A 56,755-nucleotide genomic window follows, 5' to 3' on the forward strand; every position below is an offset into this window, starting at 1 on the left:
CAGATGACCGCAACCGCAACCAACGACACCATGTATAGCTCGTTCACAACCGCTGCGATAAAACCGCTGTAAAACCCCATGACCATCACGGCCACAACTGAGCCGTCGCTGTGATGAATTGGAAATTTCACATAGGCAATCTGGTTCGCTTCCTTGCGGGCCTCAGCCTCTTCCAATGCGAGCACCTCGGCCACGCCTTCGTCCCAGCCTGTCTGATCCGCGCCCTCAACAGCCGCTTCGGCAAACAGGTCGCCGTCTACAAACACCTTGGCAAACAGGGCGTTTTCCATTTGTGTGACGCCGGCGATTGCACCAACGGCGCCATCTGTGTTGAAGTCCCAAACGGCTGCCGCCACGGGAGGCGCAACAAACGTTTGAGCCAACGCCAACTCGCTTTCGAATGCCTTAATCAGCGTCGAGCTCTGCTTAGAGACCCAGAACACCGTGGTGGCGACAAATGACACCAAAATACAGGCCACGATCGGCAGCAAAAGCCGCCCCATGATCGATAAACCCAAAACCCGTTTCTTCTCACGCGCCATTGCTTGCTCCGACGGGCCCCACACCCCATTTGCGCTTGGGCCCAAAATTGTTGCGCTTGATACCAAGCGCAGTTTCCAAAAAACGTGCCCCGGATTGCACCGAGAGCGCGACCACCCCGACAAGGTCACACCTTGCATTCGGGTTACGCTGTACCTTTGCAGGCAGCCTTACTTTTGGTGTCAAAGACTCTGCGGCACACTCAAAACGAGCAGCGCGATTGTTGCAAAATCCGCAGACATCAAAGGCAAAGGTGCCCTGTCCTGCTCCGGCAACACTAGGCAGGCTGAGTTAACAGTTGCTTACATGACGGGCATGGTTTCGCACGCCCCACACAATCAACTTAACTCTTTGACCAATAACCATTTTTTCTGATTTCAGTGGAGCTGATGTCACGCATGGGAACATTGGAAAATGCCCAAACCGGTGCAGACTGCCGACTCAGCAAACGATTCTCACGCGGGTGCAAGCGCGCATGGTGGTACACCTGCGCCGCTTTGGCTGTGCGCGCGTCAATCCGATCGCCGGGGCGCGCCAGCACGCCCACGGGCACCCGCGCCATGATCTCTTGCCAGTTTTTCCACCGATGAAACTGCGCCAGATTGTCCGCGCCCATCAGCCAGACAAACCGCGCCTGCGGACATTTGTCCTGCAACACTGCTAGGGTCTCTGCCGTATAGCGCGTGCCCACATGGCTCTCAAAGTCACAGACATGGACGCGCGGATGGTCCATAATCTCCCGCGCCGCCGCCATGCGCCGCGCCAATTTGGCTGGCCCGCGGTCCTTCAGCGGATTGCCCGGGCTCACCAGCCACCAGACCTGATCCAGATCGAAGCGTTTGAGGGCCTCTTTGGTGATATGCACATGCCCTGCGTGTGGCGGATCAAACGATCCCCCCAACAGGCCGATTTTCTGACCCCGCGCAACATATGGCAATCCGTAAGGCACGGGGTTTAGTGGGCTTTTGTGGCGCGAAGGTCAAGGTAACTCCCCTTGCCAAAGCAAAGCTTTGGCAGCGCCCCACTGGCCGACAGGGTCTTGCGCAGCACGATCCCGAAAGGTGAACCGCCCCCGTCAAACCGAAGGTCTGCCTCCGGCAAAACGCAGACGCTTCGCTTCCTGCCCCTCAGTTCGTGCGCGAGTTACACAAACGGAATTTTGGAAACATCCGTTTCGGGAGGCATACACTTATGCATTGCAAAGTAGTGTTTGAGGTACCTTTCAATTTTTGATTGGTTCGCCTTTGGCCCAATCAAGATCCTTTTTATTCCCAGAGGATTTTTCAAGCCTTCAAAAATTTTATCCTCTCCCAGAGAAAGTCTAAAGACTTTTCGAAACTCTCCACCAACCTCTGAAAACTGCCCAAACCGCCGGTCCCGCGAACTAAAGGTGCCTCCACAATAACAACGGTACTCTTGTTCTTCCTCAAAGTGTTTGTTTTTGTAAAGAAGAACAAACTTGCTTAAACGATGCGTCGTTTCGACATGTTTCCCGGCGTCCAACTCGCCTTCGAAGAAATCCAAAATTTCTGGAATTGGCCCACTTTCATAGCTCACCATTTCAGGGCCTTCAAAACAAGAGTCTTTAGCAAGAGTGGTTAGGTCGGCTTCACAAAACCCAATCGCAACAGGTTCGCCGCCGCTTACCAGTTGGCCGTACCCCCGCCACATCGCCAAAGAGTCGCTTGCTGAAGAAAAACAAACGACCTGACCGCCAATCCTAGTCGTGAGATCCGCCAAAACGCCTTCCACAAGCTTTTACTTTTTAGAACTTCAGCAAGAGTCGCAAAAGTTGTGTAGTGCCAGAGAATATCATTTCCTGCCATCAGTTGACCTCCTCATCCACACTGAAGATACTCCTCCAACAAAATCTCCCAGCTCTCTTCTGGATCGAAGTCATCCAGTAGCCGATCACCTTCGCGCTCCGTAAATGCTGCCATCCCATGTTGCACCATGTAGCGCGGTGAATGCGTTGGCGGTCCGAGCTCTGCCATTTGGGCGCACAATGCGTTGTGCCGTGGGCTGCCACTGTCGCCAAACCGTGCCACCGCCTCCTGCATGCGTGGGCCAAAAGCTTCGCCAGCGGCATATTGGATTTCGAGCATCATCACCTGCCCCGCCTGATGCGCCGTGGTGTCCTCCACCCGTAAAGTGTCATACGCCGTGCGCAGCTGCATGGTCACGATCAGTTCAAAAGCCCGATCATCCTGACCATCCTTGAAGCAGCGGATCACACCTCCGGCCAGATCAGCAGGGGAATAGTCGTTAGACAGCTTACTCAAAGGCACACAGCCCACATCAAAGGTGCTTTCCAGATTGCCATCCGCCTCATAGTTCGTGACCTGCGCCGCTCCCTGAGAGGCCCAAATCGCGCAGACAACCGCCAACCATCGCATGGCAAATTCCTTCTTCTTGATCGCGCGGATCATTGCCCTTTTGCCCGCGCTTGGCTAGACCCGCTGAAACAGCATTCTCATCGGAGTCGACCCCAATGGCATCTTATCAGTACGTCTACCACATGCAGGGTGTGTCCAAGACCTACCCGGGCGGCAAGAAATGTTTTGAAAACATCCACCTGTCCTTCCTCCCCGGCGTAAAAATCGGTGTCGTCGGCGTCAACGGCGCCGGTAAATCGACCCTGATGAAAATCATGGCCGGTCTGGACAAAGACTTCACCGGCGAAGCTTGGTCCGCTGAGGGCGCCAAAGTGGGCTACCTGCCACAGGAGCCAAAGCTCGACGAAAGCCTGTCCGTGCGCGAAAACGTCATGCTCGGCGTGGCCGCCAAAAAGGCCATTCTGGATCGCTACAACGAGCTGGCCATGAACTACAGCGACGAAACCGCGGATGAGATGGCCAAGCTGCAAGACGACATCGACGCCCAGAACCTCTGGGATCTGGACAGTCAGGTCGACATCTCCATGGAGGCCCTACGCTGCCCACCTGATGATGCCCGCATCGAAGACCTCTCCGGGGGTGAAGCCCGCCGCGTGGCGCTGTGCAAACTGCTGCTCGAAGCGCCGGAAATGCTGCTGCTCGATGAACCGACCAACCACCTTGATGCGGAAACCATCGCGTGGCTGCAACAGCACCTTATCGACTACAAAGGGACTATCCTTTGCGTCACCCACGACCGCTATTTCCTCGACGACATCACCAGCTGGATTCTGGAGCTCGACCGCGGCAAAGGCATTCCGTATGAGGGCAACTACTCCGCATGGCTGGAGCAGAAAGCCAAACGTCTGGAGCAGGAAGCCCGCGAGGACAAATCCAAGCAGAAAACGCTGGAGCGCGAACTGGAATGGATGCGTCAGGGTCAAAAAGCCCGTCAGGCCAAATCCAAAGCCCGTATCAGCGCCTATAACGAGATGGCCAATCAATCAGAGCGCGAAAAAGTTGGCCGCGCCCAGATCGTCATTCCAAACGGCCCGCGTCTGGGCTCCAAAGTCATCGAGGTCAACGGCCTCTCCAAGCACTATGGCGACAAACAGCTGATCGAGAACCTCGAATTCTCCCTGCCTCCGGGCGGGATTGTTGGCGTGATCGGCCCAAACGGGGCTGGTAAATCCACGCTTTTCAAGATGCTCACCGGTCAGGAACAGCCGGATGAGGGCACCGTGGAATACGGCGACACCGTGAAGCTGAGCTACGTCGACCAGTCCCGCGATGATCTGAACGACAAAGACACCGTCTGGGAGGCCATCTCCGGCGGCGCGGAAATCATCGAGCTGGGCGACGCGCAAGTGAACTCCCGCGCCTACTGCAGCTCATTTAACTTCAAAGGTGGCGATCAGCAGAAACCGCTGAACCTGCTGTCAGGTGGGGAACGCAACCGCGTGCACATGGCACGTCTGTTGAAAGAAGGCGGCAACGTCCTTCTCCTCGACGAACCCACCAACGATCTGGACGTGGAAACCCTCCGCGCGCTGGAAGACGCCTTGGTGGATTTCGCAGGCTGCGCCGTGGTCATCTCCCACGACCGCTTCTTCCTTGACCGCATCTGTACCCACATGCTGGCCTTTGAAGGCGATGCCCATGTGGAATGGTTTGAGGGCAACTTTGAAGACTATGAAGAAGACAAGAAACGTCGCCTTGGGGCTGATGCCCTTGAACCCAAACGCCTGAAACACAAGAAGTTCACTCGCTAACGCGAGGGAACTTCTTGTGGTTCCGTTTGGTTCAAGGAGTGCGTTGCAGGGTTTTGGCAAAGCCAACAACCCGTACGCACCCCGGCGAGATGGCTCGCAGACGTCGAGTGACCAAAATTCCAAGACACCCGCGCTCCTGCGCGGGTGTTTTCTTTTGAACACATCACTAGCGGCACACTAAAGCCCGCAAAGCGGGCTTACGCGTCCGACCCGCCCCCACGGGCGGGCGCAGGGTTGATCCGGATCTAAGTCTTCTAATTTTTGGACACAAGAACCTTGGGCTGCTCACCGATCCATTGATTGGTCCAAATTGCAAAAACTGGAAGCACCTGATAGTTGTGTTGACGGGAAAAATACAGGTACATCCTTGTCGGTTGAAGCACTTCAAACATCGGTCCGATTATACGCGGAGCTCGTTACGTTTCTAATCGCAGTCCTGACCTTTCTGGGACTTTTCTATAAAGCTGTGAACGCTCTACGAGATTCTTGGATTTCTTACCGCAGGCGGAGAAATATCAAAGGTTTGCTAATTGCCCCAACCGTTGAAGAAATTGCAGAGTATTCTGTGCAGCAACGGCAAAATGTAGACCCAGAAGAACAATTCCTTCGAAAGCAAATGCGGGAGCTTTCAAGGCATTTGGCGACAGCTTCACACATGGTTGGGCAACGTCGAATTTTTGCGATTTCCATGATGTTCATTGTTTCATTTTTGGTCTTGGGCGTCATGTACACAAAAGAACTGGTTTTTGCTTCCGGCAACTCGAATAGAGACTTGCTGTAGGACAGGGAAAATTCGGTTAGCAAATATTTACAACTTTGTTTAGCCACGCCAGCGACCTATGGCTGTAAGAAGACCTCAGCACAGCATTGTGATGGGAAGTACGCTCACCTTCCTGAGTGTGAACGTCTAGACGAAATTCTAGAAGAAAGAACTGACAATGAGCCCTAAAAGCGGTTCTTCTTTAGCAAGCCCGTAGGGTGCGCATTCACTGCGCACCACTTACCTCCACCACCCTACATGCCCCAAACAACAACGGTGCGCAATAAATGCGCACCCTACAGCCATCGCCCACATGCAATGTCTCGATGCACCGACGAATACGGCCACTCTTCAGCGTTCTGAACAAACCCATGTTTAACCGGGTTCATATGACAATACGTGATCGCTGCTCTATAGCTCTCCGAATCACGAATGTGATGCTCCCAAAACCGCCGTTGCCACACCGCCCTCTCGCGCCGCGCCACATGACTGCGACGCTGAGCGCCTTTTGGCACTGACCGCGAAAACCGGGCTTTGATCACCTGCCATCGTATCGCATAGTCACTGTCGTCCGGCGGCAACGTCCAAACCGCGTGCATGTGATCCGGCATCACCACCCAAGCATCAATATAAAACCGCCGCTCCGCATGTGTTTTAAAGACGGCTTCTCTCAAGGCATCGATACGCTGAACCAACAAATCGCCACCGCGCACCGCGAGATTGACGGTGAAAAACACCGTCGCACCGGGCACCTTGGGGCGAATATAGCGAGACATGTCTCCAGCTTATAAAACGCCAGTTAACCACTGATTAACCAACATCAATCATCACACCCCCGCCATCGCACTGTAACACCTCTTAAAACCACCGCGCCGCACCCCCATCCTCGGTAAACCACCACTTACGAGGAACCACCCCATGCGCCACCTGCTCCCTGCCCTCATCGCCGCGCTGCTCATGGCCGCCCTCATCGCGCTGGACATCGCCCGCCCCCTCGGCGCGCATCCGTGGTGGAGCCAAAAGACCTTGCTCATCGGCGCGCCCATCGGCCTGACCCTTGCCACCCTCGCGGGCCTCAAACTGCGCCCTCTCCCGCTGACGATCACCTGCGCCGTCGCCACAATCCTCGCCTTTGCCACAGCCAAATACGGTGGCACCCAATTTGCCGCCTCCTACGCTGAGGATCAATTTGCCGGACACCTCTGGCACTTCGGCTGGGTTGCCACCGGCGCCAGCCTTGCCGCCACGTTCACGTCCGGCGCAAAGTGGCGCCTCTTTCGCAGCTGACCCGGCGGCATCTGCGCCATCCCCCACAGCAAAGCCCAACTCGCGCCACATTTGCGCCCCATTTCACCGCTCTCTTGGTTAACGACGCAAACCGGAGCGCATCATGGCCCTTGTTCTCATCTTCGCTGGCAGTATCGCAGGTCTCCTCTTGGGCGGCTTTCAGATGGCGTTTCAGAACGCCAGCCTCTGGACAGGGTTTTCCACCTATCTCAGCTTCTCTCTTGGGTTTCCGATTGTGGCGCTCGCCATTGCCTTGGCCCTTGGCGCGCTGCGTCCCTCCCCCAAAGACCGCGACGCTTTTGACTACCACCAAGCCTAACAGGCCTGCGCGTCCCAAACATCTGTAGCGGAGCGCGCCGCGCGATGGGCACACCCCAACCTGCACCTATGGCGGGTCTTCCAATCGCGTCGTCAAAGCGCGCTCGACTTGCAACTCATCTGCGATCTTCATCTGTGCCCAGGTTGCCAACAGCCGGTTGATGCGCGCCTGATACCCCTGCCCCATGGCCCGGTAAAATCGTGCCACCGATTGATCCAGATACAGCGTGACCTTCTCTTTGGGTTCTTGGACATCCAGATCCTGTTCCAACCGATGCCACGCCTCAGGCACCGCCTCGCGGATCGCCTCAGAGACCCAACGCTCCGAGGTCAGCATCAACAGGTTGCGCCCCAAGGCTTCACGCGCCATGCGCTGCGTTTTGGTGCCCGTGCGGCGGCTTTGAAACTGCGGTGTGCTCTCAGACATGCGACGCCTCCTGTCCGCCATCCTGCGGCACAGGCATTAAAGGCGGCTCACCGCACCGCGCGGGGCATGTTGCCGCGGCGCATTTTGGTCCTAAATTGGCACCTCCGCATTACAGCCGCGATACAGACGCAATACCGACGTGCAAAATTCGCACCTCTAAGCCTCTGGCCAGCCTGAGGTTTCCTCCGGCACTGGCCGTGGTTTTCCATCCTCATCAATGGCCACATAGGTGAACACCGCCTCGGTCACTTTCTCCGAAATGCCGCGCCGATGGCGCACCGCCCAGGCCTCAATTTTGATCCCCATAGAGCTGGTGCCCACCCGTTCAACCCACGCCCAGACACACAGGATATTGCCCACCTGAACAGGGCGGATAAACTTCATGGCATCCACCGCAACCGTTGTAACACGGCCTTTTGCGCGCTGTGCGGCGATGATCCCGCTGGCGATATCCATCTGGCTGAGCACCCATCCGCCGAAGATATCTCCGTTGATGTTCACATCCGATGGCATCGCCACCACACGCAGCGTCGCCTCCCCGGCAGGGTGTTTCTCATCGCTCATCTCAAGTCCTTTCTGATTGCCTTACGTTACCCCTCTGGTGTCACTAGGAAAAGCTGGTAAAAATCCCCATCCATGGACGCCCTGTATGACCCAGTTTGACATCATCGTAATCGGCGCCGGCCCCGCCGGCTGCGCCGCCGCCACATGGGCGGCGAAACAGGGGCGGTCTGTGGCTTTGGTGGACAAGGCCAGCTTCCCAAGGAGCAAACTCTGCGGAGGGCTTTTTACGGAACGTAGCCGCAAGTATTACCGCGACATCTTCGGCCAAGATGTCGATTTGAGCCGGGCGGTCACGCGCACCGAACTCAGCCTCTTTCATGATGGGCAACTTCTGGCGGAGCTCAAAGATGTTCCCCCTCTCCATTTGACCATGCGGTTGGACCTTGATGCCACTATGTTCGCGCACGCCCTGGCAGCAGGAGTCGAAGATTTTTCCGGCTGTGCGATCTCAAAACTCACTGATACCACTGTGTTTTTTCGAGATGGACGCCACATCTATGCACCGATCTTGATCGGGGCTGACGGTGTGAATTCCGTCGTCGCGAAACAGCTTTTTGGCGCAGCGTTTGATGTTGCCACCATCGGTTTTGGTCTCGAAATTGAAGCCCCACCTGAGACTCAAAACCCAATTGAACACCCTCTCCGCATCGACTTCGCCGCCGCCGAGTGGGGCTATGGCTGGTCGTTCCCCAAAACCGCGTCAACCACTGTGGGTGTTGGCGGGTTGCGTGCTGCAAACCCAGATATGAAAGCTCATTTGCAGCACTATCTGAACACACTTGGCTTGTCTAAGGACACCCTAACGATTAAAGGGCACCACCTCCCGTTTGGAGATTTCCGAGCCCGTCCGGGGCGTGCAAATATTCTTCTGGCTGGAGATGCCGCTGGTTTGGTGGATCCAATCACTGGGGAAGGCATAGCTTTTGCATTGAAGAGCGGCCAAATTGCCGCCCAAGCGGCATGTGAGGCCCTTGCAGCCGACGCTCCCAGCACCGCCCTGAAACGCTACATTTTTGGACTAAAAGAGCTCCATAAAAATCTGCGCATCGCCCGAATTTTACGTCGCATCATCTTTGCACCACTCTGGCAAAAGGCACTTATTGGCAGCTTCAAGAGATCGGGGACGGTGCGAACGATGTATATGCGCCTGCTAGCTGGGCAGGTCGAATATCCGGAAGTGGCCCTTAGGGTGGTTGGGCGGATTCCGCACTATCTAATGAACGCGCTTAGACGGACGCCTTAATCCATTTTACGATCGCCGCCTTTGGCAGGACTCCCGAATGTCGCGCTCGTTCTTTCCCATTCGTAAAAACTGCCATCGTAGGAATACCGCGAATGCCGTATTTTCGGCCCGCATTTGGATAGGCCTCAGTGTTCAGCTTCACCAAACGCACGGACTCTCTGAAATCCTTTGCTGCGGATTGATACTGAGGCGCCACCTGCCGACAGGGTCCACACCAAGGAGCCCAAAAATCCACCACCAAAGGTATGTCATCGGTGCGCGCGGCTTTTTCAAAGGTCGCCAAGTTCACGTCAACAGCTTTGCCGCTCATCAACCCAACACCACAGGTGCCACATTGGGGATCCGATCCAAGTTTGTCATACGGCACCCGATTGATCTGACCACATTCAAAACATGTCAGCTTCTTACCACCCATTTTGACCTCGTCCTTTTGTCCTACCGATATAGCTGTTTGGCGGGCCTTGGGAAAGCAGCTCACAAAAATGAAAAGGCCGGGAACACGCCCCGGCCTTTTCGTAGACATATTCCATGTCAATCAGTTAAGAGCTTTGTCCGTGATTGCATGGGTCCATGCGCCTTCAGGTGTTTTGGTAATCACAGGGTCTGAGCCACCGGACATAAGGCTCTCCACAGTCCGATCAAAATCGGCCACATCCAGGGCACCGTTGCTGCCTTTGGTCAACTTGGCAATTTCAAACATCATGCGTGTCTGATGCTCTTCGGTTTGCGCACCAGATGCATCATTCTCCAGAACAATCATAGCCGCGTCTGTTGGATTGGCTTCAGCGTACTTCCAACCTTTCATGGACGCACGAACAAAGCGCACCATCTTGTCTTCAAACGCAGGATCGGTGAGGTTCTCTTCAAGTACATACATGCCGTCTTCCAGCGTTGCTACGCCTTGGTCTTCGTATTTGAACACCACCAGATCATCTTCAGTCAGACCGGCATCAATGATCTGCCAGTACTCGTTGTAGGTCATGGTCGATACACATGCCGCCTGCCCCTGAAGGATAGGATCAACGTTGAAACCCTGCTTAAGAACGGTCACGCCTCCCTCAGAACCATCGGTTGCAAGACCCAATTTGTTCATCCAGCTCAGGAACGGGTATTCATTGCCGAAGAACCAAACACCCAGGGTTTTGTCGGCAAAATCGGCAGGTGTTTCAATACCTGCATCTTTGCGGCAAGTGAGCATCATGCCGGAGCTTTTGAATGGCTGCGCGATATTCACAAGCGCAAGACCCTTTTCACGGCTGGCCAGTGCGGAAGGCATCCAGTCCAGAACGACATCGGCACCGCCACCTGCAATCACCTGAGCGGGCGCAATGTCCGGTCCACCAGGCTTGATTGTGACGTTCAGGTCTTCTTCGTCATAGAAGCCTTTATCCAGTGCCACGTAATAGCCCGCAAATTGAGCCTGAGTGACCCATTTAAGCTGCAAGGTCACATCGTCTGCGGCATGTGCCGCACCTGCAGCAACACCCAGTGCCGCAGCGGACAGTGTTTTTAGAAGCGTTTTCATTTGGCTAGTCTCCTTGTTGGTATTTGGTTTTTTGTTTGGTTCATTGCGCCATCTCCGCAGCGCTTTTGCAATGCTTCCCCTTTGGGAATCTCAATAATTCTGTAGGCTTACCGTGTTTGCCTCTGCGACGGGTGCCAGAAGGTCACCACTTTTTCTAACAACGCGACGCCGCCATAAAACAACGAACCTGCCAATGCAGCCACCACAATTTCGGCCCAAACCATATCGAGCGCAAGCCGTCCCACTTCGGTCGAAATCCGAAAGCCCATGCCTTTGATCGGGCTGCCAAAAAATTCAGCAACAATCGCACCAATCAGCGCCAGCGTTGTGGAAATTTTTAACCCGTTGAAGACAAATGGCATCGCTGCCGGCAGCCGCAGCCGCCAAAGGGTCTGACCATAGCTGGCGGCATAGGTCTGCATCAGATCTCGCTGCATATGATTGGTGGCTTGCAATCCTTCCACCGTGTTCACCAGCATTGGGAAAAACACCATCACCACAACAACAGCAGCCTTAGATTGCCAATCAAATCCAAACCACATCACCATAATAGGTGCCATGCCAATGATCGGCAGTGCAGCAACGAAGTTGCCCACCGGTAGCAAGCCGCGTTGCAAGAAAGGATAGCGGTCAATCACCAAAGCCGTAAGGAACGCCGCCCCACAGCCGAGCACATAACCGCTCAGCGCACCTTTGATGGCGGTTTGCACAAAGTCCTGCCACAACGTTGGTATCGACGTCGCAAATGTCAGCGCGATAACTGAGGGCGCAGGCAACAGTACAGGGTTGATCTCAAACCCACGCACCACACACTCCCATATCATGATCAGCGTCGCTCCGAAGATCACCGGGATCGCCAACGAAGTGCCACGTGTCCTTGGCAGACGAGAAAGAACCACATTGGCGCGCCATCCGGCAAACCAACACACAATACCTGTCATCAACCAGATCATGATGCCATCCCCATCCGCTTCAGGACAACTTTCTGCAATATCCCAATGATCCCAACCAAAGCTGCAGCCAAGGCCGCTGCGGTGATCAAAGCACTCCAGATTTGAATTGTTTGTCCGTAATAACTGCCCGCCAGCAAACGCGCACCAAGCCCTGCAACAGCCCCGGTCGGAAGCTCGCCGACAATCGCGCCAACCAACGAAGCGGCCATCGCGACTTTCAAAGATGGAAACAGAAAGGGCATAGAGGATGGAAGACGCAGTTTCCAGAACTCTTGACCGCCGGTCGCATGCCAGGTTTTCATCTGATCCACCATCATGTGGTCCGGGCTACGCAGGCCTTTGACCATCCCCACAACGACCGGGAAAAAGCTGAGGTACATCGAGATCACCGCCTTAGGCAGCAGACCCGATATGCCAATTGCGTTCAGAACCACGATGATCATCGGCGCAATTGCCAAAATCGGTATGGTCTGACTTGCAATCACCCATGGCATTACGCTCATGTCCATGGTCCGATTGTAGACAATGCCCACAGACAGCGCGATCCCAAGGCCGGTTCCCATCGCAAACCCCAAGAGGGTCGCCGATAACGTAATCCAGCTGTGATAAATCAAAGATCGCTTGGAAAACGCACGTCCTTTGGCGACCATGCCTCCAGTTGTTTTCCAGATTTCCGCGCCGACCTGATGTGGCACCGGAAGCTTAGGTTTCTTTTGGCGCATGGTGTCCGCCACCATCTCACCAAAGGTTATCTCCACATCGGCGCGTTTGGCTTTGTCATAGGCCCACGGAGCATTCAAAGCCACCGCAGAGGCATACCAAATCACGATGAGCGCCGCGACAACGGTGAGAACAGGAACAACGTTTTTCATCGCCGCCACTCCATTCGAATTTCGCGCACCGTATTTGGGGGCTCCGCATCATGACGGCTCACCTCCACAAACCCTTCGCGTTTGTAAAACTTCTGCGCTCGCAAATTTGGTTCATGTGTGCGCAACCAAACAAAATCGCGCCCCGCTTTCACCTTGTCCATCAACCTGCGCCCGACACCAGATCCCGGCGTCTTGCAGTATAGCCCGCCAACGCGATTAATCTCAGGCACATAAGACAAGTACCCTTCGATTGGCGCGCCAAAGACCCACATTTCTCGCGTCGGCAAAGCGTCACGAATGAACCCGGCAATCTCTTCGACCGAGTAAATCGTTGGCATCCAATCGGTAGCGCCCTCCCAATCGCAAACGATCTGCGCCATTGCGGGTGCATCCGACGCCACTGCCCGTCTCACGTCGGCCTCAGTCATCACCATGCCCCGCACGCAGGCCATCACGTACCCGATGGGCAATCTCGATGAATTCCGGACTGTCACGGATGTCCAGTGGTCGTTCTTTGGGCAAAGTGCTCTCGATCACATCTGTGATCCGCCCCGGACGTGGGCTCATCACCACGATCTTGGTCGACAGATACACTGCCTCTGGGATTGAATGTGTCACAAATCCGATGGTCTTGTTGGTGCGCGCCCAAAGCTCCAACAACTGTTCGTTGAGGTGATCGCGCACAATCTCATCAAGCGCCCCAAACGGCTCATCCATCAAAAGGATATCAGCATGAAACGCCAGCGCGCGCGCAATCGACGCCCGCTGCTGCATCCCGCCTGACAACTGCCAAGGATATTTCTTCTCAAACCCCTCCAGATGTACCAACTCCAGCACATCTTTCACCGCCGCATCCTGCTCCGCTTTGCTTTTGCCCATGATCTCCAGCGGCAGGCGGATGTTGCCACCAATTGTGCGCCATGGGTATAGACCGGCGTGCTGGAACACATAGCCATACGCCCGGGCCTTGCGGGCCTCTTCAGGGCTCACACCGTTAACGGTGATCTCCCCGGCGGTCGGTTTCTCCAAATCAGCCATACAGCGCAAGAAAGTGGTCTTGCCACAACCCGACGGCCCAATAAAAGAAACGAAGTCTCCTTTGTTGATCTCAAGATCCACATCCTTGAGCGCATGTACGGGTCCGTCGTTTGTTTCAAACGTCAGGCTTAGGTTTTTGGCGCTGATCACTGTTGACACACCGCTCTCCCCATCTGTCATAGTCATATTTTTATTGCCTTCTTTGGGAGCACGCCCTGATGACGTCTTCTTCTATGTCCAACAAGTGCCAAAAGCTGCGCCCTGGCGAGACTTATGCTGGCAAGCAAGGTTTCAGCTATTTTGAGGGCATCGCCCGCGAAACCACCGGATCGCAGGCCATATGCATGCACATTCTGCGCATCCCGCCCGGCGGCCGCGCCAAAGCCCATCTGCACGAAAGCCACGAAACGGCGATCTATGTGATGGAGGGCAACGCGGTGATGTATTGGGGCGAAAGGCTGGAAAACTTTATGAAAACCGACCCCGGCGATCTGGTCTACATCCCCGCAGGCGTGCCCCACCTGCCGATCAACACCGGCGAGGTGGAAGCCGTCGCCATCATCGCCCGCACCGACCCGCACGAGCAGGAAAGCGTGAAACTTCTGCCCGAGCTTGAGGATTTGGTGCCATGAAACACTCATGATGCCACCGTTTCATTTACTGTTGGCGTTTTGCGAAGCCTAATTACAGTCAAAACAGCAAGCCCAATCAAACAAATCGGGCCAACAAAACGGGCTATCACCGGCACAAGGAAACTGTCCGGCGCTTCACAAGTTGGCCCGGGTTCCCCCCTAGCTTGCCATTCTCCACAAGCCAGGATCGCATACATCTCCAGCATGACAAAAAGGACGAGCCCGGCCATGAGTACGGCGCAAGCAAGCACGCCGACGCGCCCGCCAACACGCTGCCCCACAGCCATAAGCGCTGCCGCTATCCAAAGCGTCATTGCTACAATAATCGCAATAAACAGCAACAGCGTTAGCATCGGCTCGGTTACACCCCTGTCGCCGGAATACCCGAACGCTTTACAGGCTGCGGCGCACTCAGCTCTTTCCACGTGCTCAGCGCCTTGTTCACCGTGGTGTTGGCTTCACGTTCCACAAACTTGCCATGGCCTTCCTGTGTGCGGATGTCTCCGTCATGCACCGCCACCTGCCCCCGTGTCAGCGTAAAGCGTGGCAGGCCTTTGACCTCTTTGCCCTCAAAGACGTTGTAATCAATCGCCGACTGCTGGCTGCCTGCGGAAATTGTCTTGGTTTTCTTTGGATCCCAAACCACAAGGTCCGCATCCGCGCCCACCAGAACCGCGCCCTTCTTAGGGTAGCAGTTCAGAATTTTCGCGATGTTGGTCGAGGTCACCGCCACAAACTCATTTGGCGTCAAACGGCCGGTCTCGACCCCATGGGTCCAGAGCATCGGCATGCGATCTTCAAGCCCGCCGGTGCCATTCGGAATCTTCGAGAAATCCCCCACGCCATAGCGCTTCTGCTCGGTGGTGAAGGCACAGTGATCGGTCGCCACCACACTCAAGGAGCCAGATTGCAGACCCGCCCATAGGCTGTCCTGGTGTTTTTGGTTGCGGAATGGAGGCGACATCACCCGACGCGCAGCATGGTCCCAATCCGGGTTGAAATACTCGCTTTCATCCAGCGTCAGGTGCTGGATCAGCGGCTCACCCCACACGCGTTTGCCCTGCATACGTGCACGGCGAATGGCTTCATGTGCCTCTTCACAGGAGGTGTGCACCACGTACAGCGGCACACCCGCCATATCGGCAATCATGATCGCCCGGTTGGTGGCTTCGCCTTCAACTTGGCTAGGGCGCGAATAGGCATGCGCTTCAGGGCCGTTGTTGCCTTCTGCCAGCAGCTTCGCGGTCATCTCGGCAACCACATCACCGTTTTCGGCATGCACCATGGCAATCCCACCGAGCTCGGAAAGACGGTTGAACGAGGCAAACAACTCATCGTCATTCACCATCAACGCGCCCTTGTAGGCGAGGAAGTGCTTAAACGTGTTGATCCCGCGCTGCTGGATCACGGTCTGCATGTCGTTAAAGACCTGCTCACCCCACCAGGTCACCGCCATGTGGAAGGAGTAGTCACAGTTCGCGCGGGTGGATTTGTTGTCCCAGCGTTTGATCGCATCCAGCAGGCTCTCGCCTTGGTTGGGCAGACAGAAATCCACCACCATCGTGGTGCCCCCCGCCAGACCAGCCCTTGTGCCGCTCTCAAAATCATCGCTGGAATAGGTGCCCATAAACGGCATCTCAAGATGCACATGCGGATCAATCCCGCCTGGCATCACGTAACAGCCGGTCGCATCCAGCTCTTCATCACCCTTGAGGCCTTTGCCAATCTCGATGATCTGCCCGTTCTCAATCAGCACATCCGCCTCGTAAGACAGATCTGCGGTCACAACGGTGCCGTTCTTAATGACTTTGGTGGTCATGACTATTCTCCCCTAAACGTAGTATGAAAGCGCCAATACGGCACCGTCACCCTGTTCTATGCGCCGCCAATTCACAAACGCCGCCATTTCTTGAAAACCCGCCCATACGTCCGAGCATTTTTTGGCCCAAGTCGATGCATCGACAATCTGCAATGTAAGCAAGTAGCCCTTATCCACAGTCACAGAACTCAACCCGCTGGCCACATTATCCACGTGCGTCATGCAATCTATCCATGCATCAACATTGCGACCATAGAACGAAGGAAAGCCAATTTTGACCGAAAATTCGTCGTGAAAACTCGGCCAATCATGGATGGCGCTTCCTTCAATTGAGACTATGGACGAAGCGGATGTCACTCCACAACTTCCGCAGTCTCGAGCACCGCATGCAGCATCACATCCGTGCCTGCGCTGGCCCACTCCTTGGAAATCTCTTCCGCCTCATTGTGTGAAAGCCCGTCCACGCAAGGACACATGATCATCGCTGTTGGGGCCACATCATTGATCCAGCAGGCGTCATGTCCCGCGCCAGAGACAATATCCATGTGGCTGTATCCCAGACGTTCCGCCGCTTCGCGCACAGCACTCACGCAGCCTTCGTCAAAGGCGGGCGGATCAAACTGGCCTACGATTTCCCAATCTAGCCCCACCTCAATCTCTTCACACAGCTTCGGCGCCTTCTCTTCAAACTCCGCCAGCATCGCGTCAATCACCTCTTGCAGGTGGCTACGGAAATCGATGGTAAACACCACCTTGCCCGGAATGATGTTGCGTGAGTTTGGATAGACATCCACATGGCCAATCGCGCCCACTGAATTGGGCTGATGCTTCATCGCAATTTCATGCACAAGCTCGGTGATCCGCGCCAATCCTCGTCCTGCGTTTTTACGCATCGGCATTGGCGTGGAACCCGTGTGGCTCTCTTTGCCGGTCACCGTGCATTCAATCCAACGCAAACCCTGACCGTGGGTTACAACCCCGATGTCTTTCTTTTCCGCTTCCAGAATGGGCCCCTGCTCGATGTGCAACTCAAACATCGCATGCATTTTGCGCGCACCGACCTCTTCATCGCCAACCCAGCCAATACGCTTCAGCTCATCACCAAACTTCTTGCCTTCGGCATCCACGCGATCATAAGCCCAATCCTGCGTATGCCGCCCGGTAAACACACCTGATGACAGCATAGCAGGCGCATAGCGCGTGCCTTCCTCATTGGTCCAGTTGGTGACCACAATCGGGTGTTTGGTCTTTATACCCAGATCGTTCATTGAGCGCACAACTTCCAGCCCCCCAAGCACACCAAGCACGCCGTCATACTTGCCGCCCGTCGGCTGTGTGTCCAAATGACTGCCCATGTAAACCGGAAGCGCCTCGGGGTCTTCACCGGTGCGCGTGGCAAACATATTGCCCATCGTGTCCACGCCCATGGTCATGCCAGCGGCTTCACACCACGTCTGAAACAACGCGCGCCCTTCTGCATCGTCATCTGTCAGCGTCTGTCGGTTGTTGCCGCCCGCAATGCCCGGACCAATCTTTGCCATCTCCATCAGACTGTCCCACAGCCGATCTGCATTCACCTTTAGGTTCTCACCGGGCGCACCCATTTTAACACTCCCTTGTTCTGGCCGAAGTTCCGCGATCTGCTGGATTATACCCTTGCTTGTGGGGCTCTTGCTTTCGCGACCATCCTGACCGTATGGTCAAAGTCAGAGCACCACACCTTGACCAACCGGTCAAGAAAATTCTTAAGGTCCATCCGATGTCCACAACACGCGCCTCAAACAGCAAAAAACTGCGACGCCAAGAGGCAGAGACGCTGATTTTAGCAGCAGCAGAAAAAGTTTTTGCCGAAGCAGGCTTTGGCGGCGCCACCATGCAGCTCATTGCGGACGTCGCAGGCCTCCCGAAAGCAAACTTACATTACTACTTCCCAACCAAAGAGTTACTCTATCGGCAGGTAGTTCAGAATATCTTTGAAATCTGGCTCCAAGCAGCGGATTCATTTGACCAAGCGGATGGTCCAGCAGAAGGGATCGGGGCCTACGTTGACGCAAAGATGGAGATATCACGCCGCCATCCGGAGGGCTCAAAAGTCTGGGCAAGTGAAGTGATGCATGGCGCACCCGTGATTCAGGATTACCTGGAAACCACACTGACCGAATGGACCAACGGCCGGATTGACGTCATCGAACGTTGGATCTCGGAAGGTCGGATGGAACCTATCGATCCGCGCCACCTGCTCTATATGCTTTGGGCCACAACTCAACATTACGCCGACTTTGGGCACCAGATCGAAACCCTCAACAAAAGTGCGCCCCTGTCGGATGCACAATGGGAAGACGCAAAAGCCAGCGTGAAGGGCATCATTCTGCGTGGCATCGGCGCAATCCCTGACGATACGGCAACATAGCCGTTTGGCCTATGGACCCAACGCCTCACCTTCGTTAGCGTAAAAACAAAGAGTTACGGAACGTTACACATGCCCGAGGCCCAAACGCGCAAACCAAGCCGCATTCAACAACGCAACCGCAAACGCATTCTGGATGCCGCTCTTGAGGTTTTCTCCAGTCATGGCTTTCGTGGTGCGACGTTGGATTTGATTGCCGAAGAGGCAGGCTTGTCCAAGCCAAACATCCTCTATTACTTTGATGGCAAAGAAGACATTCACGCCACTTTGCTCAACCAATTGATGGAAACTTGGCTTGATCCATTGGAGCATATGGACCCTGACGGGGATCCTATCTCTGAAATTATGTCCTATGTGCACCGAAAATTGGAGATGAGCCGCGAGTTTCCTCGCGAAAGCCGATTGTTTGCCAACGAGATCTTGCAAGGAGCACCCCGTATGGGGCCACACTTAGAAAGTGACTTGAAGCCTTTGGTGGAACGGAAAACCAAAGTGATCTCCGAATGGATCGCCCGCGGAAAAATAGCTGATATCGATCCGCGGCATCTGATCTTTTCGATTTGGGCGACAACCCAGCACTACGCCGACTTTGATGCACAAGTGCGCGTTCTGATGCCCGATGAAACGGAAACCATGCACGGTGCCGACACCTATCTGGACGTTCTGTTTCGCAAGGTTTTGTCCCCGTAGTCCCAAACAAACAGCACCGCGAAATATGGAGAAGTGCTGCATTCTAGCGACACCTGACCTGCAACCACTTTGTTTCTTTTGAATTTTTGGCGCTCCTGCGCTAAATTTAATAAAAATATACAAAAACTAAAACAAAATTGCAGGCAGGCAAATGAGCACGAAACCGCTTCTGTTTCAGATCGGGCACAACAAATGTGCCACCAGCGCACTATTCTTTTTGTTTCTCAGGTCGGGGCACTATGCGCTCCATAGCGGCGGACGTTTCTGGAAACGCCGACGCAGAGGGGTTCTGGGCATGCGCAGCCCCCAAGAGCACATCCACAACAATATCCTTGCTGGTCATGATCCACTCAAAGGCCTTGAACCTTTCACCGCATTTTTTGACATGGAATATAAGCGCGGCGACACTATCGTGGAGAACTACAAGCGGTTTCCGATATTTGCCCGCAACCACCCGCAAGCAAAATTTCTCATGAACACCCGTGATAAAGAAAACTGGTTGCGCAGCCGCGTACGCCACGCCAACGGATTGTACTTACGTCGAGAAATGAAACGCCGGGACATAAGTTCTAGAGATGTCATCTCAAGTTGGGCGGATGATTTTGATCGTCACTTGGAAAAAGTGCAGACCTTTTTTGAGGCAGAGCGTGATCGGCTTCTGATTTACAATATCGAGCGCGACAACATCCAAAGTGTCATCGACTTTGTGGAACCAGAATTCAAACTGGACTCACGTCATTGGCTTCAGGTGCGTAAAACAGACGCTGTTGCCGACAAACTTGGGTGGGACGCGCCAGATGAAATGGTAGAAAGTTCCCTCAGGCACGTTGCGTAACCAATGCGGTTAAATAGGTGAGGAAGCCGGGCAATCGCCCGGCTTCCCTTTTTTGTTTTGCAGATGGCCTTACTCAGCAGCGGTGGCAGCAGGGTTGTTCGGATGCGTGGTCCAATTCCCATAGTCAGCTTCAACAAGCTTGCCTGTACGCTCGTCCAATTCGCCAACCTCCAGCGTGCGCATTGTGATGCAGTTGTCTACTGGGCACACGTTAACGCACAAATTACAGGCCACGCATTCCTCATCCTTCACGGTAAACACACGATCTTCCGACATCGCAATCGCTTGATGGCTGGTGTCTTCGCACGCCGCATAACACCGACCACATTTGATACAATCATCCTGATTGATCTCCGCTTTGGTGATGTGGTTCAGGTTCAGATGCTGCCAGTCTTTCACGTTCGGTGTCGCCATACCAACGAAGTCCGCTGTTGAGGTATAGCCTTTCTCGTCCATCCACTGAGATAGGCCAGAGATCATTTCTTGAACGATCTTAAAGCCATAGGTCATTGCGGCCGTACAAACCTGCACATTGCCCGCACCCAAGGCCATAAACTCGGCCGCATCGCGCCATGTTGTGACGCCACCAATACCAGAGATAGGTAGATTTGCGGTTTCCGGATTGCGGGCAATCTCCGCAACCATGTTCAACGCAATCGGCTTAACCGCTGGGCCGCAATATCCACCGTGCGAGCCTTGACCATCTATCATTGGTTCAGGGCTCATCATGTCCAGGTTCACCGAGGTGATTGAGTTGATCGTGTTGATCAAAGACACCGCATCTGCACCGCCGCGCAGCGCAGCCTCGGCCGGGTACAACACGTTGGTGATATTTGGTGTCAGCTTCACAATCACGGGTAAATCCGTGGTCTCTTTGCACCAGCGCGACACCATCTCGATATACTCTGGCACCTGACCAACAGCGGAGCCCATGCCACGCTCTGCCATACCATGCGGGCAGCCGAAATTCAGCTCAAACCCGTCACAACCAGTTTCTGCGATCGTTGGAAGAATACGCTTCCACTCATCCTCCTCACAAGGCACCATCACAGAAGCGATCAGCGCGTGATCCGGATAATCCCGCTTAACGCGTGTCATCTCCTCCAAGTTAACTTCCAACGGCCGATCTGTGATCAGCTCAATGTTGTTCAAGCCAAGCAACCGTCGGTCTGCACCATGAATGGCCCCGTAGCGCGGCCCGTTGACGTTCACGACAGGAGGACCTTCCGCCCCCAAGGTTTTCCACACGACGCCGCCCCAGCCCGTTTCAAAGGCACGACGTACGTTATACTCTTTGTCCGTTGGCGGCGCCGAGGCGAGCCAGAACGGGTTTGGGGATTTGATCCCTACAAAATCACTTTCGAGATTGGCCATTTGCTTATCTCCTCTTACGCCGACAACGCGGCGTGAATGTCATCGGCGGCATCGCGCCCTTCAGCCACCGCTGTCACGGTCAGATCATCACCGCCTGAGGCGCAATCGCCCCCAGCCCAGATGCCTTCCACTGATGTCCGGCCAGCCTCATCAACTTTGATCTTCCCCCATTCCAGTTCTGGAAGGTCCTTACCCTCCAAAGTCTGTCCAATGGCTTTGAACACTTGATCTGCAGTCAAACGCACGGTTTGGCCGGTCGGTTTCAAATCATTGTCAGTGTATTCAAATTCGATCTCGCAGACAGAACCGTTGCCGATCAAAGCTTTCGGCGAAGCGTTTGTGATGATCCGCACGCCTTTAGACGCGGCAAGATCTTGTTCAAACGCAGACGCATTCATGCGGTCTTTGCCGCGCCGATACACCAGCGAAACGTTCAACGCACCTAACAGCTTCGCCTGCACCGCCGCATCCACGGCAGTCATGCCACCGCCGATCACCACGACGTCACGGCCAATCTCTACCTTGGACAGATCTTTGGCTTGGCGCAGGTCCGCAATGAAATCTACGGCATCATCAACACCCGTTTTGTTTTCGCCATCAAGCCCAAGCGCGTTAACGCCACCTAGGCCAATTGCCAGGAAAACCGCGTCAAAGTCAGCCTTCAAACCGCTCATCGACAGCTCGTCGCCGAGTTTCTTTCCGGTTTCAACGGTGATGCCGCCGATCTTCAGCAGCCATTCAACTTCGCGCTCAGCAAAGCTTTCAACCGATTTGTAGGCCGCAATACCAAATTCATTTAGCCCCCCTGCTTTCGCGCGTGCGTCATATACTGTGACGTCGTGGCCATGCATGGCCAACCGGTGCGCCGCTGCCAAACCCGCAGGACCAGCACCAACAACGGCAACGGCCTTTCCCGTGCTGCTGGCGCGTTCAAATGGATGAACACCCGCGTCAACCAAAACGTCCGTGGCATAGCGTTGAAGACGGCCGATCTCTACAGGATTGCCTTCTGCGGCTTCTCGCACACAGACTTGTTCACACAACGTCTCGGTGGGGCACACCCGCGCGCACATGCCACCCAGAATGTTCTGGTCGAAGATCGTTTGCGCCGCCGCCTCCGGCGTGCCTGTTGCGATCTGTCGGATGAACAGTGGAATATCGATGTCTGTTGGACAGGCCGTCATACAGGGCGCGTCGTGACAAAAATAACAACGATCAGCCGCGACAAGCGCTTCGTGATCATCAAAACGAGGATGCAAATCCCCAAAATTCTCGAACAAATCAGCAGAGCTCAGTCGCCCTGCCTGAATGCCGTCGCTAAAGGGTGTGTTGGACATGGAACCTCCCCATACACCTTGTTGGCTACTAATTTCAGGCTGACACAGCTTCCTTTACCGATCAATAAAAAATTTACCGATTGGTCAAATTAAATGAACCCATCTTCCACTGCAATTGATGTGCTTTTCCGCCCAAAATGCGGGCGCCCGAGGGCTGAATTCGATCCCAAACTCTCACTCGATTGCCCGCGATATTCCGAGCTGGTCCATCAGCGAACACCCGCTCGAATTGTGAAAAATAGGTGAAATTGGCCAAAAAACCCCGATTTAGGCCGGTTTGCTCCCAATCAGGTCTTGTTTTCTGCGCTATATCAAATCACATGGGAGGTGCGCAGTTTCTATCGTCGACCCTCTGCTTCTACCGGCACAGCTTTTCGATCCAGATACCCGCCGGGTTGTCGCATTTTGCGGACAGCATAATTTTAGGAGAAACGACGATGGCTACTGGCACCGTCAAATGGTTCAACACCACCAAAGGCTTCGGCTTTATCGCACCTGATGAAGGCGGCAAAGACGTATTTGTACACATTTCCGCAGTTGAGCGCTCTGGCCTGACCGGCCTGGCCGACAACCAGAAAGTCAGCTACGAGCTGCAAGCTGGTCGCGACGGCCGCGAAAGCGCGATTGATCTGGCACTGCTCTAACGCAGGTCGGATTTACCGTTCGAAGGCGCCACACTGTGGCGCCTTTTTTTGGCCAGGTGATCGAAGGCAATTCGAAAAAAGACCAAAGACAACATCAAAAAGGCGAGGCAATGACGCCTCGCCTTTTTGATGTTGTTCCAAAACTGGAAACATGGTCGGGACGGCAAGATTCGAACTTGCGACCCCCTGTACCCAAAACAGGTGCGCTACCAGACTGCGCTACGCCCCGGACCGTGGCACCGTTTAGCTCTCCTTTTCGGGAATGAAAACCCCCTAACAAGGCCAGTTTGCAATTTCCTGTAAAAAATTTGGGTGGCGCATTAAAGTACCTTCTGTAATTCCCAGAGATTTTGCCAATCCACCGTTTATCTCGAGCACATAGCGCACGGCTTGCCCCCCGAAAATCGAGGTTTCGTCCAACGGAATCGCATTGTGGTGGATGTGCTGAATCACGCCTCTTTCATCTGCAAAGAGTATATCGAGGGGAATCAGTGTGTTGCGCATCCAAAAAGATGCCGGACCAGTTCGCTCATAAATGAAGATCATACCAGCGCTGGCAGGCATACTGGGACGGTTCATCAATCCCCGACTACGTTCAGCATGGGTATCCGCGACTTCGACAGAAAAGCGCGCTTGGCCCCAGTCACCTTTGAGCCAAAGCGCATCTTCCCGGCAAACGCTTTGCGCGGCAACGGATGGAGGCCATCCGAGTGTTGCCAGCACGACAATTAAAATGCTGGCCACTCGGCCAGCATCAACTAACTTTGAGATTCGTCTGAAACCGCGTTTTCCCACGCCAATACCTCGGTTGCCATGCGACCACGTTTACCGTCGATCACACGCAACGCCAAGGCTTCTCCCGGCTGAAGATCACTTAGGCCAGACCGACGCAGCACTTCGATATGCAAGAAGATATCTTCTGGTCGGCCAAAAACATTCGCAAAGCCAAAACCTTTGCCTTTGTCGAACCACTTCACCCGTGCGGGCTCCAAAGGCGTTGATCGGATGTCATCCAGATCCATACCTTCAAAATCAGCAAGGGCGATTGTGCTTTCGCTCTCTGGCGCATCGATGCCGTGCACCTCCACGGCTTGCGCACCGCGATTTGTCACTTGTACGGTGACGTCAATTTCAGACCCATCCGCCACAGAACTCTGGCCAAAGTTGCGCAATACATTTGCGTGCAACAAGATGTCTGGCCCACCGTCATCTGATACGATGAAACCAAATCCTTTGACCGGATCGAACCATTTCACCACGCCCATAGTGCGGGTGGTGTCTTTTTCTAGTGTAGTCAATGCCTCAACCTTAGTTTGTATCATCCCCATGATGAGACAGACTTTGCTGCATCACACGCGGTTCGGCAAGCGCAAAAATCCATGCATTTCATGCGCTTGCTAGCTAAAGTTTTAACGAGTTAAGGGTTAAGCCTGACAATTTCCCACGGTTTTTCAGGAGCTTCGCGGGTCCAACGGAACCTATCATGCATTCGAAATGCACCATCTGCCCAAAACTCTATTTCGGCAGGAACAAGCCTAAATCCTCCCCAAAAAGAAGGACGTTGGGGATTCGTGCCGTGTTGAGCTGTCATTTTTGCCACTTTCGCCATCAAATCTGTGCGCGATTTCAGCGGTTGAGACTGCTCGGACGCCCAAGCTCCCAGTTTACTCTTCAAACTCCGCGACTCAAAATATGCGTCCGCCTGGTTTCCTTCCTCGCGCTTAACGTGTCCTCTTACACGAATCTGACGGCGCAGACTTTTCCAGTGCATCACAAAAGCTGCTGTTCCCGACTTTTCGATTTCTCGCGCTTTGGCACTGCCGTAATTTGTGTAAAAGACAAAAGCCCCGTCTTCGATATCCTTTAAGAGAACCATGCGTGCATTCGGCATGCCAGAGGCATCCACCGTAGATAAAGCAATCGCATTCGGGTCATTGGGTTCAGATACTTCTGCTTCTTTCAACCAAATACGTGCGATCTCAAATGGATCGTCGCCTGCAAAAATTCCGCTGCGTTCACTCATGTCTGCCTCCGTTCGATTGGGAATCCCCCAATACACTCTTTCATTCATGTTCATTCATGCCGGGCGAAGCCCTTGATGCAACAGGTGCAATCGCCTAAAGGTCTGCAATAACGAAGTGGGACGGAGTGTACCGGATGTCAAATCAACTCATGGCAGGCAAGCGGGGCCTGATTATGGGGCTTGCAAACGACAAGTCCATTGCTTGGGGTATCGCGAAGGCCTGTGCTGATGCGGGAGCCGAGATGGCCTTTACCTATATGGGTGATGCTTTCAAAAAGCGTGTCGTACCACTTGCTGAACAGTTGGGTGTGGAAACACTCATTGATTGTGACGTGTCCGATCCTGCATCGATTGATGCTGCGTTTTCCGACATCGAAGCCAAATGGGGCAAAATCGACTTTATCGTTCACGCAATTGGCTTTTCCGACAAAAACGAGCTGCGTGGCCGCTACGTTGAAACGTCCAAAGACAATTTCTTGATGACCATGGACATCTCTGTTTACTCTTTTACCGCTGTGATGCAGCGCGCAGAGAAGCTCATGAAGGACGGCGGATCTGCCCTAACGCTTACATACTACGGTGCAGAACAGGTTATGCCACATTACAACGTAATGGGCGTAGCCAAAGCAGCATTGGAAGCCTCGGTGAAATACCTCGCCGAAGACCTCGGCAAAGATGGCATTCGCGTCAACGCAATCTCCGCAGGCCCGATCAAAACACTTGCAGCTTCCGGCATTGGCGATTTCCGCTATATCCTGAAATGGAACGAGCTAAATTCGCCTCTGCGCCGCAATGTCACCATTGATGACGTTGGCAACTCTGCACTTTACCTGCTGTCTGATCTCAGCAGCGGCGTGACCGGTGAAAACCTACACGTGGATTCTGGATATCATATCGTCGGCATGAAAGCCGTTGATGCGCCAGACATCGACGCGGGTAAGAAATAACACAGACGTTAAATGAAGCGCGCAATTGGACGTGTTTTATTTCTTGTTTTGATCTGTCTGGTGGCGAGCGTTTCGACCTATCGCCTTCGCCACCATTTACCCGCTCCCGTGATAGAACATCTCGGCCTTGGTGCCGATATTTCTGAAATCAGAGAGTTCCAATCGGCAAAACTCACCCGCGCTCTGACTGACAAAGACCTCAGATTTGGCGCTCCCGTTTTCATTCGCATTTTCAAAGAGGAACGCGAACTCGAAATCTGGGTCGAGTCAACCGATGGCACTTATGTACTGTTCAAAAACTACCCGATTTGCAGTTTTTCAGGCAGCCTCGGTCCGAAGCTGCGTGAGGGCGACCGTCAGTCACCAGAAGGTTTCTACAGGGTCTCAAAAGCCGCACTAAATCCAAACAGTGCATACCACCTGTCCTTCAACCTTGGATTTCCCAACGCCTATGACCGCGCACAGAATCGCACTGGCAGCCATTTGATGGTTCACGGCAACTGTCTTTCAGTTGGGTGTTACGCAATGACAGATCCCGCCATAGAAGAAATCTATGTTCTGGTCGAAGCGGCACTTTCCAATGGCCAGAGCTTTGTTCCTGTTCACGCCTTTCCTTTTCACCCAACCGCGATCAGGCTGCGCCAAGAAAGCCACTCAGAGTGGCACGATTTCTGGAGCAAGCTTGCTCCCGCCTATCACGCATTTGAAACAACAAGACGCCCACCGGACGTATTTGTTGCGAACAACAAATACCGCATCTCTGCCCCCTAACAGGCGCAAATGGTTTGCTCCGCTTGGGCCTTCTGTTAGAACAGCGCAAACTTTTTAAACATGAGGGTGAGTCTGCCATGAGCGAGCGTCTGCCACACGAAAAAGGGTTCCACATCAGCTGGGACCAACTTCACCGCGACAGCCGTGCATTGGCTTGGCGGCTGGATGGTAAAGGACCCGACAACGGTGCCTGGCGCGCAATTGTCGCCATTACCCGGGGCGGCATGGCCCCTGCAATGATCGTGGCGCGCGAGCTGGACATCCGCGTGGTAGACACAATCTCAGTGAAATCCTATCACTCTGGCGGCGGAAAATCAGATCAGCGACGCGAGGCGCAGATTCTCAAAGCCCCTGACACCGACCTGATGGGAGATGGTGATGGCATTTTGATCATCGACGATCTGGTGGATTCGGGCAAAACGCTTGAGCTGGTGCGTGAAACATACCCCAAGGCACATTTCGCTACAGTCTACGCGAAACCGCAGGGCGAACCACAAGTCGACACCTTCATCACCGGCGTGAGCCAAGACACCTGGATCTTCTTTCCGTGGGACATGGCGCTGCAATACGTTGAACCATACCGCGGCACCGACTGACACCACACATATTCAGCCAACACGATTGGACACTCCCATGCCCCTGCCCCGCACCGCCACGACTTTCGCGCCGCCGGTCATGGAAGCGCGGCGTTGGCTCGATAGTTTGACATTTTCTGAGGAGCGCCCTCTGATCAATGTCAGCCAGGCAGCTCCGGTGGCTCCGCCGCCGGAAGCCTTACGCCAACATATAGCCGAGATTGCGGTATCCAAGCCTGAAGCCCACCTCTATGGGCCTGTTCTTGGCCTACCCGAACTGCGTGCTGAAGTGGCCGCTCAATGGAGTGCAGCTTACGGTGGCGAACTGAAACACGAAAACGTGGCAATCACCTCAGGCTGCAACCAAGCGTTCAGCGCAACCTTGTCTGCCATTGCCGGCGAGGGTGATGAAGTGATCTTGCCAACGCCGTGGTACTTCAACCACAAAATGTGGCTGGACATGCAGGGCGCTTTGGCAGTCCCATTGCCCACAAACGCAGACTTATTGCCAGACCCAGACAAAGCCGCCGCACTTATCACTGATAAAACGCGTGCAATTGTTTTGGTCACACCGAACAATCCCGGCGGTGTGGAGTATCCCGACGAACTTGTGCAAGCCATGTATGATCTGGCCAAATCACGGGGTGTGAAACTGATCGTAGATGAGACTTATCGTGACTTTGATTCCCGCACCGGTGCACCCCATCAACTGTTCGCTGACCCAGATTGGGCAGACACGCTGATCCACCTCTATTCCTTTTCCAAGGCCTACCGGCTGACCGGACACCGTGTTGGCGCAATGATCGCCCACCACGACATGCTGGCTGAGGCGGAAAAGTTCCTCGACACCGTCGCTATCTGTCCCAACCAACTTGGCCAACACGCAGCCCTGTGGGGGATGCAAAACCTCGGAAAATGGCTGGCCTCTGAACGTTTGGAGGTCCTAGATCGGCGTGCGGCGATAGCGGATAACCTACATAAATTGAACAAAAACGGGTGGAATTTGCTTGGATGCGGCGCCTACTTTGCCTATTTCGAACATCCCTTCGAAACACCCAGCGACGCGCTCGCCAAATCATTGGTGCGCAACCACAGCATCCTGACGCTGCCGGGGACAATGTTTACCCCAGAAAGCGACCCGTTGGGCGCACGCACGCTACGTATTGCATTTGCCAATGTCGACCGCACAGAGATCGCAACCCTGTTTGATCGGCTTTCTGACGTCACCTCACCACCAAATACATAGCGCAAACACCGCTTTGAGAGCGGCAGGCGAACGCGCTTGCCCCCCCAGCGCCAAGCGCGTAGACCTTCGCATAAGAAACTCGAACAAACACAGGGCGGAACACAGACATGTCGCAGGGCAAAACCTCTAAAACACTGGTCTGGATCTTGATGGCAATGCTCATCCTTGGACTTGGAGGCTTTGGTGTCACCAACCTGTCTGGAAATGTGCATACAATTGGCACTGTCGGCGAAAAAGACATTTCGATCAATGACTACAGCCGTGCTCTTCAAGAAGAACTACGGGCACTCCAAGCGCAAACAGGTCAGCCTATCTCCTTCGCCCAAGCGCAAACATTCGGCATTGACCGCGTTGTTTTGGCACGGCTGGCGACCACGCGGTCGATGGATGCGGAAAACGACCGCCTCGGCATTTCCATCGGAGACGAAAACCTGCGCGAAGAGTTGATGGCCATTCCTGCGTTCCAAGGATTGGACGGTTCTTTTGATCGCGACGCTTACAGCTTTGCGATCGACCAAGCTGGTATGAACGAGTCAGAGTTTGAAGACAGCGTACGTGAAGACACCGCCCGCAGCTTGCTACAAGGCGCAATCGTATCCGGCCTGCCTATGCCCAGCGTCTACGCAGATACCGTCATTAAATACGTCGCTGAAGAACGCGACTTTACATGGGCTCAGTTGACCGCCGCCAATCTAACGCGGCCAGTAGACACGCCCAGCGAAGCCGAAATTGCGGCGTATTACGACGCCAATCAAGCCGATTTTATGGTGCCAGCCACCCGCCAGATCACCTATGCGTGGCTCAGCCCGGAGATGATCATCGACCAAGTTGAGGTCGACGAGACCGCGTTGCGGACGCTCTATGATGATCGCGATAGCGAGTTCAACCGCGCTGAGCGGCGCTTGGTTGAGCGTCTCGCCTTTGCTGACGAAGCGGCCGCGCAGACAGCACTTGACGAGATCGCAGCGGGTACAACCACCTTCGAAGACGTGGTTGCAGCGCGCGGGCTCTCGCTCGCAGATGTCGACCTTGGGGATATGACAAAGGCCGAGCTGGGCGCCGCAGGCGAAGCAGTTTTCCTGACACCCGCCGGTGGTATCGCTGGCCCGGCTCAAACCACGCTTGGTCCCGCGCTGTTTCGGGTGAACGCGGTTCTACCAGCACAGATCACCACTTTTGAAGATGCGCGTGACATCCTGCGCGAAGAGCTCGCCGCGGACCGTGCACGTCGACTGATCGACGCACAAGTCGGCGATATTGACGACCTTCTCGCAGGAGGTGCAACCCTTGAAGAGGTGGCTGAGGAAACCGACATGCAGTTGGGAACACTGGATTGGCACCCCGCCGCCGAACACCCGCTGGCGGGCTACGAAGGTTTCCGCGCCGTAGCCGCTGTGGTCAACGCCGACGATTTCCCACAGGTAGATGTGTTGGACGACGGCGGCATTTTCGCGCTGCGTCTGGATGACGAAACTGAAGCTCACCCGGCGCCATTGGTTGACGTGACAGAAAGCGTTTCGGAGGCTCTGATTGAAGAGCGTACTGCCGAAGCGCTTACAGCGCTTGTGCAAACCCTACGTCCGCGTCTCAACGATGGCACAAGCTTTACCTCCTTCGGCTTCACGGCCATCGAGGAAACAGACATGGACCGTGGCGCTTTTGTGCCCGGCGCACCTCTTGATTTCATGACAACCGTGTTTGAAATGGAGCCGGGAGAGTTGCGCACCGTTGACAGCACCAACGGTCTGATCGTGGTGCGCATGAACGCCATCACCGAGCCTGCAACCGATGACCCTGAAGTCGCCGCACTGAAAGCGTCCATCACCGCACAGCTGTCGTCTGGCGTGTCTCAAGACGTGTTTCAGGCCTATGCAGAAGCCCTGCAAGCGACCTACCCGGCCGAAATTAATCAGCAAGCACTCAACGCAGTGCACGCACAGTTCCAATAAGAGAAAGGTCGCCAAGGTGGACCTGACCCCGTCGTTTGAAGATTTTGCCAAAGCCTATGATGCCGGACAAAATCAGGTAGTTTACGCCCGGCTCGCTGCCGACCTCGACACGCCAGTGTCCCTGATGCTGAAGCTGACAGGCGCACATAAAGACGCCTTTATGCTGGAATCGGTGACCGGCGGAGAAGTGCGTGGGCGCTATTCGATCATCGGCATGAAGCCAGATTTGATCTGGCAATGTCACGGCAGCGCCAGCCGTATCAACCGCGCTGCACGGTTTGATCCCGACGGGTTCACAGCACAAGATGGCGATCCACTGGCCAATCTACGTGATTTGATCGCCGAGAGTCGCATCGACTTGCCTGAAGATCTGCCACAGGCCTCTGCTGGCCTGTTTGGCTATCTCGGCTACGATATGATCCGCCTTGTGGAACACCTGCCGAACGTGAATCCTGACCCACTGGGCCTGCCAGACGCGTGTATGTTGCGCCCGTCTGTGGTGGCTGTACTTGATGGCGTAAAAGGCGAAGTGACTGTGGTGAGCCCGGCTTGGGCCAGCGACGGCCAATCCGCCCGCGCAGCATATGCACAGGCAGCCGAACGCGTGATGGACGCTGTCCGCGACCTGGAGCGCGCCATGCCGCAAGCTGCGCGTGATCTTGGCGAAGCGCACGAAGCCTCCGCACCAGTCTCAAACTTCACCAAAGAAGGCTATATGGCCGCGGTGGAGAAAGCCAAAGACTACATCCGTGCTGGTGACATTTTCCAAGTTGTGCCTGCACAACGTTGGACACAAGACTTCCCACAACCGCCCTTTGCGCTGTACCGGTCGCTTCGCCGCACCAACCCATCACCGTTTATGTTCTACTTCAACTTCGGTGGGTTTCAAGTTGTCGGCGCAAGTCCCGAAATCCTTGTACGTGTCTTTGGCGACGAAGTCACAATCCGGCCCATCGCAGGCACCCGCCCGCGCGGAGCAACGCCCGAAGAAGACAAAGCCCTCGAAGAAGATCTGCTGGCCGATCAAAAAGAGCTGGCCGAACACCTCATGTTACTGGATCTGGGACGCAACGATACAGCCCGTGTGTCAAAGATCGGCTCTGTACGTCCAACGGAACAATTCATCATCGAGCGGTATAGCCACGTGATGCACATCGTGTCCAATGTTGTTGGCGAACTGGCAGAAGACAAAGATGCACTGGATGCGTTCTTTGCAGGCATGCCTGCAGGCACCGTGTCGGGCGCGCCAAAAGTGCGCGCCATGGAAATCATCGACGAATTGGAGCCCGAAAAACGCGGCATCTATGGTGGCGGTGTAGGCTATTTCAGCTCCGGCGGCGACATGGACATATGTATCGCGCTCCGTACTGCCATCGTGAAAGACCAAAAACTCTACATACAAGCTGGCGGCGGCGTTGTTTATGACAGCGACCCGGAGGCCGAGTACATGGAGACTGTGCACAAATCCAACGCCATTCGCCGCGCAGCAGCAGATGCTGCGCGCTTTACCGGCAACGGGAACGCGTGAGCACACAACCCGATCCAACTCAGGGGCTGCACACAGTGACGCCCTATTTCACGGTACCGGACGCTGACCTCTTCATCGAGTTTGCGCAAAACGTGTTTGGCGCACAGGTAATCAAAGAAAACCGCTACGAAAACGGCGTGGTACAGCACGCCCGTTTGCGCATTGGCACCTCCGTTGTGATGATAAACCAAGCCACAGACGGCTATCTTGCCAACCGTTCGCAAATGCATCTGCAGGTCTCAGACGCCACCAAAACTTATAGAACTGCGCTGCAGCACGGCGCACAATCGATCATGGAACCCAACCTTCGCCCACATGGTGAATGGATGGCGGGTGTCATGGACACGAGCAACAACACCTGGTGGATTGCAAGCCCGAAGGGATAGTCACACCAGGTAGATCAAACGCAACGGATTGCTATCGTTTGATTTTTTCCAACTTTTCTTCTTTCGCGGCTTTCTCTTCTTTCGTCAGCGCATTGCCCCACGCACCTTTGCTGATGCCCAGTTCATGACGCATCGGTTTGGTTTCGCCCTTGCTGATCTTGCCACCTTTATCAAGATATTGCTTTATCAGATCTTCGTCGGTTTGGTCTTTTTGAACCTGTTTCATGGTGTCTGTAACCTCTGCCTGTTTTTAGATCGTATTCTCCAACACAAACGTGACAGCGCGACGAAACGCAACGTAAACTTTTGATTTTTGCTTGCCTAAAGTGTCATGCGTCATTCAACTTTGTCCATGCGGTCAAATAAATGTTACACTCACCGCATTATCCACAAAGTCTAAGCCGCAGCACTTGCCTGTCCGCGGCGTAATTAACTCCAAAACTCAAAGGGGGTCCCATGTCCCAATTCACTCTGTCCCGTCGCCATTTCCTTGGCGCCACTGCCGGCTTTATTGCGCTGCATCCCTTCTCAGCAAACGCCGCCACCAATCAAGCGCACCTGCGGATCATGGAAACCACCGACCTGCACGTACACGTCTTTCCATATGACTATTATGCTGACAAACCACGCGACACCGTGGGCCTCGCACGCACCGCGTCCCTGATCAAAGGGATCCGGGATGAAGCAACCAACTCCATGCTGATCGACAACGGCGATTTTCTGCAAGGCAATCCAATGGGCGACTACATCGCCTACGAACGCGGGATGAAAGAAGGCGACATGCACCCGGTCATCGCCGCGATGAACACAGTGGGTTTTGACGCTGCCACAATCGGCAACCACGAGTTCAACTATGGCCTAGATTTCTTGATGAAATCCATGGCAGGCGCGAACTTCGAAACCGTTCTGTCCAACGTGTCGCTGTCACAGGGGGCCAACCCGCGCGAAGACAAAACCCTCTTTAAGCCTTATTCCATTTTAGAGCGCGAAATCACCGATGGTGCCGGCGAAAAGCACATGGTCAAAGTTGGTGTGATCGGCTTCACCCCTCCACAGGTCATGAACTGGGATCGTCGCCATCTGGAAGGCAACGTGCAGGCGCGTGACATCGTCGAAACTGCGAAAGCATTTGTGCCCCAGATGAAAGAGGAAGGTGCTGACATCATCATCGCGCTGTCACATTCTGGCATTGGCGCGGCGGATCACTCTGAAGGTATGGAAAACGCTTCTGTTCCACTTGCAGCTATCGACGGAATCGATGCTGTTTTGACCGGTCACCACCACCGCGTGTTCCCCTCCTCAGCGTATGAAGGCATGGCTGGTGTGGATGTGGGCAAAGGCACCATCATGGGCAAACCTGCCGCTATGGGTGGTTTCTGGGGCTCCCACATGGGTCTCATCGACCTAATGCTTGAGCGGGACGGCAACGAGTGGCGCATTGTTAGCCACACCACAGAGGCGCGCCCAATTTCCAAACGCAACGAAGATCGCTCCATCACCGCATTGGTGGACAGCCAGCAGCCAGTGTTGGACAGCGTGCAGAAAGAGCACGATGAAACACTGGCATACGTACGCCGCGCTGTGGGCAAAACCGACGCGCCACTGCATAGCTACTTTGCACTGGTAGCTGATGATCCATCCGTTCAAATCGTGTCGATCGCGCAGCTTTGGTACATCGAGCAGATGATGAAGGGCACCGAATACGAAGGTCTTCCAATCCTGTCTGCGGCGGCTCCGTTCAAAGCAGGCGGACGGGGTGGCCCAGAGTATTACACCGACGTGGCCAAAGGTGATGTCGCAATAAAAAACGTCTCCGACCTTTACCTCTACCCCAACACAGCCCGCGCCGTGAAAGTAACCGGACAAGAAGTCAAAAACTGGCTGGAGCGGTCTGCTGGCATCTTCAACCAAGTTGAGCCGGGCAAAGCGGATCAGGTGCTCCTGAACCCAGAGTTCCCATCTTACAACTTCGATGTCATGGACGGTGTCACCTACCAAATCGACCTGTCTCAGCCGTCGATGTTTGACCCCAAAGGCAATCTAACCAACCCAGACGCCAACCGCATTGTGAACCTGATGTTTGACGGCAAGCCGTTGGATATGAACGCAGACTTCATCATTGCCACCAACAACTACCGTGCTGGCGGCGGTGGCAAATTCCCGGGTGCCTTGGGTGACACCATCGTGTTTGAAGGCCCAGACACCAACCGTGACGTGATTGTGCGCTACATTGTGGAAAAGGGCACCATCAGCCCACGTGCAGACGCCAACTGGACCTTCGCCCCGCTGCCGGACACCTCTGTGCTGTTTGACACTGGCCCAAAAGCTGCTGAATACAGCGACAACGTCGAAGGTGTGTCGATTGAGGCCGCAGGCGAAGGCCCAGACGGCTTCAGCCGCTTCCGCATTCAGCTGTAAGCTCTTCATAAAAAACATCAAAAGGCCGGAGTTTTCTCCGGCCTCATTAAGTTCAAGTTTGTCGTGGTGGACAGAACACCGAATGGAAAACAGCTACCCACACACCCGCGGGCGCACTTGGTACTCTCGTGTCGGAAACCGCTCCGGAGGTGGCAGTGGTTCCCCCGCTCCCAATCGCAGCGGGTCAACCCAGCCTGCCCCACCTCTCAAACTGTTCGGATCAAGTTCCCATCTCTGACAATCTGCCAGAGACCTCACTTGGAATGCTGCGTCCTCGCGCAGATCAATCAAATGCCCTTCTTTACGTGTGGCCGAAGCTCGAAACTGGAGCGGCGGTTCCAACGTAAAAAAGAGCGTCTGAGGCCCAAACAACTCTTCTTCCCCAAACCACAGAGACCCTGTGGCGAATTGTAGCCTGTATGGCCCCGGCGGCACCAAAACCCGAAAGAACGCGCCACCTCTGATGTATGCCGCAAAGACCGCGGCATCTGACTCGGCTGCGGCCAAAAAAAGCACGTAGTCCGCACCGGCATCTGTCTTGATCTGTAGTGGCAGTGTGGCGGGCGCACCGGTGCGATTCCACAACAGACCGTGAGGTCGCTCCTCAGACCGTACCGAACCAACCAAACTTAGCGTCAACAAAATGGCACATAGAACTCGCAACATACCGTCCACAATAGCCCACCAAGTCACAGAATGAAAAAGGCCGGAGAAACCCCGGCCCTTCTTTGATTTGATTGTCTGCGCAAAACTCTAAGCCGCCTCAGTCGGCTCCTCTGCTTTGCCAGTACCTTTCACCCACTCCCGCGCGCCTTGCAGAAGCACGTACAGAACCGGGATGATGATCACGCCGATCACCGTCGCCGCCAGCATGCCGCCAAACACGGCCACACCGATGGCTTTCTGGCTTGCCGCCCCGGCACCGCTTGCTGCCAGCAAGGGCACAACCCCCAACAAGAACGACAGCGCGGTCATCATCACCGCGCGGAAACGCTGACTTGCCGCCTCGATTGCCGCCTCCCGAATGGTCATACCTGCCGCACGTCTCTCCATCGCAAATTCCACAATCAAAATGGCGTTTTTGGACGCCATCCCGATCAGCATGATCATCCCGATTTGCGTATAGAGATTTACATCGCCCCCAGAGATCGCCACCGCCGCCAGCGCGCCAAATAGCGCGACGGTCACCGACAGCAAAATGCCAACAGGCATCGTCCAACTCTCGTATTGTGCCACCAAAAACAGGTAGGCAAAAACCACCGCCATGATCAGGATAAGGATCACCAAACCACCCGCAGCTTGTTGCTGCTGCGCGGTGCCCGTCCATTCAAACGAATACCCGGGCGGCAATGCGGTCTTGGCTTCTTCTTCCATCACACGGATGGCATCTCCGGTGGACAACCCTTCAATGGGCACACCGGTCACAGTGGCTGCGCGGAACATGTTATAGCGGTTCAACGCAACCGGTCCCAACTGATTGGTCACTGTCACCAAAGTGCCCATTGGCACCATTTCACCAGTTTGAGAGCGCACATAGAGTCTGTTGATGTCTTCCACTTGCGAGCGATAATCTCCGTCCGCTTGGATCATCACACGATAGACCCGGCCAAACAGGTTGAAATCGTTCACGTAGATCGACCCCATGTAACCCTGCAGCGTGGTGAACACGTCGGAGATCGACACGTTCAAGGACTTCGCCTTTTCACGATCCAGATCGACAAACACTTTTGGCACGTTGGCACGGAAGGTCGAATAGCTCTGCGCCATTTCCTCGCGCTGATTGACTGCATAGACCAACGACCCCACAGCAGAGGCCAAGTCCTGCGCCGTGCCGCCTCCAGTTTGCTGCACCTTCATCTCCACCCCAGCACTCAAGCCAAGGCCTGAAATTGGTGGAGGATTAAACGCAATCACACTGGCAGAAATTTCCTGATTTGCCAGACCGTACACCTTCTGCAAAATGCCATCAGCACTGAGTTCGTCGGTTTCCCGTTCGTCCCAAGGCTCCAGATTGAGAATGATCATCGCGCCATTGGACCCAGAGCCAGTCAACAGGCTGTAGCCATTCACTTGCACCGAGCCAGCAACACCAGGAATGGCCATCAGTTTTTCGTTCAACCGTGATGCCACGGTCTCTGTCCGCTCAAGCGAAGCCGCATCCGGCAGCTGGACATCAACAAATAGCGTGCCGTTGTCCTCAAGCGGGATAAAGCCCGCAGGCAGCGACTTCATCAATGTGCCCGAACTCAGGCCCAACGCCACAAGGATTGCCACCGCAATCAGCGGAAGGCGCACCAGACGCCGCACAATGCCAACATAGCCAGAACGTGCACCATCCACGCCGTTCTCAAACACTTTCATGAGACCTTTGGGACCGTCTGGGCTCCGCGGCTTTAGGATCAATGCGCACAAAGCAGGCGACAACGTCAAAGCGTTCACCGAAGAGATCACAACAGCAACGGATATGGTCACCGCAAATTGTGTGTAAAGGCGCCCAGTGATGCCCGGCATGAAGGTCACCGGAATGAACACGGCCAACAAAACCAACGTCGTTGCAATCACCGGCCCGGTGATTTGCCCCATCGCCTTGCGGGTGGCTTCTGCTGCAGGTAGCCCCTCCTCCGCAATGATCCTTTCCACGTTTTCCACAACCACGATCGCGTCATCCACCACGATCCCAATCGCCAGCACCAAGGCAAAAAGCGAAATCGTGTTCAGCGACATGCCAAACAACAACAAGAATGCGAAAGCACCAATCAACGATACGGGAATAGCCACGGCAGGAATCGCGGTCGCCCGCGCATTGCCCAAGAAAATGAACACAACCGAGATCACCAACACAAAGGTCAGGATCAGTGTAGAAACCACGTCGTTTAACGACTGCTCCACAAAAAGCGTACTGTCGTAAGGGATGTCATAGGTCACATCATCAGGAAAGGCCCGCGACAAGCGATCCATCTCTGCGATCACCTTTTCGGCCACCGCCAGAGCGTTTTCACCCGGCGCCTGATAGATTGCCAAAACCGTCGCAGGGTTGCCATCCGCGCGGCCCGAAGCGTTGTAGTTGCTGGAGCCGAGTTCCACGCGGGTCACGTCTTTCATCCGCACAATGCTGCCAGCCTCACCGGTGCGCAGCACAATCTCTTCAAACTCTTTAACGGTGGTCAAACGTCCTTTGGATTTGATCGTATATTGAAATTGCTGACCTGTTTTGACCGGCGGCGTGCCGATCTGACCAGCAGAGACTTCAAGGTTCTGCTCTCTGATCGCGGCCACCAGATCACCAGGCGTCAAACCAAGGCTCGCCATGCGATCCGGATCCATCCACATCCGCATGGAATATTCGAAGTTTGTCATGACGTCGGCTTTGCCTACGCCCTTCACGCGGGCCAATGCATCCCGAAGGTTGATCGAAGCGTAGTTGGACAGGAAAACCTCATCATAGGTTTCGTTAGGAGAGGCCAGCGTGACGATCAGCAACATGTTTGTAGAGGCTTTTTGCGTCACAACACCGCTGTCGGTAACCTCTGTGGGCAACTGCGCTGTGGCTTGCGCCACACGGTTCTGAACGTTCACCGAAGCGATGTCAGGGTCCGTGCCCACCTCAAAGGTGATCGACAGGTTGTAAGATCCCGTGTCGGTGCTATCGGATGACATATAAAGCATGTCATCCACCCCGTTCACCTGCGCCTCAATTGGGGCGGCGACAGTGTTCTCCACGGTTTCGGAGTTTGCACCAGTGTAGTTTGCCGAGACATTCACCACAGGCGGCGTGATGTCGGGGAACTGCTCCACAGGCAGCGCGTTATAACCGATGAACCCCATAATGGAGAGCACCAGAGAGATCACAAACGCCGTTTTAGGGCGTCGGATGAAAATCGCTGAAAACACGGTTTATTGCTCCTCTGTGGGCTGACCGGCCAAAACCGAGTCGACCTTCACGCCGGGGCGCACGCGTTGCAGCCCTTCAACGATCACAGTTTCGCCCTCGCGCATGCCGTCCTCAACCACAACAGCGGTTTCAACCTGACGACCCAGCGTGACGTAGCGCTGCTCAACCGTTTGCTGTTGTCCAACCACCAGCACAAAGTCACCCCGTTGATCACGCTGCACAGAGGCCTGAGGGATCATCAATACCTGTGACGGTTGCGCGCTGGCAATCCGAAGGTTCAGGAACGATCCATCCACAAGCAGCCGTTTCTCATTCGCAAACTCTGCCCGCATGGTCATCGTACCGGTCGCCGGATTGATGCGGTTGTCCGCAAAAACGACGCTGCCGGGCTCTTCCAGCTCGTCCCCGTTGGGGAGTATGGCATAGACTTTTGGCGCAGTTTCAGAGTTGGCCAACTGAGCCACAGTGGTATTGTAGTGTTCCATCACGTTCACCAACTGCTTCTCAGTCAACGAAAACTCCGCGTAAATTGGCGCTACCCGCACAATGTTGATCAAGGTTGCACTGGTTGGCCCGACCAATTCGCCAACACTGACGTTTGACCGACCTACCCGCCCGTCAAACGGTGCGTGCACTTTGGTGTAGTCTAGATCCAGTTGGGCTTGCTCAATGGCCGCCTTGGCGATCTCGACCTGTGCCTTCGCCACTTCATTGTTTGCGACAGCCACATCACGGTCTGCTTCGGTGCCAACGTCGCGCTCAAATAGTTCTGTTTTACGGACCAGTTCGACTTCGGTAAGTCGCAGATTGGCTTCTGCCTGAGACAGATCCGCTTCCCGCGCTGTGACCGCTGCTTGATAGACTTCGGGCTCAATCTCAAACAAAAGATCGCCCGCCTTAACCGGGTCCCCATCACCCACATGGATCTTTTCAACAAAGCCGCTCACCCGGGCCACCAAATCGACTTTATCAACGGCTTCGCCTTTGCCGATGAACGTCACCTCATCCACCAACTCATCCGTATAGGCCGCTGCAACGGACACTTTCGGCGGTGGCGCGTCCTGCGCCAATACCATTGGAGCGGTAAAGCTCATGGTTATCAACGCAGCCGCAATAGGGGTGAATCTCGCAAACGTCATGGTGTCTATTCCCAAATGTTCTGGATACCGGCGCCTACGCACTTCCCGAGGCCACAGATCGAATAACAATTATCTGTATAGAAACACGCGCCGGTGCCTGCAGCAAGCACGATCCAAACGAACCAGTACTCTCTGAAAAAAAAGAAGCGCGCAAAACGGGTTGCGCGCTTTCATTCTTGGAGCAGTTTGCGATGCGTCCGCTCAGTCTTCTTCGAGGTAAGTCGGCGGATTGTCATAAATCGCCCACCCAAAATCCCCGTCAGATCCCGGGAGATCCTCTGGCTTCATCTTGGCCTGAATATAGGTTTTTGCGATAAAATGTGCGCTGACCGGCGCCGTGAGCAAGAGGAACAGCGTGATCAGCAACTCATGAAACGACAGATGCCCTTTCTCCAGAGAAAAGTAGAGCATCGAGGCTATCAGCACGCCGCCAACCCCCAGCGACGTCGCTTTGGTCGGTGCATGCAGGCGTTGCATGGTACGCTCTAGCTTGATCATGCCAACGCTGCCGACCAATCCAAAGAACCCTGCCAAAACAAGAAAGAACGAAATGATGATCTCAGAAAACATTGCCTTCTCTCCTCACTCAATAATGTCGCCGCGCAACACAAAGCGGCAATATGCAACCGTTGACACAAACCCCACCATGGCCACCAACATGGAGGCTTCATAGTAGATCGCCGTTCCTTTCAGGATGCCATAGAGGATCAAAAGCGCAATCACGTTGATCACAATTGTGTCCAGTGCAAGGATGCGATCCGCCGAGGTTGGGCCTTTTGCAATGCGATACAGACACAGCAACAGTCCAATGCCAAAGCACGCAATAGCAAAGTACAACGCCATCATAATCATGGGAAAATCTCCTTCAGGCGGCGCTCATAGCGGTGCTTGATCCCATCTCGGATCGCCTCCGCCCGATCGTCGTGCAGGTAGTGTACCAGAATACTCTTGCCATCAGCGGACAACATTGAGGACACGGTGCCCGGAGTCATCGTGATGGTGCCTGCCAGAATAGTGATTGCTTCAGGCGCGGTGATCTCTAGGGGCACACACACCCATCCAGATTTGATGTCTTTGTTGCGCTTGAACAAGATGATGGCTGCCACTTCAAAGTTCGCCATAACGATGTCCCAAAGCACAATCAGCACATATTCCACGACCTTAACGGGCTTTTTGATTTTTGGCTGCCCGGGCCAATATGGAGCAGTCAGCATGGGCACGATGATGCCCAATATCGCGCCCAACAGCACGTTGCCTGGCGTGACTTTGTTCACCAACATCAACCAGACAACAAGCAATGAGAAACTGAAAAACGGATGCGGCAACAGCCGACGGATCTTCATTTCAAAGTCTCCCCACTGGCGCCAAGAACGGCGTCTACATAGTGATCCACATCAAACAATTGTTGGGCGGCCCCGTCAAAATACGTGGCCAACGGCCCGGCCAAGGCAGCCAACACCGCCAACATCGTCAATGCAGTTGCAACAGGGATCACCTGCATGACGCTTGCCCGCGTGCCTTCTTGGGTTTCTGGTGGCACCCACTCGTTCGGCGTATCCTCGCTGGGGTTCTGTGCGGTGGCTTTCCAGAACACAACGCTACCTGCGCGCGCAAACGCTACGATCGTGATCAACGACCCGATCAGAATAGCGGCCCATGCAGCCGCCATCCAATCCATGTCACGCACCGCGTCCATCACCAACAGTTTCCCAAGAAATCCGCTCAGTGGCGGCATGCCTGCCATGCCAATGGCGGCCGCAAAGAACAATGCAGCAAACAGCCCATTCTGAACCATGGGTGCCTGTTGCACCAATCGGTCGTCTTGGCGTTGGCTGCCCGCCAGATCGGCCAGCAAGAACAGCGCCGCTGCGGCAAAAGTTGAATGCACCAGATAGTAAAGCGCCGTTGCAATCGCCTCTGGCGTGAACGCCGCCACAGCCAACATCAATGTGCCCATCGATCCAACCACCGCAAAAGACAAAAGGGGCATCATCCGTTTTGCAGCCAAAACTCCAAACGCTCCAACCGCCAAGGTCACAATAGCCCCCGGCACCAACCAGCTTCCGATCAGCCCTTCTGTCGCCACAACATCCGGCCCAAACACCAACGTATAAAAACGGATGATCGCGTAAGCGCCCACCTTGGTCATGATGGCAAACAAGGCCGCCACCGGCGCTGGCGCATTGGCATACGTGCCCGGCAACCAAAATTGCACCGGGAACAGCGCTGCTTTGATGGCGAAGACAATCAACAGCAACACAGCCGCGACCCGCAAAAGCGCCGCCTCTTCAAGCGGCAAATCCCGCACCTTCACAGCCAAATCGGCCAGGTTCAGCGTGCCAGTTGCCGCATAGAGCGTACCCAAGGCAAACAAAAAGAGCGTGGAGCCTGCAAGGTTCATCACCACATACTGCAGCCCGGCCATCAACCGCACTTTACCGCCGCCGTGGATCATTAAGCCATAGGAGGCAATCAACAATACTTCAAAGAACACAAACAGATTGAACGCATCCCCTGTCAGGAACGCACCGCAGACCCCCATCAGCTGAAACTGAAACAACGCATGAAAATGGCGTCCGCGATTGTCCCAACCGGTCGCAATAGCGTGCCACAACACAATCAACGCCAAAACAGACGTCAACAAAATCATCACAGCTGACAGCTGATCCAGCACCAGTACGATGCCAAATGGCGCGGGCCAGTCGCCAAGGTAGTAGACATGTGTCCCACCATCTGCGGCCAGAAGGCTCAGACCGATGGCGATCATAGCAAGCGCAATTGTACCTGCCATCGACGCCCAGCGCGCCAATACAATATCGTGACGCATGACGTAGGACAGGATGGGGGCCAGCAATGCAGGCAAAATGACAGGAGCAATAATCCAGTGGTTCATGCGCCCTGCCCCTTGTCATCAGCGGCCGTACCAACGGCATCATCATCCATGTCGATAGCGTCGCTGTCCGCTTCCAAATAAGCCCCCAGCGCAATCATCACCAACACGGCTGTCATGCCGAAACTGATCACAATCGCCGTCAGAACCAAGGCCTGCGGCAAAGGATCAGAATAGCTCACGTCCGCATATTTGTTCAGGATAGGTGGCGCATTGATCGCCAACCGCCCAGTTGCAAACAAAAACACGTTCACCGCGTATGACAGCATCGCCATGCCCAAAATCACAGGAAAGGCACGCAGCCGCAAAATCAGATAGATCCCACCTGCGGTCAAAACACCAATGGCACTGGCTACGATCATCTCCATGTCACTGACCCTCCGTCTGCGGCTGGCCAGCCGCATCATCATTTTCCTCTGCTTCAGCAGACGGATCATAGTCCATTGGTTCCACATTCACCGTTTCACCGGCAAAGCGCGCAATCCGTGACAGGCTGTAAAGCATCAACATCACGGCCCCCAACACGGCGAGGAAAACCCCAAGATCAAAAACGATCGCGGTGGCCCATTCAAATTCTTCGATAGGCGGGAAATGCAAATATCCGTACGCGCTGGTCAAAAACGGCTTGCCCGCCAGCCAAGCGCCCACCCCCGTTAGCCCAGCAATCAAAACACCCCACCCAATCATCGTGTGATATTCCATTCGCTGACGCATCTGGGTCCAAGCAAACCCTGAAGCCATATACTGCATCAAAAACGCAATCGAGATCACAAGCCCGGCGACAAATCCACCACCCGGTTGATTGTGACCTCGAAGGAAGATGTACACCCCAACGAGCATCGCAATTGGCAACATGGCGCGAGTGACAACAACCATCATCAATGGGTGGCGATCCCGTGACCGATCTGGCGAAAACGCGCGATCACGCAGCCGTTTCGCCGCCGGTCCGCGCAGCAACGCATCCATAAGCGCGTAGATCGTGAGACCTGCAATCCCGAGCACGATGATCTCGCCGTAGGTGTCATAGCCTCGGAAATCCACAAGGATCACGTTCACCACATTGGTGCCGCCCCCGCCTTTGTAGGAATTGGCCAAATGATACGCCGATATCGTGTCCACATCTCGCGTTAGGAACGCCATAGCAAGCGCAGCCACTGCCACACCTCCAGCCACGGCAATAGCGCCATCTCGCCACCGTTTGCCTGCACTGCTCTCCACGGGTGTCTCTTTGGGCAAAAAGTACAGCGCCAACAACAGCAGCAAGATTGTGACAGTCTCCACCGAAATCTGCGTCAGCGCGAGGTCAGGCGCGGACAGGTAGACAAACCCACCAGAGATCATCAATCCAATGATTGAGAGATAAATCAATGATCTGAAACGTCTATGATGCTGGCTCACGACCAGCCATGTGGCTGCCAAGACCCCGAACCATCCGATCCAAACAATGGGCGGTACGGGCAACATCTCGCGTGTGGCTGGTGCCGCACCACCTGTGGCATATGCATGGTAACCAATCACCACAGTGAAACTTACAAACACCGCCAGATAGCGGCTCATCACCCCGTTGTGCGTGCCTGCTATAAGCCAACGTGCACTGCTAACGGAGGCCTGCATGATTGCATCAAAAATCGCCTTCGCTTCAGGGCGGGGCATGCGGTCCCAGATACGTGCCAAACCGCCATGCAGGTACAACAAGAATATTCCGACAACAAAGGCCAGCGCCGACATGTAAAGCGCAGTGTTAAATCCGTGCCAGATTTTCAGATAAGGCTTCGTTTCAGCGCCCGTCACCGCACTGGCAGCCACTTTTACCAAGGGCTCAGCCAAATGTGGCATCAACCCGATCACCACCACCAATATGGTCAGCAAAGCCGGAGACGCATACAGCCCAAAGGGGGGATCATGTGGTGTCGCCGGATAGTCATCGCGCACCTTGCCCCCAAAGACGTGGAACACGAACCGAAACGAGTAGGCCACTGAGAAACATGCGCCCAAAGTGGCCAACACAGGCACAATCCACGGATTGTGATACCAGGTTGTGTGCAACGTTTCTTCGAGCATCATCTCTTTTGAGATAAAACCGTTGAGCGGGATTAGCCCAGCCATCGACAAAGCGGTGATCGCGCCAATCGTTGCGGTGATGGGCATCAGTTTGGCCAAGCCACCCAATCGTTTGATGTCGCGCGTGTGGGTCTCATGGTCGATGATCCCTGCCGTCATAAACAACGCCGCTTTGAAGGTCAGGTGGTTGATGATGTGAAACATCGCAGCAATCGCCGCAGCTTTGGTTCCAAAGCCCAACAACATGGTCAAAAGACCCAAATGGCTCACCGTAGAGAAGGCCAGAAGTGCTTTGAGATCGTCTTTGAACAACGCAATAACGGCACCTAACACCATGGTAATCAAACCAGTGGTCGCCACGATATAGAACCATGCGTCGGTGCCCGCCAAAGCAGGCCACATCCGCGCCATCAGGAACACGCCCGCCTTCACCATCGTCGCGCTGTGCAGATAGGCTGACACAGGGGTGGGCGCAGCCATCGCGTGGGGCAACCAGAAATGAAAAGGGAACTGTGCTGACTTGGTGAACGCGCCAAGCAGGATTAGGATCAGCGCCGGCAAATACCACTCGCTCGCCTTGATGACATCGCCCTGCGCCAGAATGTCGGTCAGGTTATAGCTGCCGACAATATTGCCAAGGATCAGCATCCCGCCAATCATCGCAAGCCCGCCCGCGCCAGTGACAGTCAATGCCATTCGCGCACCCTGACGCCCTTCCGGCAGGTGCTTCCAATAACCAATCAACAAAAAGGACGACAGGCTAGTCAGCTCCCAAAAAATCAACAGAAGCAATATGTTGTCGGACAAAACGATCCCGAGCATCGCGCCCTGAAACAGCAGAAGATAGGTGTAGAATTGCCCCATCGGGTCATCTGACGACAGGTAAAACCGCGCGTACAAGGTGATAAGCAGCCCCACGCCGAGGATCATCCCCGCAAACAACAAGCCCAACCCATCCAAAAAGAAACTGGCGGACAGCCCCAACTGCGGCAACCACTCAATGGTTGTGGTCAGCACCTCTCCGCGCATCACTGCCGGGGCTTGTATCAGCAACAAGAGCAACGCCAGTAACGTTGGAACAGCCGTGAACGTCGCACAGGCATTGCGTCCAGCTCGTATCATCACTCCGGGCACCAACGCGCCCAAGAACGGTAAAATGGCGATGAATGCCAAAATACTGCCGTCGGTCATGCGTGCCCTCCTATTCGCTAGTCAAATGTGATAATCATCTCAGGGGCCCAAAACAACCTGCTCACCTCCGAAGAATGCAGGAAAACCGCAGGATTAGCCACCAATGCGCGCTGATGACGCACCGTCTGCTAGAGCTGCTGGGCCAACTGCTGCAATCCTGGGTCCTCCGGGTTGAACCGCAGAGCTCTGTCCAGCTGGCGTTTGGCTTGGGCGCGCCCATGTGTCTCCGCGGTCAGGCGGACCAACGATGACCATGCTTGTACATTCTGTGGATTGATCCGAACCGCCTCTGTCAGAGCCCCAATGGCGGATGGCAAGTTGCCCGCAACCATGGCATAGCCTGCCACCTGCAAATGGGCCTCGGCAAAATCCATCTGATTGCGCACCATCGCGCCAAATTCCCTGTAGGCCTGCGCCACATAAGGACGCAAATTTTCCGGCATCCGACTGGCCGGCTGTCCCATCAACGCCCGGGCGGCCGCCAGCCTCACTGTGCGCCGCTCATCGTTCAAGCCTTTGATTAAATAGGGGGCTGAGGCCACGATTGCGCGTTCTCGCAGCGCATCTAAGGCCCCGACCCGCACCTGGGGATCAGGATCATCCAAAAACGCACCAAGCTCCGTCAATTCCAGCGTCGTCGCGCCCGCTCCCAAAAGCCACAACGCTGTGGCCCGCACCAAACCTGCCTGATCAATGTCCTGTGCAAGCGCCATCAACTCCGGTGCAGCGGCGCGCCCGTCACGTCGACCTTCTGCCAAAACTGCCCCATAGTGCGGTTCGTTCCAGCGCCCATCAGGGTACCATGCTGCAACCTGATCCGCCGCCCATTTGGCACTTTGATCTGTATGACAGCGCGAACAGGCATCTGGCGTTCCCAACTGGGCGGACACATCTGGCCGTGGCACTCGGAAATTGTGATCGCGCCGCCAATCGATACCCATGTAAACCTGATCCGTCATATGACAGCTCACACATTGCGCGCCATCGCTGCCCTCGGCGTGGTGTGTGTGATCCACCGTGTCGTAGTCTGCCAGCTGCAAACTGGGAAACTCTGGATTCCCGGCCTGTGAATGGCACTGTGTACACACCGCATTGCCTTCGGCCACAACCTCGCCTGTATGTGGCGCGTGACAGTTGGCACATGTCACACCCACTTGGTGCATTTTGGACTGCACAAAAGAGCCATAGACGAACACTTCATCCTGAATCTGCCCGTCGGGGTGATACAATCCAGGCCGCAACATCGACAGGTTGTACGCATCCGCAAACGCCGTGCCCGGCAGCGGATTGCCATTGCCAAAAGCTTCACGTCTGGAATGACACCCTGCACATTGCTCCATCGCCTTATCAGGCTCACCCATCTGCGCCGAGAACCCCCAATCGTCCAGTGCGACGGCGTAGCGCCCGGGAGCAGTGCCGCTCACGATAGCCAAATGCGCCTCACCGGGGCCGTGGCAGGCCTCACATCCCACCCCGATCTCTGCCTGTTTTGACGCATACCGACGTCGCTGAAAATCATAGTTTTTTTCAAACCCGGTGGCGTGGCACTCCGCGCAGCGTGCATTCCAATTTTTATAAGACCCGCTCCAATGAAAGGCATCTTCGGGTGGCAATTCCTGATCCGGATAAAGGTGATACCACTGACGAGCCTCCACATCCCAAACCACATCGAAACTCTGCATCCGGCCTTTGCCTGTTTCCAGGATCAGGTGTTGCAAAGGGTGCGTGCCCCCCACGGAATGCACCTCGTAGCGCTGTGTGATACCGCCCTCGGTGGCAAGAACAACCCGCTTGCCGTCCTCTATGAGGAACTGCACGCGCATGTCGTCCTGCTCGAACTCTTCGCCTTCAAAAGCCCCCAGCAAGAGAGTGTCACCGGGTAGCCGCCAAGCCTGCGCGTGATGTGATTGTTGCCATGCCTGTGTCTCATCTACATGACATTGCGCACATTGCACTGAGCCGACATAGGCGGGCGCGTCGCGCTCTTCGTCCTGTGCCTCAACAGGCGCTGCCAACATCCCTGCCGCCAGCAGACCAAAAACATATCGCATCATAGTGGGAATCTTTCAGCCTTCACGTGCCGCATCGGGATTCAAAACCGCCAATGCCTTAGGGTTCGTTGCACGACGATACCTCAGCTTGCGCCTCAGTCCACGTACTTCTTGCGTCAGAGTGCGCCACGCGCCACTTCCATCCGCCACAGCAGTAAGTCCAAACTGCGCTTGACCAAGGATCAAAAAGGCAGCTTCAACCGCCGCCTCGGCATCTGGGGCACGCCTATCACAGCGCCTGCGCCAAATATCAAACGCCCGCTGACTGGCTGACAAATCCTGCGCGCGAAGAGCCGACTTCAGAGCCTTCCACGCAAAGGCTTCACTCTCACGCCATGCCAAGCGCCGCGCCGCAATGACCCCAGCGATTGGCTTCGCAAAAATCCAGCACGCAAACAAAACGATGGCAAAGCCCAACACCACTATGCCTGCGCGCCTCGCAAACGCGCGCGCCCCACGATCGCCACCTCCTGACACAGCCAAAGGTGCGGAGGCTTTCACCTCCACCGCCGGCACACTGGCCACCTCCACCTCCTTGGTGCTCAAGTTGTACCAGCTCAGCGTGATCTCTGGCAGCGCACCATCTGCGGCCCCTTCGGCGACATAGACAGTAGTTTCCGTCCGCACTCCCGAGATCACACCTCTGTTTTCTGTTTCCTCAACATTGGCGGTCTCAGGATACGCCCGTAGCCCTTCCAGTGCGGCCTCTGGCAACAGAGACGGCAAAAACATCGGTGTCACACCATCGATCTGCGCAGTGACACTGCGCGAGAAACTGTCCCCCGCCTTAAGCTCCGTTGTTGGACCGTCCACCGTCTGTGTCAGTTTTAAGCTTTCAGCAGCCACAAAAGGATCAAGCCCTTCAGCGCCATCAGGCACCACAGCGTTCAAACGAAACTCTGGCACTGGCAAAGTGGTTTCCAAAACACCGTCGCCTTGAGGAGATTGATAGCGCACCGTCACGCTGCTTTCTGGCAGCACAAAGTCACCCGGCACCAAAGGCGTGATTTGGTAGCGCCGAGAAATCCCCGCCCATGTTTGCCCGCCAATTGATTTGCTGGTTGGCGTGCTGGCCTTTGACGGAAGACGCACCAACATATTGGGGCTTTCAAAATCCGGCCAAATAGGGGGGTCGGGCATAAACGTGGGCACCAAAACCGTCAACCGCAACGTCAACGGCTGCCCCGGCACGGTCTCTGTTTCCTCAAACTGCACATCTATTGTAGGCACATCACTGCCCTGCGCCAAAGCGGCACTCCACACAGGCAGACACAGTGCCAAGAAAACGAGAACCACTCTCATTGTCTGGCCTCCTGCGCCGCTTCAAGCCGGAAACGTTGGCGTAGAAAATCCGCCGTACGTGTGTCCACAGTGCGCATCCATTGGTCTGTTGAAAGATGCTGCGCCACTTCATCTTGAGAGGCTTGAACTTGCGTGTCCTCTCCTTTGCCGCTTTCATTGTCAAACACCACATCATCCGCGCCAATGCCGGTGTCTTCGCCCGTATCGGATTGTTCCTGTGTGGTTTCAACATAGGTGACGATTTGTCTGGCAATCGGCAAATTTTGCTGCGCCCCGACATGATCCGGGTCAATCTCAAGCGCCCTCTCAAAGGCGCGTACTCCATCGCGATATCCCCGCGACTTCAAATGCGCCATGCCTTGCAAAAACGCCGCCTCAGCGGTGTCCAGCCCCGCCATCTCCGTAGCGGCGGTCTCATAAGCCCCCCCACGATAAAGCGCCAAGCCGCGAAGATATGGATCGGCAAACCGCCCTGCTGCCAAGTCATAGTCCTTGCGTTCAAACGCCAACCAACCCTGTTGATCTGGTGTCAAAAACCAATCGCGCCAGCCCTCCGCATGCGCGGCACCGGGCTGGACCAACCAAGCGAGAAACACAACCTGCGCTGCCCAACGCACCGCCATGCCGCGGCGAAACCAAAACAACATCAGTAATAGCGCGGGCCAAACAAACCACGATCCACGGTCCTCCCATGGCTGGGTTTCGTCCGCCAATCGCGCGCGCTGATAGGCCGACGCCAACGAACGCTCTACCGCCGCGACATCACGCCCATCTGCTGTGACTTGCTGCGTCACGCTGCCCTGCGGGCCTTTGGGCAGCGGCGTGCCATCTGGCAAAAGGTATAAGAAACTCAATGAGGCCAAAGCCCGCTCCGTCTCTGGGTTTACTGCGGACCATGTCGCCTCAAGTGCCGCGACATCTGCGGCGCTTAACGCATCAAGCAAGAACACCACGCCCCCCGCGCTGGCTTCGCGCTGCATTAACATGTCCGCAACCGCCAGCCCTTTGGCGACATCACGCCCCTCAACCGGCATCACATCCGCTGTCAGCCCCTCAAGGTAAGGCTGCATAACACCCGGGTCTTCGCTCATTGGCACAACCACATGAGCACTTCCCGCATAGGCCACAAGCGCCGTGCGTGCTCCCGCGCGCAACGCCAGCAAGTCCAGAGCTTTCTGCTTTGCACGCGCCAAACGGCTCGGAGCCACATCTGTGCCCTCCATCGATGGTGTCACCTGCATCAGCAGCACCAAAGGCGCGGTTTGCGCAGCAAACGGAGCGGGCGCGCGCGTCCATGCGGGACCCGCGGCTCCACCAATGATCAGAATCAGAGTAAACGATATGATATCAATTGGTTGCACGCGCGCCTTTGTGGTTCCTGACACGGTAAGAGCCGCAACCAAATGTGGCGCTATCCAGCCTAGCTGCGCCGCTTTGGCGCGTGTTCTTCCCCGCAGCCCCCACCAAATCGTGGCGACCGGCAGCGCCACAAGCCAGACCCAAGGCCGCAAAAAATGGAAGGCATCAAGGTAGGCAAGTGCGGCAGCATTCATATCGCAGACCTCCGCCGCGCGCCCAGCCAGAAAACGCCGAGCAACAGCACGCCAACTGCAACCGCCAGCAACAGCGCAAGATGTCCCAAAGGCTCGCGCTGCCGCCAGCGCAACGTGTCCTGCGCACGTGGGGTTTGCGCGTCAATCTGCTGATATATCGCATCCAATGCCTGCGCATCAGCGGCAAAAAAACCTTCTCCGCCAGTGCGGGCGGCCAGCGCACTCAGCGCATCCATATCCAAACGATCTTCCCCACTGGCCTTGGGATCCCCCACCCCAATCGCAAACAGAGTCACACCTTTGTCGCGCGCAATCTCAGCGGCGTTGATTGGGCTCATCCGGCTGGCCGTGTCATTGCCATCGGACAAAAGGATCAACAGCCGCTCGTCAATGTCACTGGCTTCAAACGTGTGGATTGCCAGTCCAATCGCATCGCCCAGCGCTGTGTGCGGGCCAGCCATGCCCACCTCAGTCTGCTGCAAAAGCGCTTCGACCGTATCCAGATCTTCGGTCAGCGGCGCCTGCACGTAGGCTTGTGATCCAAATACAATCAGCGCCACCCGATCACCTTCACGGCTCTCGAGAAAAGCCGAGACCACATCTTGCACCGCCGCAAACCGTTGCTGCGCTTTGCCATCCGGCCCCGGGAAATCCACCTTGTCCATGGACCCCGAAATATCAATCGCCAAGATCACATCTCGCGACGCCTTGCTGATCTCCTTTGGTGGACCAAGCCGCACCGGTTCTGCCAAGGCCAAAAGCAGCAGCGCCCAGATCGCTGCGCCCGCAACAAGCGCCATCCGCCTGTGCGCCACCACAGCTGCACCATCACGCACCGCCACGCCGGACGCCTGCGCAAGTGCTGCAAAAAACGGCAACCGCACGGCATCCTCACGCTGCCGGTAGGCAGGTAACCCAAAACGCACCAACAATGGCAAAGGCAACAACACGAAGATCCAAGGGTGCGTCAGTTCAATCATCACCGCCCCCTGCCGCTGTTTGATCGTGATGTTGGATCCATTCCCGCGCCACCGATATCAGCGCAGCATCACCGGACTGCGGATTTGGCACAAACGCGACGTTGGACAGCACACGCCCCGCCCCTTGCCGAAACACCTCTCCACCGCCGGTCTCATCCAGAAACCGCAACCACGCTTGCCCGCTCAATCCCGCCACCCGCTTCCGACCGTACACGGTCAGCGCAACACGTTTTAGAATTGTAGAAATCTCTACCGCGTCCGTCCCTGCGGCATCCAATGCCCGCAAGGCCTCTCGACGATAGGCGTTGGCCTGATAACGCCGCCATACGCGCCACGCCTGCCACATCAGCACCAGACCAAAACACCCTGCCAAAACCGCCCATCCCGCGGTCTGCGGCATCATCGACACCGGCGCGGGCTCAGGCACCTCGACCAACAGATTGAGCAAACCAACAAGACTGTCAGCCTCAAGCGCATTTGTCGGAGGCGTGTCGCTCATCGTTGCGCCCCGCCCAATAACCGCACCACCTGAGGCAAGGTTTCCTCCGCCGTGCTCAGCGGCAGCACCGACAAGCGCATCCGGGTTTGCCATGACTTGATCTGCTCGATGCGATGCGTGGCAACAGACAGCACACCTGTGCGCACCATCGCCTCCCCGATGTCCAACTCAGCTTGTTTGTTGCCATCAGTCCCAACCACAGTGCCCTGCTCTGGAAGCTGCGTCGACGTGGGGTCAGAAACCACGCCCAAAACCACGTCATTGTGCTGGGCAATTGCGCCAAGATGAAACTGTGTTGCCTCATCGGCTGCATCAAAATCGCTCAGCACAATCACCAAATGATCTCGCCGCGCCAATCGGGCCACCGCGGTTAGAACATCGTTTAACGCCATCGGCGCCACGGTCGGCGCGGTTGCCGACAGCCGCTGATTGCCCGCCACAACGGCAGACAAAAACCGTGTCAAAGCCGCCTGCCCACGCTTGGGTCGCAGCTCTTCAATCTCCTGATCCCCAAAAACAATCCCGCCGATGCGGTCCCCTTGCGCGACCACCCTATGGGCCGCAATCGCTGCACATTCTGCCGCCGTTACCGATTTTGTATTGCGCACCGTGCCAAAAAACATCGACATGCGTTGATCCACCACGATCAGCGTAGGACGGTCACGCTCCTCGGTATACACCCGCACATACGGCGTACGCGCCCGTGCAGTGACTTTCCAATCAATCGAGCGGACATCATCACCGGGCAGATACCCCCGTAACTCTTCAAAATCGAGCCCACGCCCGCGAATGCGAGACCGGTGACGCCCCTGCAAAACCGACGTCGCGGGGTGACGTGACAGCAAAGAAATCGCCCGCGCCGCCGGCGCAAATCCACGCAAATGTGACAGCGTGATGTGTACGCGCGTGTCGGTTGGCGCCTGCGAAGAACGCTTCGGGGCAAGTCCCATACGCGATATGGCCGCACGGTGTTTCATGGCCGCTTAAGGCAGCGCCACGACAGACAGCACTTCAGCCACCACTTGATCTGCCGACACACCTGTGCCCTGCGCCTCATAGCTCAACGTCAGTCGATGGCGCAGCACATCCGGCGCAATTGCCTGCACGTCTTTCGGGTCAACATAGTCCCGCCCTTCCATCCACGCATGGGCCCGCGCGCAACGATCCAAGGCCAGTGAGCCGCGTGGGCTGGCTCCGATCTCAATCCATTTCGCCAAATCCGCGCTGAAGTCACTCGGCGTGCGTGTGGCCTGCACCAACGTGGCCATATATGTTTCCATCGCTTCGGCGCAATGCAACGTCGCGATCTCACGGCGCGCGTCAAACACCACCTGCTGAGCGATTGGATCGGCTTTCTCCGCTGCGCCGCTTTTGGCTTCATCGCCCAAGGCGGCCTGTTCTTCGCCGCGCACCAAACGGATCACCTCGACCTCATCTGCCAACGACGGATAATCGATCCGAACATGCATCAAGAATCGGTCCATCTGCGCCTCTGGCAGCGGGTATGTGCCCTCTTGTTCCACCGGATTTTGGGTGGCCAAGACCATAAACAGCGGGTCCATCTTATGTGTAGTGCCCGCCACCGTCACCTGACGTTCTTCCATTGCTTCTAGGAGAGCGGCTTGCACCTTAGCGGGGGCACGGTTGATTTCATCCGCCAGCACCACATTGGCAAAGATCGGACCGGGTTGAAACTTGAATTGCCCGCCATCCTCACTTTGAAAGTACATCTCAGTGCCGGTCACATCCGCAGGCAGCAAATCAGGCGTGAACTGAATCCGAGAGTACGCACACTCCAAGTTCTTCGCCAACGCCTTCACGGCGCGGGTTTTGGCCAATCCCGGCAACCCCTCGAGCAACAGATTGCCATTTGCCAGCACCCCAATGAGCAGCCGGTCGATCACAGCCTCTTGGCCGATGATCGACTTCCCCATGCGCGCCTTTAGGGTTTCGATCTGCTCAAGCGTGCTCATTGTTGGCTATCCCCGGTGAAAATCCGGTTCCAGTCGTCTTTCATGTCCACCAGAACCCAGCCGCGAATTTCTGCTTCATCCAAGCCGCGATTGAGCACGCCGATATGGCCCTCACGGTCATAGGCCCACTCCCGATCTGCATCGGTGTGGTGGATGTAAACACCCAACCGCGGCCCGTCGCCTGCAGTCGTGTATTCCAGCATCTCAAAATCCCCGTCAGAATTGCCAACGGCTATGATAGGGCGCTTGCCAATATGGTGGTTGATGGCCACCGGCTTGCCGCCTTTGTCGTCGTTGAAGAACAACGTTTCACCCTTCATGATCGTCGGCACACCATCGATCACCTCATAGGTCGACGTCAGCGAGGACCCAATGGTCTGCTCCGACGGGATACCATAGGCGTCCTCCGCAAAAACCCGCATAAAATCAATGCCCCCACCTGACACGATGTAGGTCTTAAAACCTTCGTCACGCAGATAGCTCAACAACTCGACCATTGGCTGGTAGGTCATCTGGTCAAATCCGTAGCCAGTGGTGGGGTGTTTTGCGTCCGCCACCCATGCCGCCACATCGGCGGAAAACGCTTCCAAACTCTGATTGGCATGCGACAACGCCAAAATTTCAATGAGCCCTTCTTTGCCACCTGCAAGAACGCCGTCCATGTCGCCCGCAGCCGCCGCTTTCAACGCGTCACTGGTCAGTTTGGAGGGGTCTTCTGCGCCAATTTTGGCCACACGGTCCAAAGCAAAAAACAGTTGGAAATATACGGGCTGTTCAGCCCAAAGTGTGCCGTCGTTGTCAAACACCGCGATACGATCCGCGGGTGTTACATACTCGGGCCCACCCACCTCAGATACTGCCTCGACAAAGGTGATAATCTTGCCTTTGGAAGCGCCCTGCCATGATGGCAACGGGTCAGCCAATCCAATGCCACCAATCCCTGTAAGGAGAAGCGCTGCACATGTTGTCTGAATGGATCTGAAATATGTCATTTGGTCACCTGAAACTTGTTTGGGAAACCTCCCAAACCGAAAAACGGCCCCCCGGCAGACATCCACCGGGAGGCTAAAGCGCTTATATGCGAGTTATTTCGAGCCGATTTGGCTGAAGATTTTGTCCTTCGCGTCGCCAATGGTGAAGCTACCTGGCTTCTGGCGTGGCGGGAACTCTTCAAACGTGGCAAGGAAATCAGACACATATGCGGCCGCTGGCAGCAACAGATACACGCGGTCCAAGTACCAATCCCAATATGTATTGGAGGTGATGTTGGAACGCTCATATGGGTCGCGACGCAGGTTGAACAACAGCGGAATACGCAGCTCTGTCCAAGGCTCAGCCCATGCCCGCAGGGTCTGTGGATAGCGGTGCTCAAGGAAGATTGCTTTCCAATCGTCATACCGCAGCGCCGTCAGATCACCATCATCAGAGAAGTAGAAGATCTCGTGACGTGGACCGGAGTCTTCTTCGCCTGTCAGGTAAGGCAAGAAGTTGTAGCCATCCAAGTGCACTTTGTACTCACGACCGATGGCCTGAACGCCACCTTCTTTGAGCTCTTCTTTGATGTTCGGATTGCCAGCAACCGCCACATATGTCGGCAGCCAATCCATGTGATGCATGATTTCGTTGCTGACAGAACCGGCTTCGATTTGACCGGGCCAACGCACCATGGACGGCACACGCCAGCCACCTTCCCAGTTGGTGTTCTTTTCCCCACGGAACGGAGTCATCGCTGCATCAGGCCAGCTGTTCATGTGCGGACCGTTGTCTGTGGAGTAATGCACGATGGTGTTGTCGGCGATGCCCAACTCGTCGAGCACATCCAACAGCTGACCAACATGAATGTCATGCTCAATCATACCAGCGGTGTATTCGTCTACGTGTTTGCCGGCGATCTCATCCGCCTTCGCACGCATCTCATCTTTCACATGTGTGCGGAAGTGCATCCGCGTGCCGCTCCACCAAACGTAAA

At 55.3% G+C, this 56,755-nt stretch carries 59 protein-coding genes and 1 tRNA gene (2 of these 60 running past the window's edge); 17 read left to right on the top strand and 43 right to left on the bottom strand.

The genetic code is table 11. The features are described from left to right. The 4 genes from ABWV47_RS05260 to ABWV47_RS05275 all read right to left on the bottom strand — a co-directional run. A protein-coding gene (locus ABWV47_RS05260; RefSeq protein ID WP_353309118.1) for a methyl-accepting chemotaxis protein crosses the window boundary here: on the bottom strand, positions 1 to 542 show its beginning. Its footprint begins 1,201 nt before the window's first position; the window shows 542 of its 1,743 coding nt (coding positions 1-542); its start codon is at positions 540 to 542; its stop codon lies beyond the left edge, outside the window. Between the two features lie 341 nt (positions 543 to 883). Further along, a complete protein-coding gene (locus ABWV47_RS05265) occupies positions 884 to 1,489 on the bottom strand; it encodes a nicotinate-nucleotide adenylyltransferase (protein ID WP_353309121.1) in 606 nt (201 codons plus the stop codon). A gap of 194 nt (positions 1,490 to 1,683) precedes the next feature. After that, positions 1,684 to 2,292, bottom strand: coding sequence for a DUF2971 domain-containing protein (locus ABWV47_RS05270; RefSeq protein WP_353309123.1), 609 nt, complete (start codon positions 2,290 to 2,292; stop codon positions 1,684 to 1,686). An 86-nt stretch (positions 2,293 to 2,378) separates the two neighbouring features. Further along, positions 2,379 to 2,969, bottom strand: coding sequence for a hypothetical protein (locus ABWV47_RS05275; protein ID WP_353309126.1), 591 nt, complete (start codon positions 2,967 to 2,969; stop codon positions 2,379 to 2,381). Between the two features lie 62 nt (positions 2,970 to 3,031). Between ABWV47_RS05275 and ettA the strand changes: the two genes are divergently transcribed. Beyond that, positions 3,032 to 4,687 carry an energy-dependent translational throttle protein EttA gene (gene ettA, locus ABWV47_RS05280; RefSeq protein ID WP_353309128.1) on the top strand — a complete coding sequence of 552 codons (1,656 nt, stop codon included), beginning with the start codon at positions 3,032 to 3,034 and terminating at the stop codon, positions 4,685 to 4,687. Positions 4,688 to 4,997: 310 nt separating this feature from the next. Beyond that, positions 4,998 to 5,468, top strand: a complete 471-nt coding sequence (locus ABWV47_RS05285) for a hypothetical protein (protein ID WP_353309130.1) — start codon at positions 4,998 to 5,000, stop codon at positions 5,466 to 5,468. Positions 5,469 to 5,743: 275 nt separating this feature from the next. Here ABWV47_RS05285 and ABWV47_RS05290 read toward each other — a convergent pair whose 3' ends face one another. Together ABWV47_RS05290 and ABWV47_RS05295 are read right to left on the bottom strand one after the other, a co-directional pair. Further along, a complete protein-coding gene (locus ABWV47_RS05290) occupies positions 5,744 to 6,223 on the bottom strand; it encodes an REP-associated tyrosine transposase (RefSeq protein WP_353309132.1) in 480 nt (159 codons plus the stop codon). Between the two features lie 82 nt (positions 6,224 to 6,305). Next, complete coding sequence (locus tag ABWV47_RS05295) at positions 6,306 to 6,785, bottom strand: hypothetical protein (RefSeq protein WP_353309135.1); 480 nt, start codon at positions 6,783 to 6,785, stop codon at positions 6,306 to 6,308. Between the two features lie 52 nt (positions 6,786 to 6,837). On the opposite strand from ABWV47_RS05295, the gene ABWV47_RS05300 reads away from it, so the two are divergent. Further along, positions 6,838 to 7,053, top strand: coding sequence for a hypothetical protein (locus ABWV47_RS05300; protein ID WP_353309137.1), 216 nt, complete (start codon positions 6,838 to 6,840; stop codon positions 7,051 to 7,053). A 66-nt stretch (positions 7,054 to 7,119) separates the two neighbouring features. Here the strand turns inward: ABWV47_RS05300 and ABWV47_RS05305 are convergent, their stop codons facing one another. Continuing rightward, on the bottom strand, positions 7,120 to 7,479 hold the full coding sequence (locus ABWV47_RS05305; protein ID WP_353309140.1) for a BrnA antitoxin family protein: 360 nt from the start codon (positions 7,477 to 7,479) through the stop codon (positions 7,120 to 7,122). 156 nt (positions 7,480 to 7,635) lie between these two features. Continuing rightward, positions 7,636 to 8,043: an acyl-CoA thioesterase gene (locus tag ABWV47_RS05310; protein WP_353309142.1), complete on the bottom strand. Its 408-nt coding sequence runs from the start codon at positions 8,041 to 8,043 to the stop codon at positions 7,636 to 7,638. Between the two features lie 85 nt (positions 8,044 to 8,128). Here ABWV47_RS05310 and ABWV47_RS05315 point away from each other — a divergent pair, with 85 nt between their 5' ends. Then, on the top strand, positions 8,129 to 9,286 hold the full coding sequence (locus ABWV47_RS05315) for a geranylgeranyl reductase family protein (protein ID WP_353309145.1): 1,158 nt from the start codon (positions 8,129 to 8,131) through the stop codon (positions 9,284 to 9,286). Here ABWV47_RS05315 and trxC read toward each other — a convergent pair. The 6 genes from trxC to ABWV47_RS05345 form a co-directional block, all read right to left on the bottom strand. Further along, positions 9,270 to 9,701 (bottom strand): thioredoxin TrxC, encoded by a 432-nt coding sequence (gene trxC, locus ABWV47_RS05320; RefSeq protein WP_353309147.1) that lies wholly within the window; start codon positions 9,699 to 9,701, stop codon positions 9,270 to 9,272. The genes ABWV47_RS05315 and trxC overlap by 17 nt on opposite strands. A 120-nt stretch (positions 9,702 to 9,821) precedes the next feature. After that, positions 9,822 to 10,811: an ABC transporter substrate-binding protein gene (locus tag ABWV47_RS05325; RefSeq protein ID WP_353309150.1), complete on the bottom strand. Its 990-nt coding sequence runs from the start codon at positions 10,809 to 10,811 to the stop codon at positions 9,822 to 9,824. 107 nt (positions 10,812 to 10,918) lie between these two features. Beyond that, entirely contained in the window at positions 10,919 to 11,764 is an 846-nt protein-coding gene (locus ABWV47_RS05330; protein WP_353309153.1) for an ABC transporter permease, read from the bottom strand. Beyond that, positions 11,761 to 12,636 (bottom strand): ABC transporter permease, encoded by an 876-nt coding sequence (locus tag ABWV47_RS05335; protein ID WP_353309155.1) that lies wholly within the window; start codon positions 12,634 to 12,636, stop codon positions 11,761 to 11,763. The genes ABWV47_RS05330 and ABWV47_RS05335 overlap by 4 nt, the downstream gene beginning before the upstream one ends. Continuing rightward, positions 12,633 to 13,064 (bottom strand): GNAT family N-acetyltransferase, encoded by a 432-nt coding sequence (locus tag ABWV47_RS05340; RefSeq protein WP_353309157.1) that lies wholly within the window; start codon positions 13,062 to 13,064, stop codon positions 12,633 to 12,635. The genes ABWV47_RS05335 and ABWV47_RS05340 overlap by 4 nt, the downstream gene beginning before the upstream one ends. After that, complete coding sequence (locus ABWV47_RS05345) at positions 13,057 to 13,860, bottom strand: ABC transporter ATP-binding protein (protein ID WP_353309160.1); 804 nt, start codon at positions 13,858 to 13,860, stop codon at positions 13,057 to 13,059. Before ABWV47_RS05345 ends, ABWV47_RS05340 begins: the two co-directional genes overlap by 8 nt. A 32-nt stretch (positions 13,861 to 13,892) precedes the next feature. Here ABWV47_RS05345 and ABWV47_RS05350 point away from each other — a divergent pair, with 32 nt between their 5' ends. Further along, positions 13,893 to 14,306, top strand: coding sequence for a cupin domain-containing protein (locus tag ABWV47_RS05350; protein ID WP_353309162.1), 414 nt, complete (start codon positions 13,893 to 13,895; stop codon positions 14,304 to 14,306). Between the two features lie 5 nt (positions 14,307 to 14,311). Here the strand turns inward: ABWV47_RS05350 and ABWV47_RS05355 are convergent, their stop codons facing one another. The 4 genes from ABWV47_RS05355 to ABWV47_RS05370 are packed head-to-tail and all read right to left on the bottom strand — an operon-like array spanning position 14,312 to position 17,729. Next, a complete protein-coding gene (locus ABWV47_RS05355) occupies positions 14,312 to 14,659 on the bottom strand; it encodes a hypothetical protein (RefSeq protein ID WP_353309165.1) in 348 nt (115 codons plus the stop codon). Between the two features lie 8 nt (positions 14,660 to 14,667). Beyond that, positions 14,668 to 16,125: a dihydropyrimidinase gene (gene hydA, locus ABWV47_RS05360; RefSeq protein ID WP_353309167.1), complete on the bottom strand. Its 1,458-nt coding sequence runs from the start codon at positions 16,123 to 16,125 to the stop codon at positions 14,668 to 14,670. A gap of 12 nt (positions 16,126 to 16,137) precedes the next feature. Beyond that, the gene (locus tag ABWV47_RS05365) at positions 16,138 to 16,545 is read right to left on the bottom strand and encodes a barstar family protein (protein ID WP_353309170.1); all 408 of its coding nucleotides are present in this window, start codon (positions 16,543 to 16,545) and stop codon (positions 16,138 to 16,140) included. Continuing rightward, entirely contained in the window at positions 16,479 to 17,729 is a 1,251-nt protein-coding gene (locus ABWV47_RS05370) for a Zn-dependent hydrolase (RefSeq protein ID WP_353309172.1), read from the bottom strand. The genes ABWV47_RS05365 and ABWV47_RS05370 overlap by 67 nt, the downstream gene beginning before the upstream one ends. A gap of 155 nt (positions 17,730 to 17,884) precedes the next feature. Between ABWV47_RS05370 and ABWV47_RS05375 the strand changes: the two genes are divergently transcribed. From ABWV47_RS05375 to ABWV47_RS05385, 3 genes are all read left to right on the top strand, one after another. Then, positions 17,885 to 18,535 carry a TetR/AcrR family transcriptional regulator gene (locus tag ABWV47_RS05375; protein ID WP_353309174.1) on the top strand — a complete coding sequence of 217 codons (651 nt, stop codon included), beginning with the start codon at positions 17,885 to 17,887 and terminating at the stop codon, positions 18,533 to 18,535. 69 nt (positions 18,536 to 18,604) lie between these two features. After that, positions 18,605 to 19,222 (top strand): TetR family transcriptional regulator C-terminal domain-containing protein, encoded by a 618-nt coding sequence (locus ABWV47_RS05380; RefSeq protein ID WP_353309177.1) that lies wholly within the window; start codon positions 18,605 to 18,607, stop codon positions 19,220 to 19,222. Between the two features lie 295 nt (positions 19,223 to 19,517). Beyond that, on the top strand, positions 19,518 to 20,057 hold the full coding sequence (locus ABWV47_RS05385) for a sulfotransferase family protein (RefSeq protein ID WP_353309179.1): 540 nt from the start codon (positions 19,518 to 19,520) through the stop codon (positions 20,055 to 20,057). 69 nt (positions 20,058 to 20,126) lie between these two features. Here ABWV47_RS05385 and preA read toward each other — a convergent pair whose 3' ends face one another. Further along, positions 20,127 to 21,431 carry an NAD-dependent dihydropyrimidine dehydrogenase subunit PreA gene (preA, locus tag ABWV47_RS05390; RefSeq protein ID WP_353309182.1) on the bottom strand — a complete coding sequence of 435 codons (1,305 nt, stop codon included), beginning with the start codon at positions 21,429 to 21,431 and terminating at the stop codon, positions 20,127 to 20,129. 14 nt (positions 21,432 to 21,445) lie between these two features. Continuing rightward, complete coding sequence (locus tag ABWV47_RS05395) at positions 21,446 to 22,768, bottom strand: NAD(P)-dependent oxidoreductase (RefSeq protein WP_353309183.1); 1,323 nt, start codon at positions 22,766 to 22,768, stop codon at positions 21,446 to 21,448. 437 nt (positions 22,769 to 23,205) lie between these two features. On the opposite strand from ABWV47_RS05395, the gene ABWV47_RS05400 reads away from it, so the two are divergent. Further along, positions 23,206 to 23,412 carry a cold-shock protein gene (locus ABWV47_RS05400; protein WP_353309185.1) on the top strand — a complete coding sequence of 69 codons (207 nt, stop codon included), beginning with the start codon at positions 23,206 to 23,208 and terminating at the stop codon, positions 23,410 to 23,412. A 152-nt stretch (positions 23,413 to 23,564) separates the two neighbouring features. On the opposite strand, the gene ABWV47_RS05405 is transcribed toward ABWV47_RS05400, so the two are convergent. The 4 genes from ABWV47_RS05405 to pdxH form a co-directional block, all read right to left on the bottom strand. After that, positions 23,565 to 23,641 (bottom strand) — tRNA-Pro (locus tag ABWV47_RS05405). Between the two features lie 44 nt (positions 23,642 to 23,685). Beyond that, positions 23,686 to 24,156, bottom strand: coding sequence for a DUF192 domain-containing protein (locus ABWV47_RS05410; RefSeq protein ID WP_502959679.1), 471 nt, complete (start codon positions 24,154 to 24,156; stop codon positions 23,686 to 23,688). Positions 24,157 to 24,170: 14 nt separating this feature from the next. After that, entirely contained in the window at positions 24,171 to 24,734 is a 564-nt protein-coding gene (locus tag ABWV47_RS05415) for a cold-shock protein (protein WP_502959680.1), read from the bottom strand. A 95-nt stretch (positions 24,735 to 24,829) separates the two neighbouring features. After that, positions 24,830 to 25,435: a pyridoxamine 5'-phosphate oxidase gene (pdxH, locus tag ABWV47_RS05420; protein WP_353309187.1), complete on the bottom strand. Its 606-nt coding sequence runs from the start codon at positions 25,433 to 25,435 to the stop codon at positions 24,830 to 24,832. A gap of 134 nt (positions 25,436 to 25,569) precedes the next feature. Here pdxH and fabI point away from each other — a divergent pair, with 134 nt between their 5' ends. From fabI to ABWV47_RS05455, 7 genes are all read left to right on the top strand, one after another. After that, positions 25,570 to 26,382: an enoyl-ACP reductase FabI gene (gene fabI / locus ABWV47_RS05425; protein WP_353309189.1), complete on the top strand. Its 813-nt coding sequence runs from the start codon at positions 25,570 to 25,572 to the stop codon at positions 26,380 to 26,382. A 108-nt stretch (positions 26,383 to 26,490) separates the two neighbouring features. Next, on the top strand, positions 26,491 to 27,153 hold the full coding sequence (locus ABWV47_RS05430; protein ID WP_353309192.1) for a L,D-transpeptidase family protein: 663 nt from the start codon (positions 26,491 to 26,493) through the stop codon (positions 27,151 to 27,153). Positions 27,154 to 27,230: 77 nt separating this feature from the next. Beyond that, entirely contained in the window at positions 27,231 to 27,749 is a 519-nt protein-coding gene (gene gpt, locus ABWV47_RS05435) for a xanthine phosphoribosyltransferase (protein ID WP_353309194.1), read from the top strand. Positions 27,750 to 27,786: 37 nt separating this feature from the next. Continuing rightward, positions 27,787 to 28,974: an aminotransferase gene (locus ABWV47_RS05440; RefSeq protein ID WP_353309197.1), complete on the top strand. Its 1,188-nt coding sequence runs from the start codon at positions 27,787 to 27,789 to the stop codon at positions 28,972 to 28,974. A 107-nt stretch (positions 28,975 to 29,081) separates the two neighbouring features. Next, a complete protein-coding gene (locus ABWV47_RS05445; RefSeq protein ID WP_353309200.1) occupies positions 29,082 to 30,923 on the top strand; it encodes a peptidyl-prolyl cis-trans isomerase in 1,842 nt (613 codons plus the stop codon). A gap of 16 nt (positions 30,924 to 30,939) precedes the next feature. Further along, positions 30,940 to 32,451 carry an anthranilate synthase component I gene (trpE, locus tag ABWV47_RS05450; RefSeq protein WP_353309202.1) on the top strand — a complete coding sequence of 504 codons (1,512 nt, stop codon included), beginning with the start codon at positions 30,940 to 30,942 and terminating at the stop codon, positions 32,449 to 32,451. Next, positions 32,448 to 32,837 carry a VOC family protein gene (locus tag ABWV47_RS05455; RefSeq protein WP_353309204.1) on the top strand — a complete coding sequence of 130 codons (390 nt, stop codon included), beginning with the start codon at positions 32,448 to 32,450 and terminating at the stop codon, positions 32,835 to 32,837. The genes trpE and ABWV47_RS05455 overlap by 4 nt, the downstream gene beginning before the upstream one ends. Before the next feature lie 31 nt (positions 32,838 to 32,868). Here the strand turns inward: ABWV47_RS05455 and ABWV47_RS05460 are convergent, their stop codons facing one another. Then, entirely contained in the window at positions 32,869 to 33,063 is a 195-nt protein-coding gene (locus ABWV47_RS05460; protein ID WP_353309207.1) for a hypothetical protein, read from the bottom strand. A gap of 230 nt (positions 33,064 to 33,293) precedes the next feature. On the opposite strand from ABWV47_RS05460, the gene ABWV47_RS05465 reads away from it, so the two are divergent. Continuing rightward, positions 33,294 to 35,255 (top strand): bifunctional 2',3'-cyclic-nucleotide 2'-phosphodiesterase/3'-nucleotidase, encoded by a 1,962-nt coding sequence (locus ABWV47_RS05465; protein WP_353309209.1) that lies wholly within the window; start codon positions 33,294 to 33,296, stop codon positions 35,253 to 35,255. Positions 35,256 to 35,348: 93 nt separating this feature from the next. On the opposite strand, the gene ABWV47_RS05470 is transcribed toward ABWV47_RS05465, so the two are convergent. The 18 genes from ABWV47_RS05470 to ABWV47_RS05555 form a co-directional block, all read right to left on the bottom strand. Then, the gene (locus ABWV47_RS05470) at positions 35,349 to 35,921 is read right to left on the bottom strand and encodes a hypothetical protein (protein WP_353309212.1); all 573 of its coding nucleotides are present in this window, start codon (positions 35,919 to 35,921) and stop codon (positions 35,349 to 35,351) included. Between the two features lie 87 nt (positions 35,922 to 36,008). Further along, positions 36,009 to 39,146: an efflux RND transporter permease subunit gene (locus ABWV47_RS05475; RefSeq protein WP_353309215.1), complete on the bottom strand. Its 3,138-nt coding sequence runs from the start codon at positions 39,144 to 39,146 to the stop codon at positions 36,009 to 36,011. 3 nt (positions 39,147 to 39,149) lie between these two features. Continuing rightward, entirely contained in the window at positions 39,150 to 40,286 is a 1,137-nt protein-coding gene (locus tag ABWV47_RS05480; RefSeq protein ID WP_353309217.1) for an efflux RND transporter periplasmic adaptor subunit, read from the bottom strand. A gap of 201 nt (positions 40,287 to 40,487) precedes the next feature. Beyond that, on the bottom strand, positions 40,488 to 40,856 hold the full coding sequence (locus ABWV47_RS05485; protein WP_353309220.1) for a Na+/H+ antiporter subunit G: 369 nt from the start codon (positions 40,854 to 40,856) through the stop codon (positions 40,488 to 40,490). 12 nt (positions 40,857 to 40,868) lie between these two features. Continuing rightward, positions 40,869 to 41,138, bottom strand: a complete 270-nt coding sequence (locus ABWV47_RS05490; protein ID WP_353309223.1) for a K+/H+ antiporter subunit F — start codon at positions 41,136 to 41,138, stop codon at positions 40,869 to 40,871. Then, positions 41,135 to 41,629 (bottom strand): Na+/H+ antiporter subunit E, encoded by a 495-nt coding sequence (locus ABWV47_RS05495; RefSeq protein WP_353309226.1) that lies wholly within the window; start codon positions 41,627 to 41,629, stop codon positions 41,135 to 41,137. Before ABWV47_RS05495 ends, ABWV47_RS05490 begins: the two co-directional genes overlap by 4 nt. Continuing rightward, positions 41,626 to 43,179, bottom strand: coding sequence for a monovalent cation/H+ antiporter subunit D (locus ABWV47_RS05500; RefSeq protein WP_353309228.1), 1,554 nt, complete (start codon positions 43,177 to 43,179; stop codon positions 41,626 to 41,628). Before ABWV47_RS05500 ends, ABWV47_RS05495 begins: the two co-directional genes overlap by 4 nt. After that, positions 43,176 to 43,544: a Na+/H+ antiporter subunit C gene (locus ABWV47_RS05505; protein WP_353309231.1), complete on the bottom strand. Its 369-nt coding sequence runs from the start codon at positions 43,542 to 43,544 to the stop codon at positions 43,176 to 43,178. The genes ABWV47_RS05500 and ABWV47_RS05505 overlap by 4 nt, the downstream gene beginning before the upstream one ends. A 1-nt stretch (position 43,545) precedes the next feature. Next, positions 43,546 to 46,428 (bottom strand): monovalent cation/H+ antiporter subunit A, encoded by a 2,883-nt coding sequence (locus ABWV47_RS05510; protein ID WP_353309233.1) that lies wholly within the window; start codon positions 46,426 to 46,428, stop codon positions 43,546 to 43,548. 128 nt (positions 46,429 to 46,556) lie between these two features. Next, the gene (locus tag ABWV47_RS05515; protein WP_353309235.1) at positions 46,557 to 48,482 is read right to left on the bottom strand and encodes a multiheme c-type cytochrome; all 1,926 of its coding nucleotides are present in this window, start codon (positions 48,480 to 48,482) and stop codon (positions 46,557 to 46,559) included. 12 nt (positions 48,483 to 48,494) lie between these two features. After that, entirely contained in the window at positions 48,495 to 49,781 is a 1,287-nt protein-coding gene (locus tag ABWV47_RS05520; protein WP_353309237.1) for a hypothetical protein, read from the bottom strand. Continuing rightward, on the bottom strand, positions 49,778 to 51,334 hold the full coding sequence (locus ABWV47_RS05525) for a VWA domain-containing protein (RefSeq protein ID WP_353309240.1): 1,557 nt from the start codon (positions 51,332 to 51,334) through the stop codon (positions 49,778 to 49,780). Before ABWV47_RS05525 ends, ABWV47_RS05520 begins: the two co-directional genes overlap by 4 nt. Beyond that, positions 51,331 to 52,314 carry a VWA domain-containing protein gene (locus ABWV47_RS05530; RefSeq protein WP_353309243.1) on the bottom strand — a complete coding sequence of 328 codons (984 nt, stop codon included), beginning with the start codon at positions 52,312 to 52,314 and terminating at the stop codon, positions 51,331 to 51,333. Before ABWV47_RS05530 ends, ABWV47_RS05525 begins: the two co-directional genes overlap by 4 nt. After that, positions 52,307 to 52,813: a DUF4381 domain-containing protein gene (locus tag ABWV47_RS05535; protein ID WP_353309246.1), complete on the bottom strand. Its 507-nt coding sequence runs from the start codon at positions 52,811 to 52,813 to the stop codon at positions 52,307 to 52,309. Before ABWV47_RS05535 ends, ABWV47_RS05530 begins: the two co-directional genes overlap by 8 nt. Then, on the bottom strand, positions 52,810 to 53,790 hold the full coding sequence (locus ABWV47_RS05540; protein ID WP_353309248.1) for a DUF58 domain-containing protein: 981 nt from the start codon (positions 53,788 to 53,790) through the stop codon (positions 52,810 to 52,812). The genes ABWV47_RS05535 and ABWV47_RS05540 overlap by 4 nt, the downstream gene beginning before the upstream one ends. A 6-nt stretch (positions 53,791 to 53,796) precedes the next feature. Beyond that, on the bottom strand, positions 53,797 to 54,786 hold the full coding sequence (locus ABWV47_RS05545; RefSeq protein WP_353309250.1) for an AAA family ATPase: 990 nt from the start codon (positions 54,784 to 54,786) through the stop codon (positions 53,797 to 53,799). Continuing rightward, a complete protein-coding gene (locus tag ABWV47_RS05550; RefSeq protein WP_353309251.1) occupies positions 54,783 to 55,778 on the bottom strand; it encodes an HAD family hydrolase in 996 nt (331 codons plus the stop codon). Before ABWV47_RS05550 ends, ABWV47_RS05545 begins: the two co-directional genes overlap by 4 nt. 93 nt (positions 55,779 to 55,871) lie before the next feature. Next, a protein-coding gene (locus ABWV47_RS05555; protein WP_353309603.1) for an arylsulfatase crosses the window boundary here: on the bottom strand, positions 55,872 to 56,755 show its 3' portion. 628 nt of this gene lie beyond the right edge of the window; 884 of the gene's 1,512 nt are visible here — the last part of the coding sequence; the start codon falls outside the window, past its right edge; the stop codon is at positions 55,872 to 55,874.

This window comes from Shimia sp. NS0008-38b (genome assembly GCF_040370365.1).
In the GTDB taxonomy this organism is placed as follows: domain Bacteria; phylum Pseudomonadota; class Alphaproteobacteria; order Rhodobacterales; family Rhodobacteraceae; genus Shimia.

Excerpts from the sequence above, each read along its gene's own strand:
- ABWV47_RS05275 (WP_353309126.1), bottom strand. The coding sequence starts at position 2,969 with ATGATCCGCGCGATCAAGAAGAAGGAATTTGCCATGCGATGGTTGGCG.
- ettA (WP_353309128.1), top strand. The coding sequence starts at position 3,032 with ATGGCATCTTATCAGTACGTCTACCACATGCAGGGTGTGTCCAAGACC.
- ABWV47_RS05290 (WP_353309132.1), bottom strand. The coding sequence starts at position 6,223 with ATGTCTCGCTATATTCGCCCCAAGGTGCCCGGTGCGACGGTGTTTTTC.
- ABWV47_RS05295 (WP_353309135.1), bottom strand. The coding sequence starts at position 6,785 with ATGTGGCGCGAGTTGGGCTTTGCTGTGGGGGATGGCGCAGATGCCGCC.
- ABWV47_RS05300 (WP_353309137.1), top strand. The coding sequence starts at position 6,838 with ATGGCCCTTGTTCTCATCTTCGCTGGCAGTATCGCAGGTCTCCTCTTG.
- ABWV47_RS05305 (WP_353309140.1), bottom strand. The coding sequence starts at position 7,479 with ATGTCTGAGAGCACACCGCAGTTTCAAAGCCGCCGCACGGGCACCAAA.
- ABWV47_RS05310 (WP_353309142.1), bottom strand. The coding sequence starts at position 8,043 with ATGAGCGATGAGAAACACCCTGCCGGGGAGGCGACGCTGCGTGTGGTG.
- ABWV47_RS05315 (WP_353309145.1), top strand. The coding sequence starts at position 8,129 with ATGACCCAGTTTGACATCATCGTAATCGGCGCCGGCCCCGCCGGCTGC.
- trxC (WP_353309147.1), bottom strand. The coding sequence starts at position 9,701 with ATGGGTGGTAAGAAGCTGACATGTTTTGAATGTGGTCAGATCAATCGG.
- ABWV47_RS05325 (WP_353309150.1), bottom strand. The coding sequence starts at position 10,811 with ATGAAAACGCTTCTAAAAACACTGTCCGCTGCGGCACTGGGTGTTGCT.
- ABWV47_RS05330 (WP_353309153.1), bottom strand. The coding sequence starts at position 11,764 with ATGATCTGGTTGATGACAGGTATTGTGTGTTGGTTTGCCGGATGGCGC.
- ABWV47_RS05335 (WP_353309155.1), bottom strand. The coding sequence starts at position 12,636 with ATGAAAAACGTTGTTCCTGTTCTCACCGTTGTCGCGGCGCTCATCGTG.
- ABWV47_RS05340 (WP_353309157.1), bottom strand. The coding sequence starts at position 13,064 with ATGACTGAGGCCGACGTGAGACGGGCAGTGGCGTCGGATGCACCCGCA.
- ABWV47_RS05345 (WP_353309160.1), bottom strand. The coding sequence starts at position 13,860 with ATGACTATGACAGATGGGGAGAGCGGTGTGTCAACAGTGATCAGCGCC.
- ABWV47_RS05350 (WP_353309162.1), top strand. The coding sequence starts at position 13,893 with ATGACGTCTTCTTCTATGTCCAACAAGTGCCAAAAGCTGCGCCCTGGC.
- ABWV47_RS05355 (WP_353309165.1), bottom strand. The coding sequence starts at position 14,659 with ATGCTAACGCTGTTGCTGTTTATTGCGATTATTGTAGCAATGACGCTT.
- hydA (WP_353309167.1), bottom strand. The coding sequence starts at position 16,125 with ATGACCACCAAAGTCATTAAGAACGGCACCGTTGTGACCGCAGATCTG.
- ABWV47_RS05370 (WP_353309172.1), bottom strand. The coding sequence starts at position 17,729 with ATGGGTGCGCCCGGTGAGAACCTAAAGGTGAATGCAGATCGGCTGTGG.
- ABWV47_RS05375 (WP_353309174.1), top strand. The coding sequence starts at position 17,885 with ATGTCCACAACACGCGCCTCAAACAGCAAAAAACTGCGACGCCAAGAG.
- ABWV47_RS05380 (WP_353309177.1), top strand. The coding sequence starts at position 18,605 with ATGCCCGAGGCCCAAACGCGCAAACCAAGCCGCATTCAACAACGCAAC.
- ABWV47_RS05385 (WP_353309179.1), top strand. The coding sequence starts at position 19,518 with ATGCGCAGCCCCCAAGAGCACATCCACAACAATATCCTTGCTGGTCAT.
- preA (WP_353309182.1), bottom strand. The coding sequence starts at position 21,431 with ATGGCCAATCTCGAAAGTGATTTTGTAGGGATCAAATCCCCAAACCCG.
- ABWV47_RS05395 (WP_353309183.1), bottom strand. The coding sequence starts at position 22,768 with ATGTCCAACACACCCTTTAGCGACGGCATTCAGGCAGGGCGACTGAGC.
- ABWV47_RS05400 (WP_353309185.1), top strand. The coding sequence starts at position 23,206 with ATGGCTACTGGCACCGTCAAATGGTTCAACACCACCAAAGGCTTCGGC.
- ABWV47_RS05415 (WP_502959680.1), bottom strand. The coding sequence starts at position 24,734 with ATGATACAAACTAAGGTTGAGGCATTGACTACACTAGAAAAAGACACC.
- pdxH (WP_353309187.1), bottom strand. The coding sequence starts at position 25,435 with ATGAGTGAACGCAGCGGAATTTTTGCAGGCGACGATCCATTTGAGATC.
- fabI (WP_353309189.1), top strand. The coding sequence starts at position 25,570 with ATGTCAAATCAACTCATGGCAGGCAAGCGGGGCCTGATTATGGGGCTT.
- gpt (WP_353309194.1), top strand. The coding sequence starts at position 27,231 with ATGAGCGAGCGTCTGCCACACGAAAAAGGGTTCCACATCAGCTGGGAC.
- ABWV47_RS05440 (WP_353309197.1), top strand. The coding sequence starts at position 27,787 with ATGCCCCTGCCCCGCACCGCCACGACTTTCGCGCCGCCGGTCATGGAA.
- ABWV47_RS05445 (WP_353309200.1), top strand. The coding sequence starts at position 29,082 with ATGTCGCAGGGCAAAACCTCTAAAACACTGGTCTGGATCTTGATGGCA.
- ABWV47_RS05460 (WP_353309207.1), bottom strand. The coding sequence starts at position 33,063 with ATGAAACAGGTTCAAAAAGACCAAACCGACGAAGATCTGATAAAGCAA.
- ABWV47_RS05465 (WP_353309209.1), top strand. The coding sequence starts at position 33,294 with ATGTCCCAATTCACTCTGTCCCGTCGCCATTTCCTTGGCGCCACTGCC.
- ABWV47_RS05470 (WP_353309212.1), bottom strand. The coding sequence starts at position 35,921 with ATGTTGCGAGTTCTATGTGCCATTTTGTTGACGCTAAGTTTGGTTGGT.
- ABWV47_RS05480 (WP_353309217.1), bottom strand. The coding sequence starts at position 40,286 with ATGACGTTTGCGAGATTCACCCCTATTGCGGCTGCGTTGATAACCATG.
- ABWV47_RS05485 (WP_353309220.1), bottom strand. The coding sequence starts at position 40,856 with ATGTTTTCTGAGATCATCATTTCGTTCTTTCTTGTTTTGGCAGGGTTC.
- ABWV47_RS05490 (WP_353309223.1), bottom strand. The coding sequence starts at position 41,138 with ATGATTATGATGGCGTTGTACTTTGCTATTGCGTGCTTTGGCATTGGA.
- ABWV47_RS05495 (WP_353309226.1), bottom strand. The coding sequence starts at position 41,629 with ATGAAGATCCGTCGGCTGTTGCCGCATCCGTTTTTCAGTTTCTCATTG.
- ABWV47_RS05500 (WP_353309228.1), bottom strand. The coding sequence starts at position 43,179 with ATGAACCACTGGATTATTGCTCCTGTCATTTTGCCTGCATTGCTGGCC.
- ABWV47_RS05505 (WP_353309231.1), bottom strand. The coding sequence starts at position 43,544 with ATGGAGATGATCGTAGCCAGTGCCATTGGTGTTTTGACCGCAGGTGGG.
- ABWV47_RS05510 (WP_353309233.1), bottom strand. The coding sequence starts at position 46,428 with ATGACCGACGGCAGTATTTTGGCATTCATCGCCATTTTACCGTTCTTG.
- ABWV47_RS05515 (WP_353309235.1), bottom strand. The coding sequence starts at position 48,482 with ATGATGCGATATGTTTTTGGTCTGCTGGCGGCAGGGATGTTGGCAGCG.
- ABWV47_RS05520 (WP_353309237.1), bottom strand. The coding sequence starts at position 49,781 with ATGAGAGTGGTTCTCGTTTTCTTGGCACTGTGTCTGCCTGTGTGGAGT.
- ABWV47_RS05525 (WP_353309240.1), bottom strand. The coding sequence starts at position 51,334 with ATGAATGCTGCCGCACTTGCCTACCTTGATGCCTTCCATTTTTTGCGG.
- ABWV47_RS05530 (WP_353309243.1), bottom strand. The coding sequence starts at position 52,314 with ATGATTGAACTGACGCACCCTTGGATCTTCGTGTTGTTGCCTTTGCCA.
- ABWV47_RS05535 (WP_353309246.1), bottom strand. The coding sequence starts at position 52,813 with ATGAGCGACACGCCTCCGACAAATGCGCTTGAGGCTGACAGTCTTGTT.
- ABWV47_RS05540 (WP_353309248.1), bottom strand. The coding sequence starts at position 53,790 with ATGAAACACCGTGCGGCCATATCGCGTATGGGACTTGCCCCGAAGCGT.
- ABWV47_RS05545 (WP_353309250.1), bottom strand. The coding sequence starts at position 54,786 with ATGAGCACGCTTGAGCAGATCGAAACCCTAAAGGCGCGCATGGGGAAG.
- ABWV47_RS05550 (WP_353309251.1), bottom strand. The coding sequence starts at position 55,778 with ATGACATATTTCAGATCCATTCAGACAACATGTGCAGCGCTTCTCCTT.